Annotated in this window: 52 protein-coding genes, 2 tRNA genes and 1 pseudogene (1 of these 55 running past the window's edge); 27 read left to right on the top strand and 28 right to left on the bottom strand. The window is 53.4% G+C overall.

Annotated features, from left to right (window positions below; genetic code table 11):
* Together IEX86_RS17015 and glcC are read right to left on the bottom strand one after the other, a co-directional pair.
* Positions 1–16, bottom strand: the beginning of a protein-coding gene (locus tag IEX86_RS17015; protein ID WP_188867339.1) for a type VI secretion system Vgr family protein. 2063 nt of this gene lie to the left of the window's left edge; only the first 16 of its 2079 coding nucleotides appear in the window; the start codon lies at positions 14–16; its stop codon lies off the left edge, out of view.
* Between the two features lie 115 nt (positions 17–131).
* Complete coding sequence (gene glcC / locus IEX86_RS17010; protein WP_188867546.1) at positions 132–905, bottom strand: transcriptional regulator GlcC; 774 nt, start codon at positions 903–905, stop codon at positions 132–134.
* Between the two features lie 233 nt (positions 906–1138).
* Between glcC and glcD the strand changes: the two genes are divergently transcribed.
* From glcD to IEX86_RS16955, 11 genes are all read left to right on the top strand, one after another.
* Positions 1139–2638, top strand: coding sequence for a glycolate oxidase subunit GlcD (glcD, locus tag IEX86_RS17005; RefSeq protein ID WP_188867545.1), 1500 nt, complete (start codon positions 1139–1141; stop codon positions 2636–2638).
* A gap of 8 nt (positions 2639–2646) precedes the next feature.
* Complete coding sequence (gene glcE, locus IEX86_RS17000) at positions 2647–3705, top strand: glycolate oxidase subunit GlcE (protein WP_188867544.1); 1059 nt, start codon at positions 2647–2649, stop codon at positions 3703–3705.
* Positions 3705–4985 (top strand): glycolate oxidase subunit GlcF, encoded by a 1281-nt coding sequence (glcF, locus tag IEX86_RS16995; RefSeq protein WP_188867338.1) that lies wholly within the window; start codon positions 3705–3707, stop codon positions 4983–4985. The genes glcE and glcF overlap by 1 nt, the downstream gene beginning before the upstream one ends.
* Positions 4954–5361: a heme-binding protein gene (locus IEX86_RS16990; RefSeq protein ID WP_188867337.1), complete on the top strand. Its 408-nt coding sequence runs from the start codon at positions 4954–4956 to the stop codon at positions 5359–5361. Before glcF ends, IEX86_RS16990 begins: the two co-directional genes overlap by 32 nt.
* Before the next feature lie 25 nt (positions 5362–5386).
* Positions 5387–7561 carry a malate synthase G gene (locus IEX86_RS16985; protein ID WP_188867336.1) on the top strand — a complete coding sequence of 725 codons (2175 nt, stop codon included), beginning with the start codon at positions 5387–5389 and terminating at the stop codon, positions 7559–7561.
* Between the two features lie 183 nt (positions 7562–7744).
* The gene (locus IEX86_RS16980; protein WP_188867335.1) at positions 7745–9520 is read left to right on the top strand and encodes an acyl-CoA dehydrogenase C-terminal domain-containing protein; all 1776 of its coding nucleotides are present in this window, start codon (positions 7745–7747) and stop codon (positions 9518–9520) included.
* 273 nt (positions 9521–9793) lie between these two features.
* Complete coding sequence (locus IEX86_RS16975) at positions 9794–9952, top strand: YqaE/Pmp3 family membrane protein (RefSeq protein WP_122041471.1); 159 nt, start codon at positions 9794–9796, stop codon at positions 9950–9952.
* 145 nt (positions 9953–10097) lie between these two features.
* Positions 10098–13643: a response regulator gene (locus IEX86_RS16970; protein WP_188867334.1), complete on the top strand. Its 3546-nt coding sequence runs from the start codon at positions 10098–10100 to the stop codon at positions 13641–13643.
* 2 nt (positions 13644–13645) lie between these two features.
* The gene (locus tag IEX86_RS16965) at positions 13646–14467 is read left to right on the top strand and encodes a CheR family methyltransferase (RefSeq protein WP_188867333.1); all 822 of its coding nucleotides are present in this window, start codon (positions 13646–13648) and stop codon (positions 14465–14467) included.
* Positions 14468–14472: 5 nt separating this feature from the next.
* Positions 14473–15084 carry a chemotaxis protein CheB gene (locus IEX86_RS16960; RefSeq protein ID WP_188867332.1) on the top strand — a complete coding sequence of 204 codons (612 nt, stop codon included), beginning with the start codon at positions 14473–14475 and terminating at the stop codon, positions 15082–15084.
* Complete coding sequence (locus tag IEX86_RS16955) at positions 15077–16348, top strand: hybrid sensor histidine kinase/response regulator (RefSeq protein ID WP_188867331.1); 1272 nt, start codon at positions 15077–15079, stop codon at positions 16346–16348. The genes IEX86_RS16960 and IEX86_RS16955 overlap by 8 nt, the downstream gene beginning before the upstream one ends.
* A gap of 81 nt (positions 16349–16429) precedes the next feature.
* On the opposite strand, the gene IEX86_RS16950 is transcribed toward IEX86_RS16955, so the two are convergent.
* The 5 genes from IEX86_RS16950 to rpsU form a co-directional block, all read right to left on the bottom strand.
* Positions 16430–16504, bottom strand: a tRNA-Gln gene (locus IEX86_RS16950).
* An 18-nt stretch (positions 16505–16522) separates the two neighbouring features.
* Positions 16523–16599: transfer RNA gene (locus tag IEX86_RS16945), tRNA-Ile, on the bottom strand.
* An 88-nt stretch (positions 16600–16687) separates the two neighbouring features.
* Positions 16688–18538, bottom strand: a complete 1851-nt coding sequence (gene rpoD, locus IEX86_RS16940) for an RNA polymerase sigma factor RpoD (RefSeq protein ID WP_188867330.1) — start codon at positions 18536–18538, stop codon at positions 16688–16690.
* 78 nt (positions 18539–18616) lie between these two features.
* Positions 18617–20554: a DNA primase gene (dnaG, locus tag IEX86_RS16935; protein WP_188867329.1), complete on the bottom strand. Its 1938-nt coding sequence runs from the start codon at positions 20552–20554 to the stop codon at positions 18617–18619.
* Positions 20555–20803: 249 nt separating this feature from the next.
* The gene (gene rpsU, locus IEX86_RS16930) at positions 20804–21019 is read right to left on the bottom strand and encodes a 30S ribosomal protein S21 (protein WP_010795989.1); all 216 of its coding nucleotides are present in this window, start codon (positions 21017–21019) and stop codon (positions 20804–20806) included.
* A gap of 203 nt (positions 21020–21222) precedes the next feature.
* Between rpsU and tsaD the strand changes: the two genes are divergently transcribed.
* On the top strand, positions 21223–22248 hold the full coding sequence (tsaD, locus tag IEX86_RS16925) for a tRNA (adenosine(37)-N6)-threonylcarbamoyltransferase complex transferase subunit TsaD (protein WP_188867328.1): 1026 nt from the start codon (positions 21223–21225) through the stop codon (positions 22246–22248).
* A 55-nt stretch (positions 22249–22303) separates the two neighbouring features.
* On the opposite strand, the gene plsY is transcribed toward tsaD, so the two are convergent.
* The gene (gene plsY, locus IEX86_RS16920; RefSeq protein ID WP_188867327.1) at positions 22304–22873 is read right to left on the bottom strand and encodes a glycerol-3-phosphate 1-O-acyltransferase PlsY; all 570 of its coding nucleotides are present in this window, start codon (positions 22871–22873) and stop codon (positions 22304–22306) included.
* A 112-nt stretch (positions 22874–22985) separates the two neighbouring features.
* On the opposite strand from plsY, the gene folB reads away from it, so the two are divergent.
* Both folB and folK read left to right on the top strand, forming a co-directional pair.
* Entirely contained in the window at positions 22986–23339 is a 354-nt protein-coding gene (gene folB, locus IEX86_RS16915; protein WP_188867326.1) for a dihydroneopterin aldolase, read from the top strand.
* Positions 23330–23866, top strand: coding sequence for a 2-amino-4-hydroxy-6-hydroxymethyldihydropteridine diphosphokinase (gene folK, locus IEX86_RS16910; RefSeq protein ID WP_188867325.1), 537 nt, complete (start codon positions 23330–23332; stop codon positions 23864–23866). Before folB ends, folK begins: the two co-directional genes overlap by 10 nt.
* On the opposite strand, the gene IEX86_RS16905 is transcribed toward folK, so the two are convergent.
* From IEX86_RS16905 to IEX86_RS16855, 11 genes are all read right to left on the bottom strand, one after another.
* Complete coding sequence (locus IEX86_RS16905; RefSeq protein WP_188867324.1) at positions 23845–25014, bottom strand: multifunctional CCA addition/repair protein; 1170 nt, start codon at positions 25012–25014, stop codon at positions 23845–23847. The two genes, folK and IEX86_RS16905, sit on opposite strands and share 22 nt — an antisense overlap.
* Positions 25015–25105: 91 nt before the next feature.
* Entirely contained in the window at positions 25106–26653 is a 1548-nt protein-coding gene (locus IEX86_RS16900; protein ID WP_188867323.1) for a SpoVR family protein, read from the bottom strand.
* The gene (locus IEX86_RS16895; protein WP_188867322.1) at positions 26650–27924 is read right to left on the bottom strand and encodes a YeaH/YhbH family protein; all 1275 of its coding nucleotides are present in this window, start codon (positions 27922–27924) and stop codon (positions 26650–26652) included. The genes IEX86_RS16900 and IEX86_RS16895 overlap by 4 nt, the downstream gene beginning before the upstream one ends.
* Before the next feature lie 138 nt (positions 27925–28062).
* The gene (locus tag IEX86_RS16890) at positions 28063–29985 is read right to left on the bottom strand and encodes a PrkA family serine protein kinase (RefSeq protein WP_188867321.1); all 1923 of its coding nucleotides are present in this window, start codon (positions 29983–29985) and stop codon (positions 28063–28065) included.
* Between the two features lie 261 nt (positions 29986–30246).
* Complete coding sequence (gene glpE / locus IEX86_RS16885) at positions 30247–30573, bottom strand: thiosulfate sulfurtransferase GlpE (RefSeq protein WP_188867320.1); 327 nt, start codon at positions 30571–30573, stop codon at positions 30247–30249.
* A 2-nt stretch (positions 30574–30575) separates the two neighbouring features.
* Entirely contained in the window at positions 30576–31397 is an 822-nt protein-coding gene (locus tag IEX86_RS16880; protein ID WP_188867319.1) for a symmetrical bis(5'-nucleosyl)-tetraphosphatase, read from the bottom strand.
* A complete protein-coding gene (gene apaG, locus IEX86_RS16875) occupies positions 31397–31777 on the bottom strand; it encodes a Co2+/Mg2+ efflux facilitator ApaG/CorD (protein ID WP_188867318.1) in 381 nt (126 codons plus the stop codon). Before apaG ends, IEX86_RS16880 begins: the two co-directional genes overlap by 1 nt.
* Positions 31778–31818: 41 nt before the next feature.
* Positions 31819–32622, bottom strand: coding sequence for a 16S rRNA (adenine(1518)-N(6)/adenine(1519)-N(6))-dimethyltransferase RsmA (rsmA, locus tag IEX86_RS16870; protein ID WP_188867317.1), 804 nt, complete (start codon positions 32620–32622; stop codon positions 31819–31821).
* Positions 32615–33613, bottom strand: coding sequence for a 4-hydroxythreonine-4-phosphate dehydrogenase PdxA (pdxA, locus tag IEX86_RS16865; protein ID WP_188867316.1), 999 nt, complete (start codon positions 33611–33613; stop codon positions 32615–32617). The genes rsmA and pdxA overlap by 8 nt, the downstream gene beginning before the upstream one ends.
* Positions 33610–34905, bottom strand: a complete 1296-nt coding sequence (locus IEX86_RS16860; RefSeq protein ID WP_188867315.1) for a peptidylprolyl isomerase — start codon at positions 34903–34905, stop codon at positions 33610–33612. The genes pdxA and IEX86_RS16860 overlap by 4 nt, the downstream gene beginning before the upstream one ends.
* Positions 34886–37702: an LPS-assembly protein LptD gene (locus tag IEX86_RS16855; RefSeq protein ID WP_188867314.1), complete on the bottom strand. Its 2817-nt coding sequence runs from the start codon at positions 37700–37702 to the stop codon at positions 34886–34888. Before IEX86_RS16855 ends, IEX86_RS16860 begins: the two co-directional genes overlap by 20 nt.
* Before the next feature lie 125 nt (positions 37703–37827).
* On the opposite strand from IEX86_RS16855, the gene IEX86_RS16850 reads away from it, so the two are divergent.
* From IEX86_RS16850 to IEX86_RS16840, 3 genes are read left to right on the top strand one after another with little or no spacing between them, the layout of a single operon-like run.
* The gene (locus IEX86_RS16850) at positions 37828–38844 is read left to right on the top strand and encodes an aminoglycoside phosphotransferase family protein (RefSeq protein ID WP_188867313.1); all 1017 of its coding nucleotides are present in this window, start codon (positions 37828–37830) and stop codon (positions 38842–38844) included.
* Positions 38841–39512: an N-acetylmuramate alpha-1-phosphate uridylyltransferase MurU gene (gene murU / locus IEX86_RS16845; protein ID WP_188867312.1), complete on the top strand. Its 672-nt coding sequence runs from the start codon at positions 38841–38843 to the stop codon at positions 39510–39512. Before IEX86_RS16850 ends, murU begins: the two co-directional genes overlap by 4 nt.
* A complete protein-coding gene (locus tag IEX86_RS16840) occupies positions 39512–40261 on the top strand; it encodes a DnaJ domain-containing protein (protein WP_188867311.1) in 750 nt (249 codons plus the stop codon). The genes murU and IEX86_RS16840 overlap by 1 nt, the downstream gene beginning before the upstream one ends.
* A gap of 5 nt (positions 40262–40266) precedes the next feature.
* Here IEX86_RS16840 and IEX86_RS16835 read toward each other — a convergent pair whose 3' ends face one another.
* Positions 40267–41286, bottom strand: coding sequence for an alpha/beta hydrolase family protein (locus tag IEX86_RS16835; RefSeq protein ID WP_188867310.1), 1020 nt, complete (start codon positions 41284–41286; stop codon positions 40267–40269).
* A gap of 263 nt (positions 41287–41549) precedes the next feature.
* Between IEX86_RS16835 and rpe the strand changes: the two genes are divergently transcribed.
* From rpe to trpC, 6 genes and pseudogenes are all read left to right on the top strand, one after another.
* Entirely contained in the window at positions 41550–42227 is a 678-nt protein-coding gene (rpe, locus tag IEX86_RS16830; protein WP_188867309.1) for a ribulose-phosphate 3-epimerase, read from the top strand.
* Positions 42224–43081, top strand: a pseudogene (locus IEX86_RS16825) (phosphoglycolate phosphatase). Before rpe ends, IEX86_RS16825 begins: the two are co-directional and overlap by 4 nt.
* A gap of 64 nt (positions 43082–43145) precedes the next feature.
* Positions 43146–44636, top strand: a complete 1491-nt coding sequence (gene trpE / locus IEX86_RS16820; RefSeq protein ID WP_188867307.1) for an anthranilate synthase component I — start codon at positions 43146–43148, stop codon at positions 44634–44636.
* Positions 44637–44648: 12 nt separating this feature from the next.
* A complete protein-coding gene (locus IEX86_RS16815) occupies positions 44649–45242 on the top strand; it encodes an anthranilate synthase component II (RefSeq protein WP_188867306.1) in 594 nt (197 codons plus the stop codon).
* 4 nt (positions 45243–45246) lie between these two features.
* Positions 45247–46296, top strand: coding sequence for an anthranilate phosphoribosyltransferase (gene trpD / locus IEX86_RS16810; RefSeq protein WP_188867305.1), 1050 nt, complete (start codon positions 45247–45249; stop codon positions 46294–46296).
* Positions 46293–47129, top strand: coding sequence for an indole-3-glycerol phosphate synthase TrpC (gene trpC, locus IEX86_RS16805; RefSeq protein ID WP_188867304.1), 837 nt, complete (start codon positions 46293–46295; stop codon positions 47127–47129). The genes trpD and trpC overlap by 4 nt, the downstream gene beginning before the upstream one ends.
* A gap of 50 nt (positions 47130–47179) precedes the next feature.
* On the opposite strand, the gene crp is transcribed toward trpC, so the two are convergent.
* Positions 47180–47824: a cAMP-activated global transcriptional regulator CRP gene (gene crp / locus IEX86_RS16800; protein WP_188867303.1), complete on the bottom strand. Its 645-nt coding sequence runs from the start codon at positions 47822–47824 to the stop codon at positions 47180–47182.
* Between the two features lie 209 nt (positions 47825–48033).
* Here crp and IEX86_RS16795 point away from each other — a divergent pair, with 209 nt between their 5' ends.
* Both IEX86_RS16795 and speD read left to right on the top strand, forming a co-directional pair.
* Positions 48034–48456 carry an OsmC family protein gene (locus tag IEX86_RS16795; protein ID WP_188867543.1) on the top strand — a complete coding sequence of 141 codons (423 nt, stop codon included), beginning with the start codon at positions 48034–48036 and terminating at the stop codon, positions 48454–48456.
* 218 nt (positions 48457–48674) lie between these two features.
* Complete coding sequence (gene speD, locus IEX86_RS16790) at positions 48675–49469, top strand: adenosylmethionine decarboxylase (protein ID WP_188867302.1); 795 nt, start codon at positions 48675–48677, stop codon at positions 49467–49469.
* Between the two features lie 49 nt (positions 49470–49518).
* On the opposite strand, the gene coq7 is transcribed toward speD, so the two are convergent.
* The 5 genes from coq7 to hemJ form a co-directional block, all read right to left on the bottom strand.
* Entirely contained in the window at positions 49519–50166 is a 648-nt protein-coding gene (coq7, locus tag IEX86_RS16785) for a 2-polyprenyl-3-methyl-6-methoxy-1,4-benzoquinone monooxygenase (RefSeq protein ID WP_188867301.1), read from the bottom strand.
* A gap of 43 nt (positions 50167–50209) precedes the next feature.
* Complete coding sequence (locus IEX86_RS16780; protein ID WP_188867300.1) at positions 50210–50551, bottom strand: histidine triad nucleotide-binding protein; 342 nt, start codon at positions 50549–50551, stop codon at positions 50210–50212.
* Between the two features lie 65 nt (positions 50552–50616).
* Positions 50617–51405 (bottom strand): SDR family NAD(P)-dependent oxidoreductase, encoded by a 789-nt coding sequence (locus IEX86_RS16775; RefSeq protein ID WP_188867299.1) that lies wholly within the window; start codon positions 51403–51405, stop codon positions 50617–50619.
* Between the two features lie 57 nt (positions 51406–51462).
* Entirely contained in the window at positions 51463–52401 is a 939-nt protein-coding gene (locus tag IEX86_RS16770) for a DUF805 domain-containing protein (protein ID WP_188867298.1), read from the bottom strand.
* Between the two features lie 69 nt (positions 52402–52470).
* Positions 52471–52896, bottom strand: a complete 426-nt coding sequence (gene hemJ / locus IEX86_RS16765; protein ID WP_188867297.1) for a protoporphyrinogen oxidase HemJ — start codon at positions 52894–52896, stop codon at positions 52471–52473.
* A 178-nt stretch (positions 52897–53074) separates the two neighbouring features.
* Between hemJ and erpA the strand changes: the two genes are divergently transcribed.
* Positions 53075–53425 carry an iron-sulfur cluster insertion protein ErpA gene (gene erpA, locus IEX86_RS16760; RefSeq protein ID WP_188867296.1) on the top strand — a complete coding sequence of 117 codons (351 nt, stop codon included), beginning with the start codon at positions 53075–53077 and terminating at the stop codon, positions 53423–53425.
* Positions 53426–53475: 50 nt separating this feature from the next.
* On the opposite strand, the gene IEX86_RS16755 is transcribed toward erpA, so the two are convergent.
* Together IEX86_RS16755 and IEX86_RS16750 are read right to left on the bottom strand one after the other, a co-directional pair.
* Positions 53476–54570: an anhydro-N-acetylmuramic acid kinase gene (locus IEX86_RS16755; RefSeq protein ID WP_188867295.1), complete on the bottom strand. Its 1095-nt coding sequence runs from the start codon at positions 54568–54570 to the stop codon at positions 53476–53478.
* A gap of 5 nt (positions 54571–54575) precedes the next feature.
* Positions 54576–56006, bottom strand: coding sequence for a peptidoglycan DD-metalloendopeptidase family protein (locus IEX86_RS16750; protein WP_188867294.1), 1431 nt, complete (start codon positions 56004–56006; stop codon positions 54576–54578).
* Between the two features lie 171 nt (positions 56007–56177).
* Here IEX86_RS16750 and tyrS point away from each other — a divergent pair, with 171 nt between their 5' ends.
* On the top strand, positions 56178–57377 hold the full coding sequence (gene tyrS, locus IEX86_RS16745) for a tyrosine--tRNA ligase (protein ID WP_188867293.1): 1200 nt from the start codon (positions 56178–56180) through the stop codon (positions 57375–57377).
* The last annotated feature ends 162 nt before the right edge of the window (positions 57378–57539 follow it).

Below are 57539 nucleotides of genomic sequence, written 5' to 3'. Positions count from 1 at the left end.
CATTTGCGTCCAGCATCCTGCTGAGCCCTCTTTCCTTGAAGAACAGGGCGCGGAGAGTGCCGAACTAGACAGTATATTACTGTGATATGCGTCACATAAATTGCCATAGGGCAATAAACCTGCCCGAATGGTTAAACCCACCCCTCCAGCCGCATCGTTGCCCGTACCAGACGCTGTTCTTCCTGTTCGATCTCTCGCAAATTGTCACGGATGCTATGGATATGATCGAGTGCCGCGCGGTGTGCTTGGTCAGGCAGGCGTTGGGTTACCGCTTGATAAAGACGCGTATGCTGCCGATCGATCTGCTTACGGTGGGGTGGGCGATGATAAAGATTAGCGATACAGGCAAAAACCGACCCTAGCAGCAGGTCGTTCAAAGACTGGAGTGTATGTACAAGGACGGGATTATGGGAGGCTTCGCTGATCGCAAGGTGGAACCCATGATCCAGCCGGGCATGGGTATTGGCATCCAATGCTTCTGGATTTTCGCAGGCCTCGCATAATTCCTTGTAACGCCGCCCAATCAGTACGAAGTCGGCTTCGGTGCCGCGGAGGGCTGCGAGCCGGGCGGCTTCGCCTTCGAGCAGGGCGCGGACTTCGAGCAGGTCAAATAGCGTTCGTGGCTGGCTGCTGAAAAGATGCAGAAGAGGGCTGGTGTCGTTTGAGGCACTGAGTCGGGCTACGAAAGAGCCGCGTCCCTGGCTTGTCTCGATAATGCCCCGTGCCCGCAGTAATCCGAGCCCTTCACGTAGGGCTGCGCGTGAGACGCCTAGCTTGTCACACAAGCGCCGCTCCGAAGGCAGCGCCTGTCCGATTTTCAGAATACCGTCGACGATCAGACGTTCAATCTGTTCGCTGACCGCATCGGCAACGTGTCTACGTTTAACGCTTTCAATCGTACTCATCGTGCTGGTCTGACCAGTTGGGAGAGTGTTAGTGAGCATGATCGCCTGATCTTTCGTCAAGCCATATGGTGTCTAGAGCGATAAGACTTTTGGCTAGGGCTGGAAAATAAAAAACTGGTCTGACCAGCTTTTAGTGGCATAGACGCCTTGGCAAACGGGGAGTAAAAGAAAAGCTCATGGCCTGGAAAAGGCCAGGCCCTCCGGCACAAAAACAACAAGATCGGTATCTGGCAATGAATATCCTGTATGACGAACGCGTCGATGGTGTACTGCCTAAGATTGACAAAGCTAGCCTAATTAAAGCGCTGGAAGCGGCGCTTCCTGGCGTTCAGGTCCTTCATGAGCGAGAAGACCTGAAGCCCTATGAGTGCGATGGCCTTTCGGCATATCGCACCACGCCCATGGCTGTTGTGCTGCCCAGTACTGTCGAGCAGGTGCAGACCTTAATGCGGCTTTGCTATGAGCGTAATGTGCCTGTAGTCGCTCGGGGGGCCGGGACAGGTCTTTCCGGTGGCGCTCTGCCGCTGGAGCAGGGCGTATTGTTGGTCATGGCCAAATTCAATCGAATCCTTGAGATCGACCCGGATGCGCGTCGCGCACGGGTTCAGCCTGGTGTGCGTAATCTGGCAATTTCCCAGGCAGCCAACCCGTATGGGCTGTATTACGCACCTGATCCATCCTCCCAAATCGCCTGTTCCATTGGCGGCAACGTGGCCGAAAATGCCGGGGGCGTGCATTGCCTCAAATACGGCCTTACGGTTCATAACATTCTCAAGGTCGAAATCGTGACCATGGAGGGCGAGCGACTTACCTTGGGTAGCGAGGCGCTGGACTCGCCCGGTTTTGATCTCCTGGCACTGTTTACCGGCTCGGAAGGGCTTTTGGGTGTAGTGATAGAGGTCACCGTCAAGCTCTTGCCCAAGCCGCAGACCGCCAAGGTGTTGATGGCCAGTTTTGACGATATCGAGAAGGCTGGTCGTGCAGTCGCCGATATCATTGCCGCAGGCATCATCCCGGGTGGTCTGGAAATGATGGATAACCTCTCTATCCGGGCGGCGGAAGACTTTATTCATGCAGGCTATCCGGTAGATGCTCAAGCGATTCTGCTGTGCGAGCTGGACGGGGTGGAGTCGGACGTACACGCTGATTGCGATTGTGTTCGGGAGGTATTGGCACGAGCCGGGGCAACCGAGATTCGTCTGGCCCGGGACGAGGCTGAGCGGCAGAAATTCTGGGCAGGTCGCAAGAATGCCTTTCCGGCGGTAGGCCGTATCTCCCCTGATTACTACTGCATGGACGGCACTATCCCCCGCCGTGCATTACCAGGCGTTTTGAAGGGTATAGAAGCATTGTCCGAGCGCTACGGCCTGCGCGTTGCGAACGTATTCCATGCCGGAGACGGCAACATGCATCCACTGATCCTGTTTGATGCCAATCAGCCGGGCGAGCTTGAGCGGGCAGAAGCGCTGGGCGGTAAGATTCTTGATCTCTGCGTAGAGGTGGGCGGCAGCATCACCGGCGAACATGGAGTGGGGCGGGAAAAGATCAACTCCATGTGTACACAGTTCAAGCCCGATGAGCTGACGTTATTTCATGCTGTGAAGAAAGTGTTTGACGCCAAGGGTTTGCTCAATCCAGGCAAGAACGTGCCCACCTTACACCGCTGCGCCGAGTTTGGCGGCATGCACATCCATCACGGCAAGCTGCCTTTTCCTGAGCTGGAGCGCTTCTGATGGACGCGATGACTGCTTCCCACGATGCTGCCCAAGCACTTCAAGATGAAGTGCAGCAGGCTATAGCGCAACGTCAGCCGCTCCGTATTCGGGGCAGCGACAGCAAGCGGCACCTGGGCCGTCCGGTAGAGGGAATAGAAATTGACGCCCGCCTCCACCGAGGCATTGTGACCTACGATCCCACCGAACTTGTAGTCACAGTTAGAACCGGTACGCCGTTGAATGAACTGGAAGCCGCGCTTGAGGCCAATGGTCAGATGCTGCCTTGTGAGCCACCGCATTTCGGGCCGAACGCTACGGTAGGCGGCATGATGGCGACAGGGCTTTCCGGTCCACGTCGACCTTGGGTTGGCTCGGTACGCGATTTTGTTCTGGGCACTCGTATCATTACAGGCGAGGGCAAGCACCTGCGCTTTGGTGGTGAAGTGATGAAAAACGTGGCGGGGTATGACCTGTCACGCCTGCTGGCTGGCAGCTTTGGCTGTCTGGGGCTGATTACGGAAGTTTCTTTTAAGGTTCTGCCTAAACCCCGAACGTCTGCCAGTCTTCAATTAGAACTTGATCCTTCACGCGCGCTTATCAAGTTAGCCGAGTGGGAACGCCAGGCCATCCCGCTCGCTGGGGCCTGCCATGATGGCCGGGCGCTATACATCCGCCTGGAAGGAGGCGAAGGCTCTGTGGCCGCCGCTCGTGATCGAATTGGCGGTGACGCCCTCCCTGCCACGTTCTGGACAAACCTGCGCGAGCACCGGCTGGAGTTTTTTGCCGATCCGCGACCCTTATGGCGTCTGTCGCTTCCCAACCACACGCCTGTGCTGGATTTGCCCGGTACGGTGTTAATGGACTGGGCAGGCGCCCAGCGCTGGCTGAAAAGCGATATGGATGCGGCTGCGCTCAGGCATCGTATTGAGCAGCTCGGCGGCCATGCCACCTGTTTTACGCCTGATAACGAACGCGAGCCGTTCCACCCATTAGCCCCTGCGCTGCTCAAGTATCAGCGTCAGCTCAAGCAGCAAATGGACCCGCATGGGCTGTTTAATCCTGGTCGACTGTATGCGGAGCTGTAATGCAAACAATCCTAAGTGAAGAGGCGCGCCGTCTGCCGCAGGCAGCAGAGGCCGAGCGGGTGCTGCGTAGCTGCGTGCATTGCGGCTTCTGCAACGCAACCTGTCCAACCTATCAATTATTGGGCGATGAGCTGGACGGCCCGAGAGGTCGCATTTATCTCATCAAGCAGATGCTTGAGGGCGGCGCCGTATCAAAGAAAACCCAATTGCACCTGGACCGCTGCTTGACCTGTCGTAACTGTGAAACAACCTGTCCTTCAGGCGTGACCTACCATAACCTGTTGGATATTGGTCGCGCCGAGCTTGAGCGTCGCGTACCACGCTCATTGGGTGAGCGCATGCTGCGTACCGGTCTTCGTACCGTGCTCCCACATCCTGTGTTATTCAAAGCATTGAGCCGTGCGGGGCAAACACTTCGTCCTCTCCTGCCTGATGCGCTACGCAGCAAACTACCGGCGGATCCGCTTCCGGCGGGTAAGCGGCCAGCAGTACACCATGAGCGGCATGTGCTGATGCTGGAGGGTTGTGTGCAGCCAAGTCTGTCACCTAATACAAATGCTGCAACGGCGCGGGTGCTGGACCGCCTGGGTATCCGTGTGGTCAATGCCCCGCGTGCAGGATGCTGCGGTGCTGTTGAGTTCCACCTCAATGCCCAGCATGACGGCCTTGATCGCGCCCGCCGCAATATCGATGCCTGGTGGCCTGCTGTGGAGGCAGGTGCGGAAGCGATCGTGCAGACGGCCAGCGGTTGTGGCGCTTTCGTCAAGGATTATGGTCATCTGCTGAAGGATGATCCTGCCTATGCCACCAAGGCCAGACGTGTCTCTGAGTTGGCAAAAGATATCGTCGAAATAATCCGTTCCGAGCCGCTGGAACGGCTGGCGGTGAGTGCTGATCACCGGTTGGCCTTTCATTGTCCCTGTACCTTGCAGCATGCCCAAAAGCTGAGCGGCGCTGTAGAAGAAGTCTTGCAGCGTCTGGGCTATACACTGTCGCCAGTGCCGGACGCCCATCTGTGCTGCGGCTCTGCCGGCACCTACTCGCTTACCCAGCCCGAGCTGTCTCGTCAGCTGCGAGACAACAAGCTCGCCGCGCTCGAAAGTGGAAAGCCTGATCTTATCGTTACTGCCAATATCGGTTGCCAGACCCATCTGGGCGGTGTTAGTCGTACACCAGTCCGACATTGGATCGAGATTGTCGATGCCGCTCTGAATTCTGAATCATTCAATCCTCTCGTGGAGAATCTGCATGCAAAGCAAAGCTGTCCTGACCGTCACTGAGGTGAATCGTATCCTGGACGCTGCGCGCGCCGAGGCCGAGCGCAACCAGTGGGCTGTCGCCATTGCGGTAGTGGACGATGGCGGGCATCCGCTGGCGCTGCTGCGCCTGGATAACGCTACGCCCACCAGCGCTTACATCTCCACGGAGAAAGCCCGCACAGCAGCACTTGGGCGACGCGAGTCCAAAGGGTTCGAAGACATGATCAATGGCGGGCGTACCGCCTTTTTATCTGCACCGATCCTGGCTGGCATGCTGGAGGGCGGCGTACCGGTTATGGTGGAAGGACAGGTCGTTGGCGCTGTAGGTGTCTCGGGCGTCAAGGCTGATCAGGATGCACAGGTGGCCAAGGCAGGTGCTGCGGCTGTTTTGGGTTGAATCGATAAGAAGAAAGGATCACATCATGACGCAACGCACTTCTTGCCATCGCTTACAGGTTGCCACCTCGCTGCATCGTTTCGTCGAGGAGCAAGTGCTGCCCGGCACCGGCATCGACAGCGCAGTCTTCTGGCAAGGCTTCGATGCATTGGTCCATGATCTGGCACCTCGCAACCAGGCGCTTCTGGCCGAGCGTGATCAGATTCAGGCAAAGCTGGACGATTGGCATCGTACCCATCCTGGTCCTATCAAGGATATGCCAGCGTATCGTCGCTTTCTGGAGTCCATCGGCTATCTGCTCCCGCACCCAGGAAAAGTTAAGGCAACCACGGCTAATGTCGATACCGAAATCGCCCAGCAGGCTGGCCCACAGCTGGTGGTACCGGTACTCAATGCCCGCTATGCGCTGAACGCAGCCAATGCCCGCTGGGGTTCGCTCTACGATGCGCTCTATGGCACCGATGCGATTCCGGAAGAAGAGGGCGTCGAGAAAAGCAAAGGCTATAACCCTGCCCGGGGTGCCAAGGTCATCGCCTATGCGCGAGATTTTTTGGACAAGACCGTTCCGCTAGCCAAGGGCTCCCATAAAGAAGCGACACGCTATCGAGTGGATAACGGCCGCCTCGTGGTCGACATGAAGAATGGTGCCTGTGAGCTGGCCGATCCCTCAGCCTTTATCGGTTACCAGGGCGATGCGTCCGAGCCGTCCGCAATCCTGCTCAAGCATCATGGTTTGCACTTCGAGATCCAGATCGACCGCCATTCCCAGATCGGCCAGACTGACTGCGCTGGTGTGAAGGACATCCTGATGGAATCAGCCGTCAGCACCATCATGGACCTTGAGGATTCCATCACCGCCGTAGATGCGCAGGACAAAGTGCTGGCGTACCGTAACTGGCTGGGATTGATGAAAGGTGATCTGGCTGAAGAAGTCACCAAAGGTGAAAAGCGCTTCACACGCACGCTCAACCCAGACCGTGACTACACTGCTGCCAATGGCGAAAGCTTGACCTTGCACGGTCGTTCGCTTCTGTTCGTGCGAAACGTTGGTCATTTAATGACCAACCCAGCGATTCTTTATGGGGAAGGTCAGGAAATTCCTGAAGGCATCATGGATGCGGTGATGACCGTGACCATCGCCCTGCATGATCTGGCGCGCCGTGGCAATTCGCGTACCGGTTCCATTTATATTGTAAAACCAAAGATGCACGGGCCGAAGGAAGTGGCTTTTGCGGCTGAGTTGTTTGGCCGCGTTGAGTCTATGTTGGGCCTGCCCGCCGATACGATCAAGATGGGCATCATGGATGAGGAACGCCGCACCAGCGTCAACCTCAAGGCCTGTATTTCCGAGGCGGCGTCCCGCGTAGCCTTTATCAATACCGGCTTCCTGGATCGCACCGGCGATGAGATGCACACCAGCATGGAAGCGGGTGCGATGCTGCGTAAAGGCGACATGAAAGGAACCAAGTGGATTGCAGCCTATGAGCGCAACAACGTTTTAATTGGTCTGGCGTGCGGGCTGCGTGGCCGGGCCCAAATCGGCAAGGGTATGTGGGCCATGCCCGACCTCATGGCCGCCATGCTTGAACAGAAAATTGGACACCCCAAGGCAGGTGCCAACACCGCCTGGGTGCCTTCGCCTACGGCCGCGACGCTACATGCACTGCATTACCATCAGATTGACGTCCAGACGGTTCAACAGGAAATAGAGCAGATCGATACGACTGCCGCTCGCGACAGCCTCCTGAATGATCTGCTGACCATTCCGGTTGTCGAGTCTGCCAAATGGTCAGCCGAGGATATCCAACAGGAGCTGGACAATAACGCCCAGGGCATTCTGGGCTATGTCGTACGCTGGGTAGATCAGGGCGTTGGCTGCTCCAAGGTGCCAGATATCCATAACGTAGGATTAATGGAGGATCGCGCTACGTTGCGTATTTCCAGTCAGCACATCGCTAACTGGTTGCGCCATGGGGTGACTAATCAGGCGCAGGTGATTGAAACGCTACAGCGCATGGCTCGTATTGTGGATGAGCAGAATGCAGGCGATTCCCTCTATCGCCCTATGGCACCCAATTTCGAGGCGTCTTATGCCTTCCGGGCGGCAAGAGATCTCGTACTGAAAGGCCGAGAGCAACCCAACGGGTATACCGAGCCGCTGCTTCACGAGTGGCGATTAAAAGCAAAGGCGGGTCTATAAGGCCATAAAAAGGGGCGCTGATAGCGTCCCTTTTTACAGGGTTAAGCAGGCATCAGGTGAGTGACTGAGTTTGACTGCCTGGTCGCATCATGAACCTATGGCCCTTTTAGCGTATTCGCTACACTCAGGGAATACTCACAAAAAAGCGCCGGATACCCTGCGCCTCTGCTGGAGGATCGCTCCATGGCTGACTACCAAGCTCCCCTACGTGATATCCGTTTCCTGCTCAACGATGTTTTCAAAGTACAGGAAGCGTGGCAGCAATTACCCGCACTGGCGGAACGAGTCGATGCCGAGATGGCCGACGCCATTCTGGAAGAGGCCGCCAAGGTGGCAGCCCGTACCCTTGCACCCCTTAACCGTAACGCGGATGAAGAGGGCTGTCGCTGGGAAGATGGCGAGGTCATTACGCCAAAGGGCTTCAAGGAGGCTTACAGTGTTTATGCCGAAGGCGGTTGGGTAGGTGTAGGGGGAGATCCTGAGTACGGCGGTATGGGCATGCCCAAAGTGATCTCCGCTCAGGTCGAGGAAATGGTTCACGCGGCCAGTTTGTCCTTTGGCTTGTATCCTATGCTCACAGCCGGCGGTTGCCTAGCCATCTACGCGCATGCCAGCGAAGAACTAAAGACACGTTATCTGCCTAACCTTTACTCCGGTGTATGGGCGGGTTCCATGTGCCTGACCGAACCCCATGCTGGCACAGACCTGGGGATTATTCGTACTCGTGCTGAACCTCAGGCCGATGGCAGCTATGCCATTACGGGCACCAAGATCTTTATTACTGCTGGCGAGCATGACCTGACCGAGAACATCATCCACCTCGTGTTAGCTAAACTGCCGGACGCACCCGCTGGCTCCAGGGGTATTTCACTCTTCCTCGTCCCTAAATTCCTGGTCAACGAAGACGGCAGCCTTGGCGCGCGCAATGCTTTGGCGTGTGGTTCCATTGAGCACAAAATGGGTATCCATGGCTCCAGTACCTGTGTGATGAATTTTGATGGTGCCAGAGGCTATCTGGTCGGCGAGCTCAATAAGGGGCTAGCCGCCATGTTTACCATGATGAACTACGAGCGCCTGGGTGTAGGGATTCAGGGATTGGGGGCAGGGGAGCGTTCCTATCAGAGCGCCGTTGAGTACGCACGTGAGCGTTTGCAAAGCCGTGCTGCAACCGGCCCGTCTGCGCCCGATAAAGCGGCAGATCCTATTATCGTTCATCCCGATGTACGTCGCATGCTGCTGACCATGAAAGCCTTGAATGAAGGTGGCCGCGCATTTTCTACCTATGTTGCAATGCAGCTCGACATTGCCAAATTCAGCACGGATACACAGGCACGCTCACGTGCTGAGGGCATGGTGGCTTTGTTGACCCCTGTAGCCAAAGCCTTCCTGACGGATCTGGGGCTCGAAATCTGTGTGCATGGCCAGCAGATCTTTGGTGGGCATGGGTACATTCGTGAGTGGGGGCAGGAGCAGCTGGTCCGAGATGTACGTATTACCCAGATTTACGAAGGCACCAACGGTATTCAGGCACTGGATCTGATGGGACGCAAAGTCGTAGGGTCGGCTGGCAGTCTGTACCGACCTTTCTCGGAAGAAATCAGGGCTTATCTTGAGACTCTGGATAGCAAACTGTCCGAATTTGACGCGCCACTGCGTGAAGCACTGAACAATCTAGATGCCCTGACCGAATGGGTTATGAATGAAGCTGCGTCCAATCCGAATGAGATAGGGGCCGCTTCTGTCGAGTACCTGCATGTATTCGGTTATACCGCTTACGCCTACCTGTGGGTGCGCATGGCAGAGGCCGCGTTGAAGAGTGATCATGATGACTTACGTACTGGCAAGATAGCCACAGCACGCTTCTATTTTGCACGCTTGCTGCCTCGTATCCATTCACTAACGGCCTCAGTAAAAGCAGGCAGTGACGTCTTGTATGAGCTGGATGCAGCACAGTTCTGATGTAAGCAAATACTTACAGGATGTTGCATGACTTGGCTCTATTAACCCTACGTTTTTAGGGAATATCATCTGGCTATCGAGTTCAGCGCAGGAAGCGCCTCAGTTAAAACAGGGAGTTAGAGGATCGCGCCAGGATGGCGCCGATACGGAAATCCTCCATAGTCTGCAAAGCCCCGCTTCGGCGGGGTTTTTTCTGCCTGCTATTCGAGGAACCGACCTCTGCATGACAGGTCCTATAACCAGTTTCGACGGCCTGTTACGAGGAGCTTGCAAATGGACCTGATCAGAATCATCTGCGCCATCATCCTTCCGCCCCTAGGCGTATTCCTCCAGGTTGGTCTGGGCGGCGCTTTCTGGTTGAACATACTGCTGACCATTTTGGGCTATATTCCAGGCATTATTCATGCGGTCTGGATTATTGCCCGGCGTTAAACCAGCCCATGCATAATTCAGCCGGCCTTTAATTAATTAAAGGCCGGCTGCTTCGCTTGTCATTTTTTTGTGCATGCTTGCCGGTACGACGGCTGCCTTGCAGCAGGTAGCCGCTTTTTCATTCATGACAGATATTGAGTAACGCATGAATCGTGAGTCGCCTGTCGATCAGCAAAGCTTTCGTCGAATCCTGAGCCGTAACCTGACCCTGCCTTTAGGGATCGGTTTTCTTACCTCAGCATTTTTCGTTGCTATCGTTTATTACCTTCTTTCCGTTAACCAATGGATCGAGCATACCGATCGGGTTATCAGCAGCAGCAATAACATATTCAGGCTGGTGGTAGATCTGGAAACAGGAATGCGCGGTTATTTGCTAAGCGATGATCCTGTTTTCCTTGAGCCCTATCAGCGCGCGTTGCCTACAGTTCAGAACCAGCTGGATGAGTTAAAGGCCCAGGTTTCAGACAATGAAGTCCAGCTACGCCGACTTGAACGTATCGAAAGCCTGCATCGTTCGTGGCGCGAGTATGCAACACGCATGATTGCGCTGAATCAGCAGAACGGCGACTTCATGAGGCATGTGCGTGACGGTGAAGGCAAAGACATAATCGATGCCATTCGCCGAGATTTTAATGATTTCATTGCTCTGGAGCAGCAACAGCGCGCCGAACGTAGTGCAACGGCCAACCAGGCCACAATCATCATTGTGGCCTCGTTCCTGAGCGTGAGTCTTCTGCTGAGCGGCCTGCTGGCCTTCCTGGGCCGCCGTGAACTGACACGTCTATCGACCACGTACACCACTGCACTGGATCAACAGCTTGATCACACCGAGCAGATGCAGCGGCAAGCCTGGTATCGCGCCGGACAAATGCAACTTTCCGAGCAGGTCATTGGCCAACAAACCTTGCCATTGCTGGGACAAAGCATCCTGCAATTCCTGGCGCGTTATTTGGGGGCTTCTGCTGGCGCGATCTATATCGTCCAGGACGACAGTCGTAGGCTGGAGCGTGTGGCCGAATATGCGCTGAGCGAAGAAAACCTTTCTACAAGGCGTACGCTCGCCCTAGGAGAAAGCCTGGTTGGGCAGGCGGCTCTTGAGTCACGCATTATCGAACTGAAGGATCTACCGCGTGATTACTTGAAAGTAAGCTCGGCTGTTGGCGAAACCACAGCTGCCGCGGCCCTGATCGTGCCAATCGAAAGCGATGGCATGGTTAACGGTGTTGTCGAACTGGGCTTTACGCGCAGCCTGGAAGCACGGGATACCGAGCTGCTCAAGCTCGTCTCAGCGGCGATTGGTTCCTCTATCGAGGCCGGGAAGTACCGGCAGCGCCTACAAAAGCTGCTCGCTGAGACTCAGCAGCTCAATGAGGAGCTGCAAGTACAGCAGGAAGAGCTTCGCACGGCGAACGAAGAGCTAGAGGAGCAGTCCCGCGCGCTCAAGGAGTCCCAGGTGCATCTTGAGCAGCAACAGGCTGAGCTTGAGCAGACCAACGAGCAGCTCTCCGAGCAGACCCATGAGCTGCAACAACAGCGCGACATGCTCGATGAGCGTAACAATCTGCTCAATGCTGCTCAAAGCGAGCTGGAGGAGCGAGCCCGCGAACTTGAGCGCGCCAGCCAGTACAAGTCCGAGTTCCTGGCCAACATGTCCCACGAGCTACGGACGCCGCTTAATAGCTCGCTTATCCTGGCCAAGCTATTGGCCGACAATACGGATGCCAACCTCACGTCCGAGCAGGTCCGCTTTGCCGAGTCCATTTACTCTGCCGGCAATGATCTACTTAATTTGATCAACGATATCCTCGACATCTCCAAAGTCGAAGCAGGCATGCTGGAAATCAGACCTGAGCAGGTCTCTGTCAAGCGTGTTGTCGATACCCTGCGAAACTCATTCAACCCAGTGGCTGATAGCCGTGAGTTGTCCTTTACGGTTAATCTTGCTGATGACCTGCCGGGCTTTGTGTACTCGGACCGGCAGCGTATCGAGCAGATTCTCAAAAACCTGCTTTCCAACGCGTTCAAGTTTACTGAGCGAGGCGGCGTTACGCTCAAGGTTGCGCTTGAGGAAAATCAGGTAGCGTTTGCGGTAACTGACACCGGTATTGGTATTCCAGCGGATCAGCAAGAGGTTATCTTCGAGGCCTTCCGTCAGGCCGATGGCGCTACGACCCGTCGCTACGGTGGCACAGGCTTAGGACTTTCAATCTCTCGCGATCTAGCCAAGCTATTAGGCGGTTACATCGAAGTACACAGCGTTCCGCAGCAGGGCAGCACCTTTACCCTGCGCCTGCCATTGCAGTATGAGCAGCCGCTCATGGCTGATGCTACCGCTCCACGTGCTCAGGCTGCGCCTGCGCCACGTTTAGCAGTTGATTCGCCAGCTCCTACCGCTATTGCTCCTGCTGTGGCCGCGCAGTCATCGGCGCCAGAGCCGGTTGCTGACGAAATAAGTCCGACTCGTCCAAGACCCTTCCCGGATGACCGGGAGCGCTTTCCGTTCCCGGATCGCAAGGTATTGGTGATTGAAGATGAGCCGCAGTTTGCACGTATCCTGTATGACTTGGCCCATGAGCTGAAGTACAGCTGTCTCGTCGCACACGCAGCAGATGAAGGCTTTGATATCGCAACCGAGTTCACGCCGGATGCCATCCTGCTGGATATGCGCTTGCCAGACCATTCAGGTCTAACTGTCTTGGAACGCCTCAAGGAAAATCCCCGTACACGGCATATTCCGGTGCATGTGGTATCGGTTGAGGATCGGGTCGAGGCAGCCATGCATATGGGGGCCGTTGGCTATGCCATGAAGCCCACCACTCGTGATGAGCTCAAGACTGTCTTTAGCCGACTCGAAGCCAAGTTCTCGCAGAAAATGAAGCGCATTCTGCTGGTTGAAGACGATGCGTTGCAGCGCGACAGCATTACCAAGCTGATTGGTGACTCGGATGTGGAGATCACAGCCGTTGAGTTTGGTCAGGAGGCGCTTGAGTTATTGCGCACCCATATTTACGACTGCATGGTGATCGATCTCAAGCTGCCCGATATGGAAGGCAACGAGTTACTCGAACGGATGGCTAACGAAGAGATCTGCTCCTTCCCGCCGGTCATCGTTTATACCGGCCGCAGCCTGACACGTGATGAAGAAGCGAACCTGATGAAGTATTCGCGTTCGATCATCATCAAAGGTGCCCGCTCACCTGAGCGGCTATTGGATGAGGTCACACTGTTCCTGCACAAGATCGAAGCCGACATGCCACCTGAGCGTCAAAAGATGCTCAAGACCGCCCGCAGCCGTGACAAGGCATTCGAAGGGCGCAAGCTTCTACTGGTGGATGATGATGTACGCAACATCTTTGCCTTGACCAGTGCGCTCGAACAAAAAGGTGCCATTGTCGAGATCGCTCGTAATGGCCTTGAAGCCGTAGAGAAAGTACAAACAATTGAAGGCATCGACCTTGTGCTCATGGATATCATGATGCCCATGATGGACGGTTATCAGGCCATGCAGGAAATCCGCAAGATTCCATACCTGCAAAAACTGCCCATCATTGCCATCACCGCTAAAGCCATGAAGGACGACCAGGATCGATGCCTGCGTGCCGGCGCGAATGATTATCTGGCCAAGCCGGTTGATCTGAATCGTCTGTTCTCATTAATCAGGGTATGGATGCCATCACTGGAGAAGCTGTAACCATGTGTCCCGACCGTACCCTGGATATTGAGCTGCGCTTGCTCATCGAGGGTATTTATCTCAAGTACAGTTACGACTTTCGGGACTATTCCGGCGCTTCACTCAAGCGCCGGGTGCTCCATGCACTGTCAAAATTCGAATGCGAAACCATTTCAGAATTACAGGCCCGCGTGCTGCATGATTCGCAGCTCTTCAGCGAATTGCTTCAATTCCTGACGATTCCAGTCAGCGAGATGTTTCGCGATCCTACCTATTACCTGGCGATTCGAGAACATGTAGTTCCTGTCCTCAAGACCTATCCTTCGCTCAAGATCTGGATTGCCGGCTGCAGTACAGGGGAGGAGGTCTACTCCATGGCCATTCTCTTCAAAGAAGAAGGACTGCTAGACCGTACATTGATCTACGCCACCGATATCAATCCACAATCTCTGGATCGTGCGCGAAGGGGTGTTTTCCCTCTGGAACGGGTACGTACATATACACAGAGTTACCAGCAGGCCGGCGGTAAAAGCTCGTTTTCCGACTATTACACAGCGGCTTACGATGGAGCCTTATTTGATAAGGCACTGATGACCAACGTCACCTTTGCTGACCATAGCCTTGCAACGGACATGGTGTTTTCTGAAACACAGTTTATCTCGTGCCGAAATGTGCTGATCTACTTCAACAAGAGCTTACAGAATCGCGCGTTCGGCTTATTTCATGAGTCGCTATGCCACCGGGGCTTTCTCGGGTTGGGTAGCAAGGAGTCACTCGACTTTTCTGCTTATGCTGGCCATTTCGAGCCGGTTGTAAAAAAAGAACGCCTTTTCAGGCGGTTATAATCGCCATGAAACAGGAGTCGGATACTGTTTTTTCATTGGCGCAGCGGCAGATTGAAGCAATTGTGATAGGCGCTTCCGCAGGTGGGCTACAGGCACTTAGTGTATTATTGGTCGGACTGCCCAAGAACTTTCCTCTGCCTATCGTCGTGGTAATACACATGCCCGAAGGTAAGGACAGTAAACTAGCGGAGATTTTCCGGGCGCGTCTAGAGATAGATGTCAAGGAAGCAGATGAAAAGGAACCGTTACATCCGGGTACGCTGTATTTTGCGTCGCCTGGGTACCATCTGCTAATTGAACAAGACAGGACGCTTTCTTTGAGCCGGGAAGAGCGCGTGCACTTTTCCCGTCCTTCAATCGATGTGTTGTTCGAAAGTGCTGCAGACGTATTTGGCGAGCACCTGTGCGGGGTTCTCCTGACCGGGGCCAACGAGGACGGCGCGGCAGGCTTGAGGGCAATCCATCGTTCCGGTGGAATGACCATTGTTCAGGATCCGGCTGAGGCCTTGGTGCCCACGATGCCGGAAGCTGCTCTTAAGCTGTTTACCCCTGACTTTGTTTTGCCTGTCAGAGACATTAATACATTGCTCGTCGAGCTGGAACAGAACAATGCTTAAAGAAGTGAATGCAGCAAAGATTCTCATCGTTGACGACCTTCCAGAGAATCTTTTGGCACTCGAGGCATTGTTGAAACATGAGGATCTGGCTGTATTCAAGGCAGGCTCTGCAGAGGCAGCGCTTGAGCTGCTGCTTGTGCATGAATTCGCCCTTGCGATTCTGGATGTGCAAATGCCGGTCATGAATGGCTTTGAGCTTGCTGAAATGATGCGAAGCACAGAGAAGACCAAGCACATTCCGATTGTATTTGTCAGTGCAGCAGGGCATGACCGCAACTATGCCTTTAAAGGCTATGAGAGTGGCGCAGTAGACTTTCTCTACAAGCCGCTCGACATACATGCCGTCAAAAGCAAGGTCAGTGTATTCGTGGACCTGTACCGGCACCGCAAGGGGATGCGTCGCCAGCTGGAGGCGCTGGAGCGTAGCCGGCAGGAGCAGGAAGTGCTGCTCGCTGAGCTACGCCAGACTCAGGTCGACCTACAGCATGCCGTGCGAATGCGCGATGACTTTATGTCTATTGTCTCGCATGAACTCAAGACGCCGCTGAATACACTGATTCTCGAAGCACAGCTGCGCAAAATCTACCTGGGCAAAAATAACATGGCAGCGTTTACGCCTGAAAAGCTCATGGAGATGGTTGAGCGGGACGAGCGCCAGGTCCAAAAGCTGGTGCGCTTGATTGATGACATGCTCGACGTATCTCGCATTCGTACAGGTAAGCTCTCTATCCGGCCCTCGCGTTTCGATCTTGTTAAGCTGGTCGCCAGTATCGTTGAAAACTTCATGCCGCAGCTCAATGCAACAGGCTGTGATGTTACGTTAGAGCTTCCCGGATACATCGAGGGGGAGTGGGATGAGTTCCGTGTTGAACAGGTTGTTGCCAATCTGCTGACCAATGCCATGCGTTATGGCGCAGGCAAACCGGTCCATGTGAAACTGGAAGTCAAAGACGGCTGTGCTGTGCTCAGTGTGAGAGATTTTGGCATCGGTATCTCAGCCGAGAACCAAGAACGTATTTTCCGGCAATTTGAGCGTGCCAGCGGTAGTGAGGGTGTTGCGGGCCTAGGGCTCGGGCTTTATATCGCTGATCAGATCGTCAAGGCGCATCGAGGCGCTATCAGTGTCAGTAGTGTCGAAGGGCAGGGGTCAACCTTTAGCGTGACACTGCCTCTTAGTGAATCAGCTACGGTTGGGTCGACCAAGCCCAGGCTAACATTGGTCGAAACAGGAACTCATCCTGCCCAAGGCTCGGCGTCTGGATAATCAGGCTTTACGACATGAAGAGACAAATAAAAAAGGCTTACCAAGGTAAGCCTTTTTTATTGCACGCATGGTGCAGAGATATGGCAGGGGCGGCTGGATTCGAACCAACGCATGGCAGGATCAAAACCTGCTGCCTTACCGCTTGGCGACGCCCCTGTAATACTTTCGAATTTCTGGTGGGCCCGGAGAGACTCGAACTCTCGACCAAAGGATTATGAGTCCTCTGCTCTAACCGACTGAGCTACAGGCCCTACGAGAGGGCCGCATTATACCCATATCGATGCAAATGGCAAAACAAAGCGTATAAAAAAACCGGAGCATGGGCTCCGGTTTTCTCATTTATTCGTCTAGGAACGAGCGGAGATGCTCGCTACGGGACGGATGACGCAGCTTACGCAGCGCCTTGGCCTCAATCTGGCGAATACGCTCGCGCGTTACATCGAACTGCTTACCTACCTCTTCAAGCGTATGGTCGGTATTCATATCGATACCAAAGCGCATACGGAGCACTTTAGCCTCACGGGCCGTCAATCCTGCCAGGACATCGCGCGTAGCTTCCTTCAGACTCTCGCTGGTCGCTACTTCAATCGGAGACTGCATGGTCGAGTCTTCAATGAAGTCGCCCAGATGGGAGTCTTCGTCATCACCGATCGGTGTTTCCATGGAGATCGGCTCTTTAGCGATCTTCAATACCTTGCGGATCTTGTCCTCAGGCATGTCCATGCGCTCACCCAGCTCTTCCGGCGTCGGCTCACGCCCCATTTCCTGCAACATTTGACGGGAAATACGGTTGAGCTTGTTGATCGTTTCGATCATGTGAACCGGAATACGGATAGTCCGCGCCTGGTCAGCAATAGAGCGGGTAATCGCCTGACGAATCCACCATGTAGCATAGGTGGAGAACTTGTAACCACGGCGATATTCGAACTTATCTACCGCTTTCATCAGACCGATATTGCCTTCCTGGATCAAGTCGAGGAACTGCAAGCCACGGTTTGTGTATTTCTTGGCAATCGAGATTACGAGACGAAGGTTAGCCTCGACCATCTCTTTCTTTGCACGACGGGCCTTGGCTTCGCCGATAGACATGTTGCGGTTGATCTCTTTGATCTCGGCAACTGTCAGGTCAAGCTCCTTTTGCAGTGCGATCAGCTTTTCCTGATTGCGCTGAATATCAGGACGCAGGCGCTCAAGGGCCTCGGCGTACTTGGGCTTGTTCTTGAGAACCTTGTCGATCCACTCAAGATTGGTTTCGTTGCTGGGGAACGAACGCAGGAAGTCAGCACGTGGCATGCGTGCATCACGTACACACAGCTGCATGATGGCACGTTCCTGAGCACGAACACGGTCCAGCGACCCGCGTACGCGGCTCACCAGAGCTTCGTACTGCTTGGGTACCAGCTTGATCGGCATGAACAGCGTGGCCAGTGCAACCAGCTCTTCGATAGCCTGATCACTGCTGCGACCATGCTTTTGAAGCGCCTTGCGGGCTTTCTCAAGCTGCTCGGCTACGGCTGCGAAGCGCTGACGGGCTTCTTCCGGATCCGGACCGCTTTCGGTCTCGTCTTCGGAGTCATCGCCTTCGCTTTCCTCATCGTCATCATTTTGTTCGGCGGCGCCATCTTTGGCCTTGGGCACAGGGATGTCATCGCTTTCGTTTTCGGGCAGCGAGCCGTCATCAGGATCGATGTAGCCGCTGAGAACGTCGGACAGGCGACCGCCTTCAGACGTAACCCGATCATATTCGCTAAGAATGTATTCAACCGAACCCGGGAAGTGAGCAATAGCGCTCATGACTTCTCGGATACCTTCCTCGATACGCTTGGCGATTTCAATCTCGCCTTCACGGGTCAAGAGCTCAACGGTACCCATTTCACGCATATACATGCGCACTGGGTCGGTCGTACGACCAACATCGCTTTCGACTGCAGCCAGTGCGGCGGCAGCTTCTTCAGCGGCGGCTTCATCGGTATCCGCTTCTGCGAGCAGTAGGGTATCCGCATCCGGAGCTGTTTCGAATACGTTGATCCCCATGTCGTTGATCATGCGGATGATGTCTTCCACCTGCTCTGGATCGGAGATATCCTCCGGCAGGTGGTCGTTGACTTCCGAGTACGTCAGGTAACCCTGCTCGCGACCGCGGGCGATCAACTCTTTAAGACGAGATTGCTGTTGCGCTTTTCCGGACATAAACACCCTTCCACGAAGGCATAGGCGGGCAAAAATAAGCTGAGTATTATAGCCGATCAGGCGGCTTTCTTGCCAGAATCAGGTTGATGGCACAGCTGGGCGGCTAAGAAGCTCGCGCAGACGGTCCTTCTCTTCAATGCTGAGTTCGCTTTGGCGCGCCTTGCGGAGCAGCTGTTCAAGGCTGCGTTCACGCTGGCTTGCGGCAAGCCTAGTAATGGTGTCGAAAAACTGTTGTTCAAGGTTATCACCCGAAATCAACCACTCTTTTTCGGCTAAAACGCGTAATAGTTTGCCTTGTTCGGTTCCATGCCAGCGAGCCAGCAGCTGCAAGGTGCTTTGCTCGGGCTTCTTCTGCAAGGCGTCAACCAGGGCAACAAGAAGCTGTGCGTACTGGTCATTTTCTTCGGCAATATTCTTGGCATCCTGAACCTGTAGCGCTAGCGAAGGGCGATGCACCAGACTCCGTAATGCTGCAAGGGTAGGTGGCTCGACCTTGACTGGCTCACGTGGAGCCCGCATGGCGGGATCACTTTTGAATCCAAACGGTTTCTTGCCTCGGAATCCATTTTTTCCGCTATACGAGGGCTTGCCTGTGCGACTACTGCCTGGGTAAGGCGCTGCAGGCGCAGGTGAGTCGTAGCCGCTATCGTAGTAGCTGTCCTGTTCATAGTGCGGTTCGTCAGCGGGCCTTGGTGCCGTAGCGGGTGCGCTGGCGAACTGGTTGAGTGAGTCGTTGTTAAGCCCGGTCAGCTCACTCAGGCGCAAGCGCATGAGTGCTCTTAAGTTATTTCCCGGGACCTTTTCAATTAGCGGTATGGCCAATGTCGCAAGGTGCGCTTTTCCTTCCAGGGTAGACGGATCAGCCTCGGCTGCCAGTTGCTGAAAGAAGTATTCGGCCAGCGGCAGTGCCTGCTGGACGAAGCGTGCCTGAAATGCATCTGGCCCTTCTGCTCTGACGAGTGAATCTGGGTCCTCACCTTCCGGCAGGAAGAGAAAGCGGATTTTGCGGCCATCCTGCAGAGTAGGCAATGCAGACTCGAGTGCTCGCCATGCGGCGCTACGGCCAGCCTTATCGCCATCAAAGCAGAACAGAATCTGAGGCACCAGGCGAAACAGGCGCTTAATGTGCTCTTCGCTGGTAGACGTACCCAAGGTGGCTACGGCATTTCGTATGCCTTGCTGTGCGAGAGCAATTACATCCATGTAGCCTTCCACGACAATGATTTCATCAAGGTCTCGGTTGGCTCGACGTGCCTCGAACAGACCATAAAGCTCTTGGCCTTTATGAAACACGGGGGTTTCAGGAGAGTTCAGGTACTTGGGTTTTTCATCACCCAATACACGGCCGCCAAAGGCAATAATGCGTCCACGACTGTCCTTGATGGGAAAAATGACGCGATCACGAAAACGGTCGTAGCGTTTCCCGTTTTCGACGTTTTCAATCAGCAGGCCAGCCTCAATCATGGCTTTTTGCTGGAGCTCATCGCCTGCCAGATGTTTAAGCAGATTGTCCCAACCGGGCGGTGCAAACCCTAAACCGTAATCACGAGCAATTTCACCGGTCAGGCCGCGCTTTTTCAAATAATCGACCGCCGCTTTACGCTGGGGATGGCTCTTGAGTGCCTGGCGGTAGAACGTAGCTGCATCGGCCAGCAGGGCATACAGTGGAGAGTCCACCATCTGACGCGGTTTGCGTGGGCCATTATTGCTGCTTTCTTCCCGTGGAACGTCAAGGCCGGCTTTTCTGGCCAGTTCCTCGACGGCTTCTGGAAACTCCAGATTGTCATGATCCATGACAAAGCCAAGGGCATTCCCGCCAGCGCCACAACCGAAGCAGTAATAGAACTGTTTGTCTGGACTTACGCTAAAGGAAGGGCTCTTTTCATTGTGAAAAGGACACAGCGCACTGAAATTCTTGCCGGTCTTTTTGAGTTTGATGCGAGACCCTACCACTTCGACAATGTCGGTGCGGTTGAGTAGGTCGTCAATAAAGCTCTGAGGGATCAGTCCGGCCATGGTGCGTTCGGCTCAGGGAGGGCCATTAGCATACGCGATGAAACGTAATTGCTTCCATGCGCAGGTCGCTTGCTTAAAATATGTATTCGACTACTGAAACTTGAGCATACTGACGCATGTGGCGAAAGGATGTTCAACAGGAATGCATCAGGCATGGGTGCATGCTTGACAGGTGGTGCGGATTGGCGAATCAATTACGTTCAGCCCGACCAGTGGTCGGGCGGAGCCGTTAGCCTTGCAGGCGTCTGATCAGTACAGACGCTCGCGGCGGCGCTGTTCGCGCTGCACTTTCTTGGCATGACGCTTAACAGCAGCAGCTGCCTTGCGCTTGCGCTCGGAAGTAGGCTTTTCGTAGAACTCGCGGCTGCGAACTTCAGCCAGAACACCGGCTTTTTCGCAAGAGCGCTTGAAACGACGCAGGGCTACGTCGAAGGGTTCGTTTTCTTTGACTTTGACGGCGGGCATCCAGGTCGTACCTTCAATGTTTTACCGGGGGTGGATTCAACGCTTGAGGCCTTAGCCATGTAAAGCGTCGGTTTTTAAGGGTTGCGGATAGTAACGCTTCGCCAGGGTAAATGCAAAGCTTCCGGACGAAAGCGCTGGTCTGAAGAAATAGGTGGGATTATTATGCCTGCTTCATTCATCGTCAGGCCGAAGGCCATCTGCCCATGCGTGTTCTGGGACTCGAAACGTCCTGCGACGAAACAGGTGTCGCACTCTTTGACAGCGAACGTGGACTTTTGTCCGATGCGTTGTTCAGTCAAATCGATTTGCATCGTGTTTATGGTGGGGTAGTGCCTGAATTGGCCTCCCGTGACCATGTGAAGCGAATGCTCCCCCTTATCAATCAGGTGTTAGACGAGGCCGGCAGTAAGCCAACTGATGTCGATGCTATTGCCTATACGGCCGGTCCAGGACTAGTAGGCGCGCTGTTGGTGGGCGCCTCCTTTGCTCAGGCTTTGAGCCTGGCTTGGGGGGTCCCGGCCTTGGGCGTTCACCACATGGAGGGCCATTTGCTGGCACCCATGCTTGAGGAGCAACCACCGGAATTTCCGTTCGTCGCTTTGTTAGTGTCGGGCGGTCATACACAGCTAGTACGGGTAGACGGGATCGGCCGTTACCAGCTTCTGGGAGAGTCCGTAGACGATGCTGCAGGTGAAGCCTTTGATAAGACAGCCAAGCTTTTAGGACTCGGTTATCCCGGGGGGCCGGAAATCGCTCGGCTTGCGCTCAGTGGTAATCCTGATCGCTTCGTTTTTCCTCGACCAATGACAGACAGGCCCGGTCTTGACTTCAGCTTTAGCGGCCTCAAGACCTTTGCCCTCAATACCTGGCAGCAATGCGAGGCAGCAGGTGATAACAGCGAGCAAACCCGTTGTGACGTTGCTCTGGCCTTTCAACGCGCGGTTGTCGAGACGCTTACTATCAAGTGCAAGCGTGCCCTTAAGCAGACGGGGCTTAAATCCCTAGTAATTGCGGGAGGCGTTAGTGCTAATACAGCCCTGAGGGTGTCGCTGGAGGGTATGCTGAGTGAGCTGCGTGGACATGTTTTTTATGCTCGTCCACGGTTCTGTACGGACAATGGCGCCATGATCGCCTATGCCGGTTGTCAGCGTTTGCTGGCCGGTCAGCATGATGGCCCTGCTATTCAGGTACAGGCTCGCTGGCCAATGGAGCAGTTACCAGCGGTCTGAGTAATGCCAGGAGCGTAACTGGGTAAGTGCCTTGGGTCAGAAGCATCCATTCTATTTAGAAATGACGCTCTCGCCCTGCTAGCAGGGCCTTAAGGTTCGCATGGTGGCGAAGCACGATGAGAGCGGTAAGTCCGAGCAGTGGTAGTAGAACGCTATGCTGATGCCAGACGATAAGCGGTAGGCAGAGTAGCGTGGCGGTCAGTGCAGCCAGTGAGCTGATGCGGGTGACTGTAAAGATGACTCCCCAGATGCTTGCCGCCAGTAGCGCAGCCCAGGGATAAAGACCTAGCAGCATGCCTGCAGCCGTAGCAACACCCTTGCCACCGCGAAATTGGAAGTAGAGCGGGTAGACATGGCCCAGTACGGCTGCCAGCCCGATCCAGGCTTGCTCGGCCTCAGACAGGCCTAGGGTGCGAGCCAATAGAATAGGTATGAGGCTTTTACTCAGGTCACCGAGTAGTGTCAGGATGGCTAGACGTTTGCCTCCGAGCCGAAACATGTTGGTTGCGCCGGGATTGCCCGAACCGCTATTTCTGGGGTCATTGAGGCCAAAGGCACGACTGAGCAAGACGGCAAACGATACGGAGCCGAGCAAATAGGCGAAAGTAGCCAGCAACCAAACCATGATGATGTTCCCGAGAGGGCGATACCTCCAGATTCTAATGGGAATCTTTGTCTGACCGCGATACGGTGACTGGGCTTTTCAAATAACGCGCGTGTGGGCGCTGGAGAGGGTTGTGGATAAGATATTCATCGAAGGATTGGAAGTCGACACCGTTATTGGTGTGTATGACTGGGAGCGTGAAATTCGGCAGTGTTTGCGTCTGGATGTCACCATGGCTTGGGATATTCGTCCTTCAGCCGATAATGACGAGCTCGACAAGACCCTTAATTATGCTGCGGTCGCAGAGCGCATTACTACGTTTGCCCATCAGTCGAGCTTCCAGTTGGTTGAGACGTTTGCTGAGCGTCTGGCCAGTCTTTTGATGCGTGAATTCCAGTTGCCTGGGTTACGCTTGAAAATTACTAAACCTGGCGCCGTACCAACGGCAGCTGGCGTAGGCGTGGAGATCGAGCGCGGATGTCTCTGACCACGGTATACCTTGGCCTTGGCAGCAATACCGCGCGTGAGCAGCATCTAACGGCGGCATTAGAGGCCCTGTCGTCCCTGTGTGGTGATCTGACATGCTCTCCTGTGTTCGAAAGCGAGGCCGTAGGCATAAAGAGCGAGCCGTTTTTCAATCTGGTCGTCAAGGTCCAAACGAATCTGTGCCTGGCTGATTTGAGCGTACGCCTCAAGCATATTGAAGCTGATAATGGCCGTTATGCTCCAGAGCGCACCGGTTTGCCGCTTGATATCGACATCCTGACGTATGGTGATCTGGTAGGAAACCTGGACGGGCTGATTCTGCCTCGTGCGGAGATCCTTAAGAATGCATTTGTACTATGGCCGCTCTCGTTAGTGGCAGCCTCCGTCAAACATCCTGTAGACGGCCGCGATTACGCGTCCCTTTGGGCTGCAATGCCAAAGGTCCAGCGTTTATGGCCGGTACCGTTTACGTGGCGTGGGCAGGCGTTGACGCCTGACACGCTTTGTCAGGCATTTCCAGCTACATAAGCCTGGCGATGACTTTCAATAGCCTCAAGACGCGAGTGTTTCAGGGCGTCTCCAAGTTCGGCGCCTTTTAGTCCTTTTTCCAGCAGAGGCTGCACCGTTATAGCGCGTGCAGCCTGAGCCGCTGAGCGTATATAGCTTGCCTGGACATAAGGATGGCTTTGGCCATACCTATCCATTTCGCAAGATTGGAGAAACTCCTCAAGACGAGTCGGCCGACGGAACACGTCAAAGCTCTGGAATAGCTCTAATAGTTCCTTGGATGTCAGCTCAGCGGCACGTTTGACGTGGCAATGATACTGGCCGACCAACAGTGCCAACTCGCTACAGTCGCGCGGAGTCTTAAAGCGACTATTGATGGCTTGGATAGAGCCCGGCGCAGTTGCGCCTTGATCCCTTTTCACCTGCATGAGTAAGCATGCCCAGCGTATGGGGAGGGTTTGATTGTGGTTGGCGCATTGGCGCAACACACTTAGCGTATGGCTGGCAGACAGATCGGGGTCAGTCTTTAACAGAGAGTCGATCTCTGGCATTAATACAGCCAAGGCGCCACATAAGTGCAGTGTCTGGATGAAAACATCTGGCCTGGACTCCATCAATGCGCGGGATATTTCTTTCCACATGCGTTCAGGTGTCAAGGCATCCAATTCACCGCTGGCCGCCATGTGTTGCATCAGCTCAAGCGTTTCCTGAGCTACGGTAAAGCCAAGCGGGGCATAACGTGCAGCAAAACGAGCTACACGTAGCACACGCAGCGGGTCCTCCATGAACGCAGGTGACACATGGCGTAATAAGCGCGCTTGCAAGTCTTTCAAACCGCCGTAAGGGTCGATTACATGTCCGGCTTCATCTTCTGCCATTGCATTGATGGTGAGGTCTCGCCGGATAAGATCGTCTTCCAGCGTTACTTCCGGACTTGCAAAAAAAGTAAAGCCGCCGTAGCCACGGCCGCTTTTACGCTCCGTACGCGCCAAGGCATATTCGTCACCGGTCTTGGGGTGAAGGAAGACAGGGAAGTCTGCGCCAACAGGGCGAAAACCCTGAGCAGTAAGCTCTTCGGCGGTGCCACCTACGACAACCCAATCTATCTCTGTAACGGGTTGCTCTAGCAATCGATCCCGAACCGCACCACCCACCTTGTATATCTGCATGCTTCACCTCCTGAAGGCAGCAGGATAACGGTGAAGTGGGTAAACGCCAAAGGAGAGATAAAGAAACAAGGCCTCATGTGAGGCCTTGGGGTTAAATGGGTGAAATAGCGATATCAGTACGTCGAGGATCGAGATCGCGGTGGCCCTCTCGAGGCGGGACATGTTGAGTGCTCACGATCTGATCGCCTTGAGCCGTTTCAAGGTGTATATCAAAGCCCCACAGGCGATGCAAATGCTTGAGGACTTCTTCGGTGGACTCGCCTAATGGCTTGCGATCATGCTGTGTGTGCCGCAGTGTAAGAGAGCGATCGCCACGACGGTTGATATTCCAGATCTGTATGTTAGGTTCGCGGTTGCCGAGATTGTATTGAGCTGCCAATTGCTCACGGATCAGGCGATAACCACGATCGTCGTGAATGGCGGCAACCTCCAGTTCGTCACGATGATCATCGTCCAGAATGCTAAAGAGCTTCAGATCCCGGATCACCTTGGGTGACAGGAACTGGAGGATAAAGCTCTCGTCCTTGAAGCTCTTCATGGCGAATGTGACGGTAGATAGCCAATCACTGCCTGCAATATCAGGAAACCAGCGCTTATCCTCTTCTGTTGGGTTTTCGCAAATTCGACGGATATCGCGGAACATGGAAAAGCCCAAGGTATAAGGATTGATGCCACTGTAGTAGGGGCTGTCGAAGCTTGGTTGGTAGATGACGCCTGAGTGAGACTGCAGGAATTCAAACATGAAGCCATCGGTCACAAGGCCTTCATCGTAGAGGTCGTTAAGCAATGTGTAATGCCAAAACGTTGCCCAGCCCTCGTTCATTACCTGAGTTTGACGTTGCGGGTAAAAGTACTGGGCGATCTTGCGTACGATTCGGATCACTTCCCGCTGCCAGGGCTCTAGTAGCGGCGCATGTTTTTCCAGGAAATAAAGGATATTTTCCTGCGGCTCGGTAGGGAAGCGTGAATCCTCTTCGTGCTTATCCTTGTCTCCCATCTTTGGAATAGTACGCCAGAGGTCATTGACCTGACGCTGCAAGAGTTCTTCACGTTCCTTTTGCCGGCGGCGCTCTTCCTCGGCAGAGATCGGATAAGGCCGCTTATAGCGATCTACGCCGTAGTTCATGAGGGCATGACATGAGTCGAGCAGGTCTTCTACCGCATCGATGCCATGGCGCTCTTCGCACTGCGTAATGTATTGCTTGGCAAAGACAAGGTAGTCGATGATGGAGCTGGCATCTGTCCAGGTACGGAACAGGTAATTGCCTTTGAAGAAGCTGTTATGACCATAGCAGGCATGGGCAATAACGAGCGCCTGCATCGTAATGGTGTTTTCTTCCATCAGATAGGCGATGCAAGGGTCCGAGTTGATTACGATCTCGTAGGCCAGGCCCATTTGGCCGCGCTTGTAGTTCTTTTCGGTATGGAGAAAATGTTTGCCATAGGACCAGTGGTTGTAGCCGATAGGCATGCCGACGGAGGCATAGGCATCCATCATCTGTTCGGCCGTGATGATCTCGATCTGGTTAGGATAGGTATCCAGCGCATAGCGCTTGGCGATACGACCGATTTCCCGGTCGTAGGTCTGTACAAGTTCGAACGTCCACTCTGAACCGGTGGAGATAGGCTGACGCTTCATGACACAAGCCTCCGCTGGAACAGTTCACGAAACACCGGGTAAATGTCACCAGCCGATACGATCTGCTGCTGTGAAAAGGACTCTGGAAACATTCCGCGCACCTGCTCGTATTCGTACCACAAGGCCTGATGCTCCCGTGGCGTGATCTCAACGTACGTGTAGTACTGCATGAATGGCAGAATCTGTCGGACCAGGATGTCCTTGCAGATAGGCGAGTCATCGTTCCAGTTATCACCGTCTGAAGCCTGTGCGGCATACAGGTTCCACTCATTGATGGGATACCTTTCCGCCATGATTTCCTGCATGAGCTTGAGTGCACTGGACACAATCGTACCGCCCGTTTCGCGGGAGTAGAAAAACTCCTCTTCATCGACTTCACGCGCACTGGTGTGGTGGCGAATAAAGACGACGTCGATCCGCTCGTAATTACGTTTGAGGAATAGATAGAGCAGGATGAAAAAACGCTTGGCGATATCCTTGGTCGCTTGAGTCATCGAACCCGAGACGTCCATCAGGCAGAACATCACCGCCTTAGAGCTCGGAGTAGGCTGTTTGCTGAGCAGGTTATATTTAAGATCGAAGGTATCTAGAAACGGTACTTTATCGATTCGGGCACGCAGCCGTGTGATCTCAGCTTCAAGTGCCTGGATATCACCGAGATTATCCGGCTCTTCAATACGCAGCCGCGCCAACTCCGCCTTTACTTCACGCAGCTTGTTGCGACTGCCACCTGATAGGGCAATCCGCCGGGCATGCGCAGAGCGTAAAGTCCGGATGATATTGATGCGCGACGGATTCCCTTCGCTGCTGATGCCGGCACGTACCGTCTTGAACGTGTCGCTACCGGTCAGCTGTTTTTTCACCAGATTCGGCAGTTCAAGGTCCTCGAACATGAAGTCGAGAAACTCGTCCTGGGTAATCTGGAATACGAAGTCATCCATGCCTTCGCCGCTGTTACTGGCCTTGCCTTGGCCCGCACCGCCACCGCCGCCACCTTGCGGACGAGGAATACGATCCCCTGAAGAAAACTCCTTGTTACCAGGATGAACGGTCGTTTGCTTGCCGCCGCGACCATGATGCAGCACAGGCTCATCGATGTCGCGGCCAGGAATACTGATTTGCTCGCCATGCTCCATATCTGTAATAGAGCGGCGGCTCACGGCCTCTTCGACCGCTTTCTTGATGTGCTCGCGGTAACGCCGCAGGAAACGTGTGCGGTTTACCGTGCTTTTATTCTTACCATTCAAACGCCGGTCGATGACATAACTCATAGACGCCCTCCGGGCTCGGAAATGGAGCAGTCCGTTGTCCCACAATAGGCCTGATGTGTTGCGATTTGCCTACCGTTGGACGTGTCACGGCAGAGCACGGTCAAGCCGTCTCTGCCTGTGACGGTACGGCTACGTTCTTTACTGCGATTTCCGTACCCGCAGATACCACTCGGACAGCAACCGCACTTGCTTCTCGGTATAACCACGCTCGACCATGCGAGTCACAAAGTCGTTGTGCTTTTGTTGGTCTTCCTTGCTTGCCTTGGCATTGAAGCTGATAACCGGCAAGAGGTCCTCGGTATTGGAGAACATTTTCTTCTCGATGACCGTGCGTAGCTTCTCGTAAGAGAGCCAGCTGGGATTCTTGCCATTGTTATTGGCTCGCGCCCGCAAGACAAAGTTGACGATCTCGTTGCGGAAGTCTTTCGGATTGCTGATGCCCGCCGGCTTCTCGATCTTCTCCAGCTCCTCGTTCAATGCAGCACGATTGAGAATTTCACCGGTTTCAGGATCGCGATACTCCTGATCTTGAATCCAGAAATCTGCATACAGCACATAGCGATCAAAGATGTTTTGGCCATACTCGCTATACGATTCGAGGTAGGCCGTCTGGATCTCCTTACCGATGAACTCGACATAGCGGGGCGCCAGGTACTCCTTGATAAAGCGCATGTAGCGCTCACGAACCTCGGCCGGGAATTGCTCCTGTTCGATCTGCTGTTCAAGTACATACAGCAAGTGAACTGGGTTGGCCGCAATCTCGTTGGCGTCAAAGTTGAAAACGCGCGATAGGATCTTGAAGGCAAAGCGTGTAGACAAGCCGTTCATTCCTTCATCGACACCCGCAGTGTCGCGATACTCCTGGATCGACTTGGCCTTTGGGTCAGTATCTTTCAGGTTTTCACCGTCGTATACCCGCATCTTGGAGTAGATATTCGAGTTCTCCGGCTCTTTCAAACGAGAAAGTACAGAGAACTGCGCCAGCATCTTGAGTGTGTCAGGGGCGCAATGAGCCTGAGACAGGGAGCTGTTGATGAGGAGTTTGTCGTAAATCTTCATCTCATCCGAAACACGCAGGCAATACGGGACCTTGACGATGTAGATACGATCGATGAAGGCCTCGTTGTTCTTGTTGTTTCGGAAGGTATGCCATTCTGATTCGTTGGAGTGGGCCAGGATGATCCCGCTATAAGGTAGGGCGCCCAGACCTTCGGTACTGTTGTAATTGCCCTCCTGAGTCGCAGTCAGAAGTGGATGCAGCACCTTGATAGGCGCCTTGAACATTTCCACAAACTCCATCATGCCTTGGTTAGCTCGGCACAAAGCGCCTGAATAGCTATAAGCATCTGCGTCGTTTTGTGGGTATTCCTCAAGCTTACGAATATCAACCTTACCCACTAGAGCAGAAATATCCTGATTGTTCTCATCGCCTGGTTCGGTCTTGGCAATGGCAATCTGGTTCAGAATAGAGGGATAGAGTTTTACTACGCGAAACTTGCTGATATCTCCGCCAAACTCCTGCAATCGCTTGGCTGCCCAAGGTGACATGATGCTGCGCAGGTAATGGCGTGGAATACCATAGTCTTCTTCAAGGATCTGGCCATCTTCATCAGGGTTGAAGAGCCCCAACGGAGATTCAAAAACGGGGGAGTCTTTGATGGCGTAAAAGGGAATTCGCTCGATCAGCTGCTTGAGCTTTTCCGCCAGCGAAGATTTACCGCCCCCCACAGGGCCCAAGAGATAAAGGATTTGCTTTTTCTCTTCAAGGCCTTGGGCGGCATGCCGGAAATACGAAACGATCTGCTCAATGCAATCTTCCATCCCGTGGAAATCTGCAAAGGCAGGGTAACGACGGATTACCTTGTTGGAAAAAATGCGCGAAAGGCGCGAGTCGCTGGCGGTATCTACCAGCTCCGGTTCACCAATAGCCATGAGCATACGCTCAGCAGCACTGGCATAGGCAGTACGGTCCTTCTTGCAGATCTCAAGATATTCCTGAAGGGAATATTCTTCCTGACGAGTCGCTTCGAAACGCCCCTGGAAGTGACTGAAAATGCTCATGACGTCTCCTCGCTGGATACCCTCGAGCCGGCTGGGATCGGTCGTACGCGTGCACGGAAACAGCAACAGTCGACGGAGCAACCGTTTGGAATTCCCCCGAACACCTAATGGTCGTCGTACCGATAGCCCGCCGGAAATCCGGCTCCCTGAATGGGAAGGCCTGATTCAAGAATAGTCCGATTATGGAGATGTGGAAGTCTCTCTTTAGACTTATGTGTAACGGGATCGTCAAACGCTTGTGCTAAGCGCTTGAAGGACCAGTCAAAACGAGCCGCTTTCCGTCTCGTCGGGATACACGCTTCGCCATACTTCGAAGCCGCCATCGAGGCTGTAGACTTCATTAAAGCCTTGCTGAGAAAAAAATGCTGCGGCGCTCTGGCTGGAATGGCCGTGATAGCACACAACGACCAGTGGTTGGTCCATGTCTGCCTGTGCCATGAAGTCGAGCAGGGTCTGGTTGTCGATCCGTTGAGAGCCAGCAATGTGCAAGGTGCTGTAGCTATGCGGATCGCGGATATCCACCACCGTTGCGCCACGCTGGCGCAGTTCCAGGGCCTGCTCGGGATCAATACAGTGAAACTCGCTCATCTCTAGCCTCCTTCCTGGCAGGCGCAGTTATGGCGCTCGCCGGTATCGACATTCAGTAAGGTCATCTTGTTACCCCAGACACAGCCGGTATCGAGCGCAAAAACGCCTGGCTCATCGCAGCGGCCTTCAAGGGCCGCCCAGTGGCCAAAGATCAACCGATGCTGGCGGGTCAGGCGACCCTGATGGCTGAACCATGGTGCATAGCCGTCCGGAGCACTGCCGGAGGCTTCCTTGGTTTTTAATTCCAGTGTGCCGTCTGGTGCACAGAAGCGCATGCGGGTCAGGTAGTTGGTAATCACACGCCAGCGCGTGGCACCCTCCAGATCATCATCCCAGAGTGTAGGTTCATTACCGTACATACCCTCAATAAATTGCGGGAAGCGATCATCATCCTGCAGGACCGTTTCCACTTCCTTGGCAAGGGAAAGCGCCTGCTCCAGTGTCCATTGCGGTGGTAGGCCGGCATGAACCAGAATAGTGTCTCGCGACTCATCATAATGAAGAAGCGGCTGCTGACGAAGCCACATCAGTAGCTCATTACAGTCCGGCGCCTTGAGAATCTTGCGTAGCGTATCGCTTTTCTTCATGCGCTCCGGATGCAGTGAAACCGCCAGCAGATGGAGGTCATGATTACCTAGAACGGTAATGATGGACTCGCGCATCTCATACAGGAAACGTAGCGTTTCCAATGATTGCGGGCCACGGTTGACCAAGTCGCCAACCAGCCAGAGACAGTCCTTTGCAGGATCGAAGCGCACTTCGTCCAGTAGACACTTGAGCGGGTCAAGGCAACCTTGCAAGTCGCCAACGGCATAAAGGGTCATCAGTGTAAGGAACCCGGCACAGCGAGGCGGAAGGTGGCGATGTGTGCATCAAAGGCATGGCCATCGCTGGCCTCCATCTGATAGCTACCACGCATACTGCCCACACGGGTTTCGAGCACTGTACCGCTGCTGTATTGATGCGTTGCGCCAGGAGCCAGGACTGGCTGTTCTCCCACTACGCCAGCGCCACGAACTTCCTGCGTTCGGCCATTTCCATCGGTAATGATCCAATGGCGAGCATGCAACTGGGCAGGCAGGCTGCCCTCGTTGGTAATCGTCACGTCATAGGCAAAGGCGAAGCGATTCTGGGCTTCGTGGGACTGCTCCGGCAGGTAGCGCGTGGACACAGTGACTTTAATGGCATAGCGTGGGTCGGACACCGAGGCTGACCTCTTAAATATTCAGGTTTATTCAGATGACCTTAGTTGCTCTGTGGCTGATCTGCCAAGGCATTGGCCAAGCGGACAAAGGCGGCGATATCAAGCTGCTCTGGACGTAAGCCTGGTTCAACACCGACAGCCTCGATCGCATCACTACTCATGAGGCTCTTAAGCGTGTTACGCAAGGTTTTGCGCCGCTGGTTGAATGCCTCACGTACGACACGCTCAAGCAGCTTTGGGTTCTTGGCTGTGTAAGGACGCTCTGTATGAGGCACGAGGCGCACAATGGCTGAGTCCACTTTTGGAGGGGGGTTAAACGCGCCCGGACCTACGTTGAACAGGTGCTCAACGCGGCAGTGGTATTGAACCATGATCGATAAGCGGCCCCAGTCACCACCGCCCGGCTCTGCTGCCAGTCGCTCGACCACTTCTTTCTGCAGCATGAAGTGCATGTCAGAGATAACGTCTGCATGCTCTAGGAGATGAAAGATCAGCGGTGTAGAAATGTTATAGGGCAGGTTCCCAACAACTCGTAGCTTATCCCCATTGGCCAATTCGGCAAAATTGAACTTGAGCGCATCACCCTGATGCAGGGTGAACTGAGGATTCAAGCCAAACTTGAGCTTGAGAAGTGGAATAAGGTCCTGATCCAGCTCTACAACATCCAATGTTGCTCCACTGGAGAGCAGTCCTTCTGTCAGGGCACCTTGGCCCGGGCCGATTTCCAGCAGGCGCTCTCCGGCCTTCCCGTTGATGGCACGCAGGATGCGGTGGATAACACCCGCATCGTGAAGAAAGTTTTGTCCAAAACGCTTGCGCGCCTTGTGTTGATAAAGCTCATTCATTGATATGTGTTTCGGCCATTTGATAGGCCGTCTCCAGGGCAACGCTCAGGCTACCGGTATCGATGCGGCCCGTTCCGGCCAGATCAAGGGCAGTACCATGGTCAACCGAGGTGCGAATAATCGGCAGGCCCAAGGTAATATTGACCGCGGCACCAAAGCCCTTGTGCTTGAGCACAGGCAGGCCCTGGTCGTGATACATGGCGAGCACGGCGTCGCAGTGATCAAGGTATTTGGGTGTAAATAGTGTATCAGCTGGCAAGGGCCCTATTAGATTGAGGCCCTCCTCACGCAGTTGCTGAAGGGCAGGCTCAATGATATCGATTTCTTCCCTGCCCAGGTGTCCACCTTCGCCCGCGTGTGGGTTAAGGCCGCATACAAGAATTCGTGGCATTGGAATACCAAACTTCTTTTGCAGGTCGGCCTGAAGTATTCGTGCTATGCGCTGGACACGTTCGGCAGTGATGGCGTCTGCCACTTCGCGTAGAGGTAAATGTGTGGTGACAAGAGCTACTCGCAAGCCCCTTGTCGCCAGCATCATGACGACTTGAGGCGTATGGCTCAGGTCGGCAAGAAATTCGGTATGGCCGGAAAACGCAACGCCTGCATCATTGATCACGCCCTTATGTACGGGTGCAGTAATCATGCCGGCAAAATGCCCATCTATGCAGCCTTGAGCCGCTCGAGTCAGTGTTTCTAGTACATAGTGACCGTTGGCTGGATTTAGCTGACCTGCCACCACAGGCGCACCTAAAGGTGTATCCCATACATAAAGCGCACCGGACTCGGCTGGCTCCGTAGGCCAATCCGAGGGTGTGACACTAATAAGAGAAACCGAAAGGCCCAGTTGCAGGGCGCGCTCTGCCAGTAAGGATACATTGGCAACAGCAATAAGCGGGTAGGGCTGAGCGTGCTGGGCAAGCAGCAGGCAGAGGTCTGGACCAATGCCTGCAGGCTCACCGGGTGTCAAAGCAAAGCGCTTTGGCTCCGTCACTTCTTGATTTCCACGTAAGCCTCATCGCGGATCTGGCGCAGCCACAGCTGCAGCTCTTGATCGTACTTGCGGTTACGTAGAAGGTTGAGGGCTTGCTGCTGACGTACTTGCTCGCTGTTGTCTGTAGCGCGGCGGCCTAGTACTTCCAGGATGTGCCAGCCATATTGGGTGCGGAAGGGTTGAGAAAGCTGGCCTGCAGGCGTGCTATTCATAACCTCATGAAATTCCGGCACCAGCGATTCCGGATTGATCCAGTTCAAGTCGCCACCGTTAAGTGCTGAACCCGGATCTTCGGAAAAGCTCTTGGCTAGCCCACCAAAGTCTTCGCCGCCCTCAATGCGCTCGCGCAACCGCTCTGCCAAACGACGAGTTTCCTCGTCACTGCGGATTTCGCTTGGCTTGAGCAGGATATGACGTACATGAACCTCGTCGACAACCGAACTCTCTCCGCCACGCTTTTCCTCAACCTTTAGAATGATAATGCCGCCTGGAACCCGTGCGGGCTCGGTAACATCGCCCGGTTTCATCGAGCTGATCATCTGATCGAAGGGAGGTGGAAGCTGGGCAGCTTTTCGCCAACCTATCTCACCGCCATCCAAGGCGTTATCACCGGCTGAGTTAGCTATGGCGAGCTCGCCAAAATCAGCACCCTGACGAGCCTTGTTATAAATTTGCATGGCTTTTTGGCCAGCTGCCTGGATTTCACTGGAGGAGGCGCTGTCAGCCACGGGAATCAGAATATTGGCCAGACGATATTCTTCAGACAGCTGAATGCGGCCCAGATCGGAGTTCAGGAAGTTCTGAACTTCTTGCTGGCTAATCTGAATACGCTGGGCTACCTGACGCTGCCGTACTCGGCTGATGGTCAACTCACGACGTACCTGATCGCGAACGTCATCATAGGTCAGGCCATCTTGAGCCAAGGCCTGGCGAAACTGAGCCACGCTCAGGCCGTTACGCTGTGCAATTGTAGCAACCGCCTGGTTGAGCTCGTCGTCCGAAATCCGAATACCGCTGCGCTCGGCAATCTGAAGCTGGATATCTTCCAGAATCAGCCGTTCCAGTACCTGGTTTTCCACTGCGCTGTCAGGCGGCACTTCGCCGCCCCGCTTGGCAATATTCTGCTTCACCTCTGTCAGGCGTTGCTTGAGCTGGCTCTCCATCACCACATCGTTGTCTACGATGGCAACCACTCGATCCAGCGGTACCACGGCAGCATGGGCCATTGAGCTGATAGTCAGCGCCACACCTAAAGCGAGTGGGCGCATGGCGTTACATAGCTTGGTCTTCACGTTCACGATAGCCTTGAATGCCTTTATCCAGGAAGCCTTCGGTCTTGCCACCAAAGACGTTGCCGAGCCCCTTCAGGACGATCTGCAGGAAGACGCCGCGGTCAGACTTGGAAGTCTGCGAGTTATAGAAAACGTCATCATCCGTATCGACCCAGTAGCGGTTGATCAGACGCAGCTTCCAGCAGCAGCTGTCATATTCGAAGCCGCCAAAGGCCTCGAGTGTACGGCTCTTGTTGTAGTCGAATTGCCAGCGGGCAATGGCGGACCACTGCGGAACGATCGGCCAGATGACAGAAAAGTCATGCTGATTGATTTTGTAATCATCGCTGCTGTAAGCAAAGCGGCCCAAATTAGGGTCGTAGACCCGGGTATTATTACGGTAGCGATAGCCTGCGTTGACAATTTTCCGAGGATCTTTTTCCGGCTGGTAATGGAACATTACGCTGCCAGAGTCCGTATGGTTGATAGTCGGATCCCAATTGAACTCACCATTCACGCGCCAGTCGCGATTGAAGCGATACATACCCGCTAATGCATAGGGCGAGCGCCAGGAGTCAGCCTGGGGATTATCGACCTTCTGACCAAGACTGCGAGCATAGGCGATATCATCTTCCGTCAAACCTGGCAATTGTACGCGACGGTCACGGAAGTAGAACAGCTGACCAAAGCTAACATTGGCTCGCTCGAAGCCGCTCGGCTCGATGAAGCGGGAGGTTGCACCCAGGGCCAGCTGATTGGCATCGCCAATCCGGTCTCTGCCTGTGAAGCGGTTATCGCGCCACAGGGAGTCATAGCTGAAGGTGTATTCACTGGTATCGAATACCGGAATGTCATCCTGATCCTTGTATGGGACATACAAGTACTTGGCGCGAGGCTCCAGGGTCTGCTTACCACCTTCGCCGAACAGGTTAGAGTTGCGATCGAAGTAGAGGCCGCTGTCGATACTTACGATAGGCACAGAACGGCTTGGGCTATCGTTGAAGCTTTGCAGGCTGGAGCCGGAGAACTGTCGGCGAGCGTCTGAGCCAGGAGCGTTCAGATCACTTTTACCTTGGCTGTCTAGATCCAGATCGTAACGAGTGTACGCATACCGAACAGAAGGCGTTAGGTAGCCCCAGCTGGCATTCATCGGCAGGGAAATGCCAGGCTCAGCGTGTATACGATCACCTTCGGCGCGGGAAAGGCCAAACAGTCGCACATCAGCACGCTGGCGTTCAGAGCCTAAAATTCTATCTCCTCTTTCGTCGACATCAAAGTAAATGTCATTGTCCAGGCTGCGCTCAAATCGAACAAACTCAGTACCATAGGTGAACTGCAGACCGCCTGGGTTGTAGGGTAGGCGCCCATCTAATGTGAGTTGTGGTAGGCGGTTGTACGGCGTCACATCAGAAACCGTAGCCATCTGGTAAGCCTGAGCGTTCAAGCGCGCCGTATAGGTATCACCACGGTAAGTCAGCTGACCCTGTTGGTTAACGTAGGTCGGCTTGCTGATGCCAAGGTCAGTATCCAGATCCTGGAAGTAATACGGATCGCTGATCTTGGTGTAATCGACCTCGGCCAGCCAGCGAGAGTCCAGGCCTGTGCGGTTTTTCCAACCGTACAGCCAGCGCCTATCTGTTGCTTCTGGCATGCCTTCATGATCGTTTTTCTGATCGTTCAGGTAAGCTGCGTTGATCTGGCCTTCGCTATTACGCGTCAGATAACGGAATTCGCCTTCCATCATCAGGCCGCGCTTGGTCATGTAGCGTGGGTACAGAGTCGCGTCGTAGTTAGGCGCCAGGTTGAAGTAATACGGGGTTACAACGGTCAGGCCGTTATCGCTCGACGAGGCAATGGTCGGCGGTAGGAGGCCTGACTGGCGACGATTGTCGATCGGGAAATAGATGAACGGTGTATAGAGAACCGGGAAGTCTTTGACGCGCAGGGTAGCGTTGGTAGCATATCCCAAACCGGTGGCCGGATTCAGCGTGACGTTATTACCCTTGACTGTCCAAGCGTTACTGCCCGGCTCACATGTTGTATAGGTGCCGTCTTTCAATCGGATGATGGCGTCTTCGCCACGCTTGACGTATAGCGCACTGCCGCGGATGCGACTCTGGTGCACAACGTATTCGGCGTTATCCACCTGAACGGCGCCATTGTCGAGCTGTACCTGGGCGTTATCGCCTATCACCAGCATGCCATTGTCACGGAACTTGACGTTACCGTTCAGCTCACCCCGGTTTTCGGTTCGATGCAGATTAGCTTCATTGGCCTCAACCTGCATATGACCTTGCCGCAGGACTACATCGCCTGCGAGCGTGGCGGTTTGGGTTTCTTCCAGGTAGCGAGAGACCTTGGCAGTGACATACGTCGGCGACTCATTCATCGGCGTTTTGTCATTCATGCCGGGGCGTTGCGGCTCAACATAGGCGCCCGAACAATATGGCCCTGTTTCAGCCAGCTGCGCAGGGGTCAGTTTTTCGCGTGGCACCCAGTCCAGATGACTATAGTCTGCGCTTCGAGAAGCCAGGCCACGGCCTTCGCTCTGGGTGACCAGCCTCTTCTCCGGCTCGCGAGAAGCCGTTGTCTGCTGGCCATCGCCTGTGCTGACCGCCGACTCTATATGAGCTGGGCGCGGCACATTACTCGTGGCCTCGGTATTATTACACGCCCAGCCGCCCGTAGCGGAAGGAGCGCAGTTGAACTGCTGGGCTGCCGGAGCAGCAATAAGGGAGGTCAGCGGCTGAAAAGCCAACAGACTGCCAGTAACCAGCAAGGGAAACTTTCTGCGAAACGCGGGGGATTTCACGGCCATCCTTAAAGTTATCCTGCGCGCCATCGGCCCGGAAACGGACCGCAGGCCTCTCGATGGGCTCAAAAAGATATCGGATAATAAAGCATGACCTGCGCAACGGCTAGGGCCGAGGGATACCGTTATAAATGTCTGAAGATGTTCGCTTTACCCAACTCTGTCAGTGGCTGGACGCGTGTCTGCCTGAATTGTTCACGAAAAAAGGCTGGGGAACGCCTGGAAATGGTGAATTGACCTCTGCTAGTAGCGATGCGAGTTTTCGTCGTTATTTTCGCTGGGAATGTGAAGGCCGTACCCTGATTGTCATGGATGCACCGCCACCTCAGGAGGATTGCCAACCATTTGTGTATGTAGCATCGCTACTGGCCGAGGCGGGGGTGCATGTGCCGGAAATCCTGGCTCAGGACGTGGCTCAGGGTTTTTTACTGCTAGGTGATCTAGGCCGGCAAACGTACCTCGATGTTCTTACTCCAGACAATGCCGATGCCTATTTCAATGATGCCTTGCAGTCGCTGTTAACGTATCAGGCTCTTCCGACGAAAGGTCGTCTGCCTGAATATAATCATGCTCTGTTGGCGCGTGAGCTACAGCTCTTTCCTGACTGGTATGTTCGCTATGTGCTCGGTCATCGCTTTGATGCAGCACAGCAGGCGTCATGGGAAGCTGTATGCCGTCTTCTGATTGAAAGTGCGCTGGCGCAGCCGCGTGTCATGGTGCATCGCGATTATATGCCCCGAAACCTGATGGTCAGCGCGCCGAATCCGGGTGTCCTGGATTTTCAGGATGCTATACATGGCCCCATTACTTACGACGTTACATGCTTGTTTAAAGATGCCTTTCTGAGTTGGCCGGAAGAGCGTGTCAGGGGGTGGCTCGAAACTTACTGGGCTCGCGCCCGACAGCAGGACCTGCCGGTTGGCGACAGTTTCGAAGATTTTTACCGAGCCAGTGATTTAATGGGTGTGCAACGACACCTCAAGGTCATTGGGATCTTTGCGCGTATTTGCCATCGGGACGGTAAGCCGAAATACCTGGCTGACGTACCGCGGTTCTTCGCTTATATCGAGGCGGTAATCGCTCGACGTCCTGAGCTTGCTCCGTTAAAGGCATTGCTCTCTGAACTCACAGAGGCATCTACGGTATGAGGGCTATGATTCTTGCTGCTGGACGAGGTGAGCGGCTTCGTCCGCTTACCCTGCACACACCAAAGCCGCTGGTTAAAGCCTGTAGCGTGCCGTTGATCGAGTACCAGATTCGAGCACTGGCAGCGGCAGGCTTTAATGACCTGGTAATCAACCACGCCTGGTTAGGGCAGCAAATTGAAGATCATTTGCAGGACGGCTCACGGTTTGGCGTCAATATTGTTTATTCGCCAGAAGAGGAGCCGCTTGAGACTGGTGGCGGTATCTTCAAAGCGCTTCCATTGTTGGGTGAAGAGCCTTTCCTGATAGCCAATGGCGATATCTGGACGGATTACGACTATCGGTCACTCCAGCTGACCACCGGTGATTTAGCTCATCTGATTCTGGTCGATAACCCTCTTCACCACCCTGGAGGGGATTTCTTTTTGAGTGACGGACGCGTGGTTGAAGCAGGCGAGGCTTGCGACAGGCTTACCTATAGCGGCATTGCAATACTGCATCCCGCTCTGTTCGACGGCTGTAAAGCAGGGACTTTCAAGCTTGCTCCTTTGTTACACGCTGCTATTGCAGAAGGGCGCGTCAGTGGAACGCGATATGCTGGGCAGTGGGTCGATGTAGGAACTCATGAGCGATTAGCGGAAGCCGAGCAATTGATTGAGGCGAGCACTTAGTGTTTTGGCCATGGCCTTTAACGCTGTCCGGGGCGCTTACCGGTTGGGCAGCTGCTGACCTCTCTGGGGCGTTGTTGGGCGCAATGCTAGGGCATGCGGCTGAACGCAAGCTAGGACTGACGTCTTGGTCTGCACTGCGCTTACGCCTTGGGCAAGTTGGTTTTGAGCATCAACTTTTGTTTGAGCTGCTTGGTCATTTGGCAAAGGCAGGAGGGCAGGTCTCGACTGCACATATTCGCCAGGCTGAGGGTGAAATCCAACGGCTGAGCCTCAATGCTGATGGCCGTCGTCGTGCAATTGCGGCATTCAATCAAGGTAAGACAGGAGTTCGCTCGGCTCGCTTACGTCTAGCTGCTGCAGAAACTCAGGCAGAGATGATTATTCGCGCCTGTTGGCGCATGGTATGGGTAAATGGGAGTGTTCGTCCTGGCGAGCGGGATCTGATTCGGCAGTGGGGGCAGTGGGCTGGGCTTTCTCAGGCTCAAGTTGATGAGTTGCAGCCGATGCGCTCGTCAAAAAGACCTCGAACAAACGATGGCTATAAAGAGGCGTTAACACTGTTGGGTGTAACTGAAAGCAGTGATAGCAAAACGATTAAACAGGCGTATCGACGCCTGCTAAGCAGGCACCATCCTGATAAAGTGCAAGGTTCCGGTGCCAATAAATATGTGGTTCAGGAGGCAGCGGAGAAGACCGCTGCCTTACATGCAGCCTATCGGATTATCAAGGAGCGCCATGGCTTTCGCTAGCGTGCTTATTGCGCGTCTTCGATGGCTGCTGTTATGTGATTGCTGAGCCAACCCCGTACACGCCTATAGAGCTGCTCCTGCTCATCCGAGGGAGCGCCAGGAATAGTTTTCAGCGCAATTTGAGTATAGTCGCTGGCCTGTTCCCGCTTAGCGGCCTGCCGACGTTGCTGAGCCGAAGCCTGAGCGATGGAAGATTGGTTGTAATAAAAATCACCCGTCGCAACTTTAAGCTTGGGAACAATGGCGTCCAGGTTCGAGCCAGAGCCAGCAGGAGCTTTGCCATCAATAATGATCAGGTGATGCAACTCGCTTGGCTCTCGTTCGGCCAGATAACGGGCCGCCCAGTAAGCCCCAGTACCATGGCCGAGTAGAATTATCTGTCTTGAGTCTCGTTGTAGGGCAAAGTCGATCCCCGCAGCTAGCCTAGCCATGACATTTTCCGCGTAAGCGTCCTGTAACGCCTTAGCGTCCGAAGGTGCCTTGCCTGCCTGAGCAGGTTCGCCGCTGCCTATTTCAGCCTGTGTTTCAGGTGTTGGTGCTACGCCTGTAACACCTTCTACAGGTGGAGCAGAGGTACCTTCAGCAGTAGACGCATCGGCATCGGCAGATGTTGATCCATTGGCTCCGCGAGGCTGTGGTGTAAGGCCTTGCGGGTCGGGCAGGGTCAGGCTCAGTGTCTGCCAACCCTCATCCGGCAACTTCTTCCTTAGCGGACCAATGGTATTAGGCCAGTCAGCAGATTCACCATCGCCAGGTATTAAGACTATTGTCCCCTGCGCTTGAGCAGCATTAGCGGGTTTCCACAGTGCCAGAAATTGCTCACTGCCTGCAGTCAGTGCCTGTTGCTCGCTTTTGGGTAGCGTACGCTCCAAAGCCTGTGCAGTATCCTGACTGCGACCTATTGGAGCTGCTCTTTCGGCCGCAGGGGTAGGCGGGGAGGCGGTCTCTTCTGCGTAAACGCTATTGATCGTACCAAGAGCGATCAGTAGCAGGGCCTTGTTGAATACACCGGGTTGGCTAAACATGGATTGCACTTCGTCTTGTCCAGGATAGGCGGAAGATTAATCACCTTTAGGCGTGCTGTCATGGGGAGTATCTACCGCAGCGAGCCAATAAAAGGCATCTCATTGCACTGACCGCCATTAGGATTAAGCGTGCCCTGCAAGATGGTTTTGTTTGGCAGAGAAGGTGGGGAGAAATGGAGGTCGTTAGCCCTCTAATCCGTCAATACCCAGCCATTGCTTTGGGTACAATGCTGCTTTCCGCTGACCTGCCTTGAGGCTTTTCCATGCAACCTTATGCTATTGCCCCGTCTATCCTCTCCGCCGACTTTGCCCGTCTGGGTGAAGATATAGACAAGGTGCTCGCAGCGGGCGCCGATATCGTCCACTTCGATGTAATGGATAACCACTATGTGCCAAATCTTACAATTGGCCCCATGGTCTGTTCAGCGTTGCGCAAATACGGCGTAACGGCGCCTATCGATGTGCATCTGATGGTCAAGCCAGTGGATCGTATCATTGGTGATTTTATCGAAGCAGGCGCCTCGTTCATCACCTTTCACCCGGAAGCGTCTGAGCACGTCGATCGATCACTTCAGCTCATCAAGGCAGGCGGTTGCAAGGCAGGGTTGGTTTTTAACCCGGCAACGTCTCTGGATTGCCTGAAATACGTGATGGACAAGATCGATATGGTTCTGCTGATGAGTGTGAATCCAGGCTTTGGCGGTCAAAAGTTCATTCCGAAAACATTGGATAAGTTGCGTGAGGCGCGAGCGTTGATTGACGCTTCTGGCCTGCCAATCCGATTGGAAATCGATGGTGGCGTAAACGTTTCCAACATCGGTGAAATCGCCCGTGCGGGCGCTGATACGTTTGTTGCAGGTTCTGCCATCTTTGGTGCGCCCGATTATGCGGAGGTCATCAAGGTCATGCGTAATGAGTTAGCCAAGGCCCGCGCGGTATGAGTCAAAATGCGCTGGAAGCATTATTCAATGGCCGCCAGCCCCGGCTGATCATGTTTGATCTGGACGGCACGCTTCTGGATTCGGCTCCGGATCTGGCCGCTGCTGTTGATGCCATGCTTGAGCAGCTGGGTAGGCCACCGGCAGGGCTGGATAAGGCTAGGCTATGGATCGGTAATGGTGCTCGTGTGTTGGTTCGTCGTGCACTGGCAGATCAGATGGAGCATGGCCATATTACAGAGGCTGAGACGGATGAGGCGCTGAGCCTTTTTATGTCCCTTTATGGCGGTGGTCATGAGCTCACAGTAGTCTATCCCGGTGTCCATGAAGCGCTTGCTGTGCTCAAGTCCATGGGAATCCCGATGGCGATCATTACCAACAAGCCGGAGCGTTTTGTCGAGCCGCTTCTGGAGGATGTGAAGCTTGGAGGATTTTTCTCCTGGATCGTAGGTGGGGATACGTTACCTCAGCAGAAGCCTGATCCAGCCGGTCTTCTTCATGTTATGGACAGGGCCGATGTTAGGCCCGTCGACGCCTTATTCATTGGCGACTCAAGTAACGATATTCGAGCAGCACGGGCTGCCGGAGTACGCTGTGTCGCAATGACGTATGGCTATAATCATGGTCAGCCTATTGCCAGCGAGTCGCCTGATTTACTGCTGGACGACCTCAGGCATTTACTGGAATAGCGATAAATCGCCACACTTGCTATGGCAAATAGGTTGATTCGACGGATTGCCTGAGCTAGTGTGGCTGTATTCCCATCTATCCGCCGAAGAGATCGAATCGTGGTGGTCACCTGCAAATTGTGGATGAAGGTCATCAAGGCCCTGGCGCGTTGGCGCTGGCGCGCCTGACTCATTCCTGGCCGGCATGCCCGGCGCGTTTTGCACCTGACTTTTATGCTCCACGAGGCTGATCATGACCCGCGAAGAATTCCTGCGTTTGGCCGCTGCTGGCTATAACCGTATTCCCCTGACCTTTGAAACCCTGGCCGACTTTGACACCCCGTTGTCGCTTTATCTCAAGCTGGCCGATACCACCAATACGTACTTGCTCGAGTCTGTTCAAGGCGGAGAAAAATGGGGCCGATATTCTATTATTGGACTACCCAGCCGCACGGTACTGCGGGTCTATGGCCATCAGGCTACGATTCGTGAAGGTGATGAGGTCATTGAGACTGCTGAGGTCGAGGACCCGCTAGCCTTTGTCGAAGCTTTCCAACAACGCTATCGCGTGCCCACGCTGCCTAACCTGCCACGCTTCAATGGTGGGCTGGTAGGGTACTTCGGTTACGACTGTGTCCGTTATGTGGAGAGACGCCTGGGCGAATGTCCAAATCCTGATCCGTTAGGCAATCCAGATATTCTACTAATGGTCTCGGATGCCGTTGTAGTGTTCGATAACTTATCCACCAAGATGCATGCCATCGTGCTGGTTGATCCGGCTGAAGCTGATGCTTATGAGAAGGGCATGGCGCGCTTGGATGAGTTGCTGGAGCGCCTGCGTCAGCCAATCACTCCGCGCCGGGGGCTCGACTTCACTGCGCAGCTGGCGCAAGAGCCTAATTTCCGAGCGAGCTTTACACGGGAGGATTACGAGCAGGCGGTGCTTAAGATTAAGGACTATATCCTGGCAGGTGACTGCATGCAGGTCGTGCCTTCCCAGCGGATGTCGATTGATTTCAAGGCTGCACCTATAGACTTGTATCGGGCGCTACGCTGCTTTAACCCAACGCCTTATATGTACTTCTTCAATTTTGGTGATTTCCACGTTGTGGGAAGCTCACCAGAGGTCCTTGTTCGCGTAGAGGAAGGGTTGGTAACGGTTCGCCCGATTGCAGGAACACGTCCTCGCGGTGCATCTGAAGAGCAGGACCTTGAACTCGAAAAAGACCTGCTCAGTGATGAGAAGGAGATTGCCGAGCATCTGATGCTGATCGATCTGGGTCGTAATGACGTGGGTCGAGTATCGTCGACTGGATCAGTCAAGCTGACTGAAAAAATGGTCATTGAGCGCTACTCCAATGTTATGCACATTGTGTCCAACGTGACTGGCCAGCTCAAAGACGGACTGAATGCAATGGATGCACTGCGAGCCATCCTGCCTGCGGGTACATTGTCCGGTGCGCCAAAGATCCGTGCCATGGAGATCATTGACGAGCTGGAGCCTGTTAAGCGAGGTGTCTACGGGGGCGCGGTAGGGTATCTGGCCTGGAATGGCAACATGGACACCGCTATTGCAATTCGCACAGCTGTTATCAAGAACGGTGAACTGCATGTTCAGGCTGGCGGCGGCATTGTTGCCGACTCTCAGCCGGCAGCGGAGTGGGAGGAGACCATTAACAAGCGGCGTGCGATGTTTCGTGCTGTTGCTCTGGCCGAACAAACCTCCACTACTTCGCATATTTGAGGGAGCACCACCATGTTACTGATGCTGGATAATTACGACTCCTTCACTTACAACCTGGTGCAATATCTGGGCGAGTTAGGGGCAGATGTCAAAGTTGTACGCAATGACGAAACGACTGTAAACGAGATCGACATGTTGGCGCCGGAGCGTATTGTCGTCTCGCCTGGCCCTTGTACGCCCAATGAGGCAGGTGTCTCGCTCGAATTGCTGAAACACTTTGCGGGCAAGGTGCCTACCTTGGGTGTGTGTCTGGGGCACCAGAGCTTAGGGCAGGCATTTGGAGGCGAGGTAGTCAGGGCACGTGAGCCCATGCACGGCAAGACGAGCCTGGTTTATCACAAGGGCGAAGGTGTATTTGCCGGTCTACCTAATCCCTTTACCGTCACACGGTATCACTCGCTTGTGGTTAAGCGAGAAACCTTGCCGGACTGCCTGGAAATTACTGCCTGGACTCAGCATGCGGACGGCACCATGGATGAGATCATGGGACTCCGCCATCGTGATTACATGCTAGAGGGTGTGCAGTTTCATCCTGAGTCGATTCTTACTGAATACGGTCATGACTTATTGGCCAACTTCCTCAAGCAGACCGGAGGGGTTCGCTAGTCTCATGGATATCAAGGAAGCGCTTGGCAAGATTGTCAGTCAGCTTGATCTGACTACGAATGAAATGCAGGACGTGATGCGCCAAATCATGACTGGGCAATGTGATGATGCCCAGATTGGTGCGTTTCTTATGGGCATGCGCATCAAAAGCGAGACCATTGATGAAATCTGCGGTGCCGTGAGCGTCATGCGAGAGCTGGCAACCAAGGTTGAGTTGCCAAGTCTTGATCATGTCGTAGACATCGTAGGCACAGGTGGTGATGGAGCCAACATCTTCAACGTCTCTTCAGCCTCGGTTTTTGTCGTAGCGGCCGCCGGGGGGAAGGTAGCCAAGCATGGCAACCGAGCCGTTTCAGGCAAGAGTGGAAGTGCCGACTTGCTCGAGGCAGCAGGTATCTATCTCAACCTGACACCTGAGCAAATCGCTCGTTGCGTCAACGAGGTAGGCATAGGGTTTATGTTCGCCCAATCACACCATAGCGCAATGCGCTATGCCGCAGGTCCTCGTAAATCCCTGGGATTACGTACGCTATTCAATATGCTGGGTCCATTAACCAGTCCTGCTGGTGTTCTACATCAAGTGGTGGGTGTATTTACGCCTGCGCTGTGCCGCCCCCTCGCTGAAGTACTGCAGCGGTTGGGTAGCAAGCATGTCCTGGTTGTCCATTCCAGGGATGGGCTTGATGAGTTCAGTCTGGCAGCGCCTACGCGTATTGCTGAGCTTAAGGATGGACACATTCATGAGTATGAAGTCCTTCCTGAGGATGTCGGTATCAAGAGTCAAAGCCTCATTGGGCTAACGGTTGAAAGTCCCGAGGCTTCATTGGCTTTGATTCGGGACGCCTTGGGCCGTCGTAAAACCGACGCTGGGCAAAAGGCAGCTGACATGATTGTACTTAATGCAGGTGCCGCGCTTTATGCAGCTGATCTGGCATCCAGCCTGCAGGAGGGAGTCAGCTTGGCGCATGACGCTCTGTATAGCGGTCTTGCACGAGAAAAAATGGATGAGTTGGCCAGCTTTACGGCGGTATACAAAGTGGAGAATCAAGTGTGAGCGTACCTACTGTTCTGCAGAAGATCCTGGCCCGTAAAGTTGAGGAAGTAGCACAGCGTAAGTCGGCGCTCCCATTGGCTGATCTAGAGGCCCTGGCACAGACCTCGACACTTCCACGAGGATTTGCTCAGGCCTTGCTGGACCGTGTAGCACGCAAAGAGCCAGCGGTAATCGCAGAGATCAAGAAAGCTTCGCCCAGTAAGGGGATTCTGCGTGAGGAGTTCCTGCCAGCAGACATTGCGCGAAGCTACGAGGCGGGGGGCGCCACCTGTCTTTCGGTCCTGACAGATATAGATTTTTTTCAAGGCAGTGACACTTACCTTAAAGATGTTCGTGCGGCCTGCTCCCTGCCCATCATTCGTAAAGACTTCATGATTGATCCGTATCAGGTCATTGAGGCCCGTACGATTGGCGCTGACTGTATCCTTCTTATCGTCTCTGCTCTGGATGATACGTTAATGGCAGAGTTGGCCTCTGTCGCGAAGTCAGTCGGCCTCGATGTACTCGTTGAAGTACATGATGCGGATGAGCTAGAGCGCGCTTTGAAAACGCTCGATACACCACTGATCGGCATCAATAATCGCAACCTTCATACGTTCGAGGTTAGCTTAGAGACAACACTGGATTTGTTGCCCTCTATTCCACGAGAGCGCTTGGTTGTAACCGAGAGCGGTATCCTGAACAGGGCTGACGTTGAGCTGATGCAAATCAGCGACGTGCACGCATTTTTAGTCGGTGAAGCGTTCATGCGCGCAGAAGATCCTGGGCATGAGTTGCACCGGCTGTTCTTCCCCGAGCGAAGAGCAGGGCTCTCCTCACCTGATGTAGGTTGAATAATAAAAAAGCCGGCGTGAGCCGGCCTTTTTATTGAGGTTGCGCGTGTTTAGCGAGTGCCAAACACCACCATGGTCTTGCCTTTCACATGTACAAGACCTTGTTCTTCCAAGGACTTGAGTACGCGACCGACCATCTCACGTGAGCACCCAACGATGCGGCCAATCTCTTGGCGTGTAATCTTGATCTGCATGCCATCCGGATGCGTCATGGCATCGGGTTGCTTGCATAGATCAAGCAGCGTACGAGCGACACGACCTGTCACGTCCAGGAAGGCAAGATCACCTACCTTACGCGTAGTCTGACGCAGGCGCTCGGCCATCTGGCGGCCTAGCGAGAAGAGCATGTCGGGATCCTGTTGGCTCAGTTCTCTGAACTGGCTGTAGCTGATCTCGGCAACCTCGCATTCCGTGCGTGCACGAACCCAGGCGCTACGCTCGGGTTCGTTTCCTTCCTTGGCAAATAGCCCCATCTCGCCGAAGAAATCACCTGCATTTAAGTAGGCGATGATCATTTCGCGACCTTCATCGTCCTCAATTAGAATCGTTACCGACCCCTTAAGGATGAAGAACAGGCTTTCACTGTTGTCACCCGCATAAATGATCGTCGTCTTGGCGGTATAGCGGCGACGCGAGCAATGTGCGAGTAGTTTATCGAGATGTTGAAGTTTTGCAGGAGGAATAATAGCGGCCATGCTGGTTCCTGAAGTTGAGACAAGCCTTTGTCTACAGGGATTTGAACATATCGGCAAGTTTGCCACTAAATTTAAATGAATTTTTATTCTTCAGATCACGACTTTTGAAGTGTGCGACGTGACTAACACTTTACTGGCAGTTTGATGGCATTCCATCACATTTATGGAGCTGTGATACTCTATTTTTTTATTTACTGTGGAGTCTCATGGTGAAAGCACGCATTCAATGGGCCGGTGAGGCCATGTTCTTAGGCGAGTCGGGCAGCGGCCATGTGATTGTCATGGATGGTCCACCGGATCATGGTGGCCGTAATTTAGGCGTCCGCCCCATGGAAGCTCTTTTGATCGGCCTGGGCGGCTGCACCAGTTTCGACGTGATGAGTATTTTAAAGAAGTCTCGTCAGTCTGTGGAGAGCTGTGAAGCTTTTCTTGAAGCTGAAAGAGCCGAATCCGAACCTAAGGTGTTTACTAAGATTCATATCCGTTTTGTGGTTAAAGGACGTGACCTGAAAGAAGCCCAGGTCAAGCGCGCCATAGAACTTTCTGCCGAGAAGTATTGCTCTGCCTCCATCATGCTAGAGCGCGCCGGTGTTGAAATTACACACGGATACGAAATCATAGAGCTTAATTAAACTCCAACTGTCATCAATTCATCGTCTTTAGGGCGCAACCTCTGGCGGAGAGCTCTCAGGCTCTGCATAATGCGCCCCTTCTTAGGGCATGGCCCGACAAGCGCAGCCACAATCGCCAATGCGAAGAGGTATGAAACGGCCCTACGCACCTGTGCCTTATGCAGATGACGGGCATTCACGACCGCGGTCAGAGACCGTACCTATGGGAGTTCCCTACGGTGAAAAGTAAACTCAGGCTCCATGGTTTCAATAACCTGACGAAGACCTTGAGCTTCAATATCTATGACATCTGTTATGCAGAGACGTCAGAAGATCAGCAAGCCTACGTGCAATACATCGATGAAGAGTACGATGCCGAGCGTCTAACTCAGATCCTGACAGATGTCGTGGATATCATTGGTGCAAACATTCTGAATATCGCTCGCCAGGACTATGATCCCCAAGGCGCCAGCGTGACCATCCTCATTTCGGAACAGCCTGTTGAGCCTACCGAAAGCCAGATCGAGGAATCGCCCGGTCCACTGCGTGAAACCATCTTGGGACATCTGGATAAGAGCCATATTACGGTTCATACCTATCCAGAAATTCATCCGGTTGATGGAATTGCCACGTTCCGTGTCGATATTGACGTGTCTACCTGTGGTGTCATTTCACCACTAAAAGCGCTGAATTATCTGATTCATCAGTTCGATTCGGACATCGTGACGGTCGATTATCGTGTTCGTGGGTTTACTCGTGATGTGGAAGGGCGAAAGCACTTCATCGACCATGAAATCAACTCGATCCAGAATTACCTTTCTGAGGATACGCGCTCGGTCTATCAGATGACCGATGTAAACGTCTATCAGGACAACCTGTTCCATACAAAGATGTTGTTGAAAGAGTTCGAACTTGAAAATTACCTGTTTGGTGATGCTACTCAGAATCTTTCGTCTCAACAGCGCGAGCAGGTAACACAGCGTCTCAAGCATGAAATGCGAGAGATATTTTCTGGCCGCAACTTGCCTCGGTAAGTGGCAGGCTGGAATTAAAAGGGCGCCTTGAGCGCCCTTTTTTGTTGCCTTAAATGCGATACGTACTTTGGGTCATGACCTTTGAAAGCATTGTCATGCCAAGCTTGATAGGCGTAGCGAAACGTAATCCACCTGCGTCCAAAGCATGATCGGCATGTTCTTCTTCATCGATGCGCATCTGCTCAAGGATGGCTCTGGAGCGCTTATCTTCTGCCGGAAGCTGCATCAAATGCTCATCAAGGTGTTTACAAACCTGCTCTTCCGTTGCGGCGACAAAGCCAAGGCTAAGACGGTCACTGATTAGTCCTGCAGTAGCGCCTATGCCAAAGGACAGACCATAAAACAGTGGGTTAAGTACGCTGGTATGGCTGCCCAGCTCCTTGATCCGCTGCTCACACCAGGCGAGGTGATCAATTTCCTCATCAGCGGCTTCTTCCATGGCGCTTCTGATCTCTGGCAGCTTGGCCGTCAAGGCTTGGCCCTGATAAAGCGCCTGTGCACATACTTCACCGGTGTGGTTGATGCGCATGAGCCCGGCGACATGCCGAGCGCTGGACTCATCCAGCTCTGCTTCAGCGTGAGCAAGTGCGGGGGAGGTCCTATTAGGATGGCCATTGAAAGGCAAGAGTGTTTTCAGCGCTGTATCAACCTGCATAAACAGGTGATCTGTGAAGGAATAGTGGCGGTCGTTAGCCATTCCAGTCTCCAGGGTTAAATCGTGGAAAGGGACAAAGAAATACTTAACCCGGAGGCCATGTCATTTGCCGCTGACCAAGTACATGCATGTGAATGTGGTAGACCGTCTGACCACCCATTGCATTACAGTTCATGACAACACGAAAGCCATCATCACAGCCTTGCTCCTGAGCCAGGCGTTGTGCGGTGAATAGAATATGTCCAGCTAGCGCCTTGTCATCCGCCTCGCTCAAGTCATGAAGCGTGGCAATATGCTTCTTAGGTATCACCAGGAAGTGAACAGGAGCCTGAGGAGATATGTCGTGAAAGGCGATGACTTGATCGTCTTCATAAAGTGTGCGAGCTGGAATCTCTCCGGCCACGATTTTACAAAACAGGCAGTCCATGGATGTCTCCTGTGTATTTGAAGATCAAAGTGTAACGAGGGATACACTTCACGCACAGACTTAAGTCAATGCGATGCCAGCGTGCGACCTATTCTGGCCGTGACTTTTCTTATAAGTAGACGCGGCAGAAATCGAGGTATCAGTGTGATCAGGCGATTTCGCCATCCACAATGAATAATCGCCTTGCGTTTGGCGAGACCACGCATGGCGATCAATGCCACTTCCTCAGCGCTCATCATGGCTTTGCCTTTTTCCATTGAGGCAGTCTGCATTCCGGCTTTACGGAAAAAACCAGTACGTGTTGGGCCTGGGCACAATACCGATACGAAAACACCTCGGCTTTTCAACTCTTCACGCAATCCTTCGGAGAAATGCAAAACATAAGCCTTGCTGGCCGCATAACTGCTCATAAGTGGAATCGGCTGGAATGCTGCTATCGACGCAACATTGAGGATTTGACCGCCTCCCTGCTGCGCCATGTGCTCACCTAGAGCGTGGCAAAGGCGTGTCAGGGCTAACACATTCAATTCAATGAGGTGTTGCTCACGCGACCAGTCTGTAGAGAGAAAAGGACCACTGGTACCCATGCCCGCGCAGTTAACGAGCAAGTCTATTATCTTTTCGCTTTGTTCAAGCTCGTGTAAAAGTCCTGTTATATGCAAAGGTTCTGACAAATCGCAGACGCGGTAAAGAACGTCTACGCCAAACCGTTGAGTCAGCTCGCTGGCAATGCTCTCAAGCGCATCCCGCTTTCGGGCAAGGAGAATCAAGGCATGACCGCGGCGTGCCAGTGCCTCGGCAAGCGCAAGGCCTATTCCACTGGAGGCGCCAGTAATTAATGCATAGCGAGGCATGATGCTCCCTCAGAAGTACGGCATGGAGTTTGACCACTCCTGCGTGACAGGGTGCCCTTAGCTAGGGCGTACAATAGCGGCAAGAACCATAGCAATCACAATAAATAGCCAAACGCCGGCCAGGAGTTTGACCGCCATGCTATTGGGTGGAGGCGGCGGACCATAGCGATTAGCCTCGCGTGGCCCTGGTAGGATCATCAGTAGAAGCGTAAGCAATCCTCCTACTAGCGGAATTAGACTTAATAGCCAAAGCCAGCCTGACCAACCTAAATCATGTAAACGTTGAACCCCTATGCTCAGGTTAACGAATAGAATGGTGAAACCTAGTAAGGTGCTAAATCCAAGGCCTGTAAGAAATGAGGGGTGAGAGACTATTAGGCTCACAATGCTTACAGTTGTAAGTAGCGCAAAAAAGGCAGCCAAAAAAGCAGCAGAAGCTACAAGTGACCAAGCCAAGAAACGTAGGCGCCCGATCCTGCCTTTAAGGCTGAAAACCTTCAACTCGCTATATTGATGCTCATCGGCGCCATGAAGATCCGCCTGAGGCGGAGCATAGGGCGATGTAGTCGTGAGCGAGGCAGGGATAGATATGGATGGCGCTGAAGTCTGCTCACCTTGGCGTGCTATATATTTTTCAACAATGACGCCGCATTGCTCGCATTCATCGCGCTTGCTTTGCTCATGCCCACATTTTGGGCAAGTCATCGGTAATGTATCCTTTGAATCTAGAACCTGCTCATCATCGACCAGTGTAAGCATTGAGGCTATATCTTGTTCTTTTCTGGCCTGTGCACCTGCTTGTCGCAGGGCTGCAAGATAGCGATCAGCTTCAGTCTCGGAAAGGTTCCTCTTTAGCGTGACCGGGCCTCGAAATAGTTGGGCTATTTTCTGGGTATCGCTTTTGAAGAGTCTCGCAAGATTTTCTAGCACATCATCTCGATGCACATCGGGGAGCAACTGCCCATCAAAAGTAATCTTGTAGCGGATATCAGACATGGCGAGCTTCCTTGTCGCACGACTAGAAAAAGGCGTAGCGCATTAGTGAAACGCGCTACGTCAATGAAATCAGTAAGGTTTGATAACAACCAAGATAATGATTGCAATCAGGATTAGGACAGGAGCCTCATTGAACCAGCGGTAGAATACATGACTGCGCTTGTTTTCACCTCGCGCAAAGCGCTTCAGCATGGCGCCACACATGTGGTGATAGCCAACCAATAAAAAGACAAGTGCAAGCTTGGTATGCATCCAGCCTTGGCTAAGCCAGCCCGGGTTCAAAACCAGTAGTATGATCCCAAAGATAAGTGTGGCCAGCATTGAAGGAAGCATAATTCCTCGATAGAGCTTTCGCTCCATCAGGACGAAGCGCTCATGGCTAATGCTGTCTTCACTTTGAGCGTGATAAACAAATAGGCGTGGTAAGTAGAACAGGCCGGCAAACCAGCAAACTAAAGCTATGATGTGTAACGCTTTGATCCATAGATAGAGCATCAGGTATCTCCGGCAATATAAAACCAGAGATAGTAGATGCCTGTGGTGAAGGCGTCACCTTATAAGCGTTTTAAGTTTTAATTATCGGCTGGTCGTACAATAGTTGACCAATTTTCTGGGTTAAGCGGATAATGTTGCATATTGCAGTTGGTATCGGCGAGAGCCGGGAGATTCAAGCATGACCATCGAAACCTTCATTCCGACGCCCTTACTGTTCTCCCCCGGTGCAGCCAATAAGGTAAAAACCTTGATTGATGAGGAAGGTAATCCTCGTCTTAAGCTGCGCGTATTTGTGACGGGGGGAGGGTGCTCTGGCTTCCAGTATGGCTTTACCTTTGATGAAGATACGGCTGAAGACGACACCATAGTAGAGCGAGACGGTGTAAGCCTAGTCGTTGATCCAATGAGCTTTCAGTATTTGGCTGGAGCTGAGGTTGACTATCAGGAAGGGCTGGAAGGTTCGCGTTTTGTAATAAAGAATCCGAATGCTGCGACTACGTGTGGCTGCGGGCAGTCTTTCTCAATCTAAGTGAATTGTACCTATACCGAGACGCCGCGCTTATGCGCGGCGCTTTCGTTTTAGGCAGGGTATAGAGCGCCTAAGACTCTAACGCCTTTAGCCGCTGTTACGTCTGGGCAATTACCCGGTATACGTTCGATAAAACAGTGTGCGAGCCATGCAAATGCCATCGCTTCGACCCAATCCGGCGAAACGCCCAGAGTCTCTGTAGTCGTAACGTATGTGTCAGGCAGGTGCGCAGAAAGGCGTTTTAACAGAAACTCGTTATGAGCCCCGCCGCCACAGATAAACACTTCAGTGCATTTTGGTTGAGCCAATTTCAGAGCATCGCTGACGGAAAGAGCGGTGAGCTCTACCAGGGTTGCTTGAACATCGGCCTCTGGTAGCTCAGGAAACGGCAAAAGTTTTTGTTTCAGCCAGCTTAGGTTAAATAATTCCCGTCCGGTGCTTTTGGGGCCCTGCTTGGCAAAAAAGGGATCGGATAAAAAAGCACCAAGAAGAGACGATGAAATTGAGCCACTGGCAGCCCAGGCCCCAAGTCGGTCGTAAGGTTCGCCCTTGTGCTCGTTTATCCATGTATCCATCAGCACATTGCCAGGTCCGCAGTCGAAACCTTCTATAGGGCGTCCAGGTGATAGTAATGTGATATTGGTAAAGCCGCCGATATTGAGGATGGCTCGCTCTTTTTGCTGATGTGCAAAAATAGCAGAATGAAAGGCGGGAACTAAGGGAGCACCTTGTCCGCCAGCAGCAACGTCACGACGCCGAAAATCGGCTACCACATCGATCCCGGTAAGCTCCGCAAGAAGCGCAGGGTTGCCAATTTGAATGGTATATCCGTCGGAAGGGCTATGCCGCACCGTCTGGCCATGACTGCCAATCGCTCTGATGTGCTGGTTGGAGAGTTGGGCTTCTTTAATGAGTTGGCCAATGCCTTGAGCGGCCAAGCGAACCCAATCTTGTTCAGCCAGCGCTGCGCGCTCTAACTCATTGTCACCAGCACTACATAGCTCAAGAAGTGATCGCCGAAGGCTTGATGGCATCGGCATATAGTGCGAGCCGATCAGTTTGCAGGTATTAGCAGTTTGTTCAATAAGGGCAATGTCTAACCCGTCTAGGCTGGTGCCAGACATTACCCCTATATAAAGCGCCATATTCGTTAACGCTTGTTCATGGCCAGAAGAGTGGCTTTTTCTTGGTCCATGCGAGCCATTAAAGGCTGGCTCTGAGTCAAGAAATGCTGCACCTCATTCTTAGCGATAGGATCAGCCATTGGAAGCTTCACGCCCAGTGGGTCGACGTGCGTACCGTTGATGCGGAATTCATAGTGCAAGTGTGGGCCTGTTGCTAACCCAGTCATGCCTACATATCCAATGACTTGCCCTTGTTTAACCTGTACTCCAGCACGGATGCCCTGACCAAACTTGCTCATATGGCCATAGACAGTGCTATAGCGCTGTCCATGCTGAATAACCACAGCATTACCATAACCACCTTTGCGACCGGCCTCTATAACCTTGCCATCCCCTGTCGCATGAATAGGGGTGCCAGTTGGAGCAGCGTAGTCCACCCCTTTATGCGCACGAATCTTGCTCAAGACAGGGTGATAACGGCCTAGGGAAAAGCGAGAGCTGATACGTGTAAATTCTACTGGGGTGCGGATGAACGCCCGACGCATGCTGCTACCGTCAGCGGTATAGTAGTTGGTGCTGCCTTGCTTGCTGGTATAGCGAACTGCAGTAAAAGTTTTGCCACGATTAGTAAAGCGGGCTGCCAGGATATTGCCATTGCCTACACGTTTCCCGTTGACTACTTTCTTTTCGTAGATAACCTCGAACTCATCGCCCTCTCGTATATCCAGTGCGAAGTCAATGTCGTAAGCAAAAACGTTGGCAAGCGCCATAATCATGTCGTGCGATAGACCTGCTCGCCTTCCGGCTGTAAACAGTGAGCTATCAATCACGCCCCGTGCATAGGCCTTTTCAACATCAGGTTGCGCTATTTCACGTTTGAAATCGTAGCCGCTTTCGGTTTTGGAAATCGTAACGGTTTCAAGCGCACTTGGTTTGCTTCGAAAGCCGAGCAGATCTCCCGTAGGAGATACTTTGAACTCAAGCTTTTGGCCAATATGAATTCTGCTAAGGGCCTTTGCTTCTTTGTCGCTATTTAAAACGTCTTGTAAAACGTTGGCTGACAAACCAGCAGCTGAAAAGAGGGTGGACAGCGTATCGCCATTCTTGACGGTTTCAGTCTTCCATTTAGGATCGGCTGAGGCGATGCTTTCAGACGGGGTAGGTTCAATCGAATTGGGCTCTTGAGCTGTTTCGGTTGACTCGGGGATGCTAGCAAATGGGCTTTCGGCCGCGGATGTTTCAGGCTCTGAGAGAGTGCTTAGCTGTCGAAGATCATCCTTCTCTTGAATAACGCGCTCGGCGCTATTCTGAATATCCATATTAACGAGCGTTTTCTTTGCCTCGACATCGCGAGACGGAAACACCAGCAGGGCCAAACTCAGAAGCGCAGCGACTCCACTAGCAGCCAAAATATGGCTTTTAGGATACAGCGGGCTTTTTGAAGTTGGTTGTGTCATGGCGAGGCGGTGCTTTTGAGCATGAATAACTGCCTAAAATATAATCAAATAAAGTTCCGAACAACCCTTAATAATTTTCAATATGTGCCTGATAGGTAGGGTTTTCTGGAAATCTTGTTTTTATCAGGTGATCTTGTATGGTTGCGCCATTCATTTAAGCGGGATTGATTAATGAAATCGGTAGAAGAACAGTTAACGCTGATCAAGCGTGGAGCTGATGAGCTTTTGGTTGAGTCTGAGTTCATTGAGAAGCTCAAAAAAGGCGCTCCATTGCGTATTAAAGCAGGCTTTGATCCGACAGCGCCGGACCTCCATTTAGGTCATACCGTTCTGATCAATAAGTTACGCCAGTTCCAAGAGCTTGGTCATCAGGTCATTTTTCTAATTGGTGACTTCACCGGCATGATTGGTGACCCCTCAGGTAAAAGTGCTACTCGTCCGCCATTGACTCGTGAACAGGTTCTTGAAAATGCCGAGACTTATAAGGCTCAGGTATTCAAGATATTGGATCCGGCAAAAACTGAAGTAGCTTTTAACTCCACATGGATGGAGAAGCTTACGCCAGCTGATTTTATACGCCTGGCGTCTCAGTACACTGTTGCCCGTATGCTGGAGCGTGATGACTTCAGTAAACGGTACGAGACGAATCAGCCAATAGCCATCCATGAATTTCTCTATCCATTGGTTCAGGGATATGACTCCGTTGCTTTAAAGGCAGATGTAGAGCTGGGTGGAACTGATCAGAAGTTCAATTTGCTAATGGGGCGAGAGTTGCAGCGTGCGTATGGTCAGGAGGCGCAATCTATTCTGACCATGCCCTTGCTCGAGGGGCTCGATGGCATTAAGAAGATGTCAAAGTCGCTTGGTAACTATATAGGTATCCAAGAGTCGCCTGGCGTCATGTACAGCAAGATCGTTTCTATGCCTGACTCGCTTATGTGGCGCTACTTTGAGCTTCTAAGCTTTAGAGAGATGAGCGAGATCGAAGCGTTTCGCCGAGATGTAGAAGCGGGCGCCAATCCTCGCGATATAAAGATTAAGTTGGCCGAGGAGATCGTTGCCCGGTTCCATGGAGAGGAAGCGGCTGCGTCTGCTCACCGTTCTGCAGGTAATCGTATGAAGGACGGTGAGCTGCCAGAAGAAATACCAGAAGTGGAGTTATTAGCCGCAGAGGATATGCCAATTGCTGCGGTCCTAAACCGAGCAGGTCTGGTAAAGAACTCGGCTGCTGCCCGAGACTTATTGAATGCGGGTAGCGTAAAGATTGATGGCGAAGTAATAGATAGAAGCTTTGTCTTTAAAATAGGCGATACTCATATTTGCCAGGCGGGAAAGAAGGCATTTGCTCGTATTGTCGTTAAAAGCGAGTAGCCTGAAATAAAGCTTGACCTGCTGATTCATAGGCCTATAATGCGCCCCACTTCCGCTACAACGGAACGGCAAAAAGTCTTGTAAATCAATGACTTAGCTGTCTGGTAGCGTTCAGGTCCAGACCTGATGGTAGCGGAGGAGGGAAGCGTGGTTGACAAGCCC

It is taken from the genome of Pseudomonas asuensis, assembly GCF_014646755.1.
Taxonomy (GTDB): Bacteria; Pseudomonadota; Gammaproteobacteria; order Pseudomonadales; family Pseudomonadaceae; genus Chryseomonas; species Chryseomonas asuensis.
This window is presented reverse-complemented; position numbering and strand designations above follow the sequence as displayed.

What these genes read in the sequence shown, in the direction of transcription:
- glcC (WP_188867546.1), bottom strand. Translation starts at nt 905, where the DNA reads ATGAGTACGATTGAAAGCGTTAAACGTAGACACGTTGCCGATGCGGTC.
- glcD (WP_188867545.1), top strand. Translation starts at nt 1,139, where the DNA reads ATGAATATCCTGTATGACGAACGCGTCGATGGTGTACTGCCTAAGATT.
- glcE (WP_188867544.1), top strand. Translation starts at nt 2,647, where the DNA reads ATGACTGCTTCCCACGATGCTGCCCAAGCACTTCAAGATGAAGTGCAG.
- glcF (WP_188867338.1), top strand. Translation starts at nt 3,705, where the DNA reads ATGCAAACAATCCTAAGTGAAGAGGCGCGCCGTCTGCCGCAGGCAGCA.
- IEX86_RS16990 (WP_188867337.1), top strand. Translation starts at nt 4,954, where the DNA reads ATGCAAAGCAAAGCTGTCCTGACCGTCACTGAGGTGAATCGTATCCTG.
- IEX86_RS16985 (WP_188867336.1), top strand. Translation starts at nt 5,387, where the DNA reads ATGACGCAACGCACTTCTTGCCATCGCTTACAGGTTGCCACCTCGCTG.
- IEX86_RS16980 (WP_188867335.1), top strand. Translation starts at nt 7,745, where the DNA reads ATGGCTGACTACCAAGCTCCCCTACGTGATATCCGTTTCCTGCTCAAC.
- IEX86_RS16975 (WP_122041471.1), top strand. Translation starts at nt 9,794, where the DNA reads ATGGACCTGATCAGAATCATCTGCGCCATCATCCTTCCGCCCCTAGGC.
- IEX86_RS16970 (WP_188867334.1), top strand. Translation starts at nt 10,098, where the DNA reads ATGAATCGTGAGTCGCCTGTCGATCAGCAAAGCTTTCGTCGAATCCTG.
- IEX86_RS16965 (WP_188867333.1), top strand. Translation starts at nt 13,646, where the DNA reads ATGTGTCCCGACCGTACCCTGGATATTGAGCTGCGCTTGCTCATCGAG.
- IEX86_RS16960 (WP_188867332.1), top strand. Translation starts at nt 14,473, where the DNA reads ATGAAACAGGAGTCGGATACTGTTTTTTCATTGGCGCAGCGGCAGATT.
- IEX86_RS16955 (WP_188867331.1), top strand. Translation starts at nt 15,077, where the DNA reads ATGCTTAAAGAAGTGAATGCAGCAAAGATTCTCATCGTTGACGACCTT.
- rpoD (WP_188867330.1), bottom strand. Translation starts at nt 18,538, where the DNA reads ATGTCCGGAAAAGCGCAACAGCAATCTCGTCTTAAAGAGTTGATCGCC.
- dnaG (WP_188867329.1), bottom strand. Translation starts at nt 20,554, where the DNA reads ATGGCCGGACTGATCCCTCAGAGCTTTATTGACGACCTACTCAACCGC.
- rpsU (WP_010795989.1), bottom strand. Translation starts at nt 21,019, where the DNA reads ATGCCCGCCGTCAAAGTCAAAGAAAACGAACCCTTCGACGTAGCCCTG.
- tsaD (WP_188867328.1), top strand. Translation starts at nt 21,223, where the DNA reads ATGCGTGTTCTGGGACTCGAAACGTCCTGCGACGAAACAGGTGTCGCA.
- plsY (WP_188867327.1), bottom strand. Translation starts at nt 22,873, where the DNA reads ATGGTTTGGTTGCTGGCTACTTTCGCCTATTTGCTCGGCTCCGTATCG.
- folK (WP_188867325.1), top strand. Translation starts at nt 23,330, where the DNA reads ATGTCTCTGACCACGGTATACCTTGGCCTTGGCAGCAATACCGCGCGT.
- IEX86_RS16905 (WP_188867324.1), bottom strand. Translation starts at nt 25,014, where the DNA reads ATGCAGATATACAAGGTGGGTGGTGCGGTTCGGGATCGATTGCTAGAG.
- IEX86_RS16900 (WP_188867323.1), bottom strand. Translation starts at nt 26,653, where the DNA reads ATGAAGCGTCAGCCTATCTCCACCGGTTCAGAGTGGACGTTCGAACTT.
- IEX86_RS16895 (WP_188867322.1), bottom strand. Translation starts at nt 27,924, where the DNA reads ATGAGTTATGTCATCGACCGGCGTTTGAATGGTAAGAATAAAAGCACG.
- IEX86_RS16890 (WP_188867321.1), bottom strand. Translation starts at nt 29,985, where the DNA reads ATGAGCATTTTCAGTCACTTCCAGGGGCGTTTCGAAGCGACTCGTCAG.
- glpE (WP_188867320.1), bottom strand. Translation starts at nt 30,573, where the DNA reads ATGAGCGAGTTTCACTGTATTGATCCCGAGCAGGCCCTGGAACTGCGC.
- IEX86_RS16880 (WP_188867319.1), bottom strand. Translation starts at nt 31,397, where the DNA reads ATGACCCTTTATGCCGTTGGCGACTTGCAAGGTTGCCTTGACCCGCTC.
- rsmA (WP_188867317.1), bottom strand. Translation starts at nt 32,622, where the DNA reads ATGAATGAGCTTTATCAACACAAGGCGCGCAAGCGTTTTGGACAAAAC.
- IEX86_RS16855 (WP_188867314.1), bottom strand. Translation starts at nt 37,702, where the DNA reads ATGGCCGTGAAATCCCCCGCGTTTCGCAGAAAGTTTCCCTTGCTGGTT.
- IEX86_RS16850 (WP_188867313.1), top strand. Translation starts at nt 37,828, where the DNA reads ATGTCTGAAGATGTTCGCTTTACCCAACTCTGTCAGTGGCTGGACGCG.
- murU (WP_188867312.1), top strand. Translation starts at nt 38,841, where the DNA reads ATGAGGGCTATGATTCTTGCTGCTGGACGAGGTGAGCGGCTTCGTCCG.
- IEX86_RS16835 (WP_188867310.1), bottom strand. Translation starts at nt 41,286, where the DNA reads ATGTTTAGCCAACCCGGTGTATTCAACAAGGCCCTGCTACTGATCGCT.
- rpe (WP_188867309.1), top strand. Translation starts at nt 41,550, where the DNA reads ATGCAACCTTATGCTATTGCCCCGTCTATCCTCTCCGCCGACTTTGCC.
- trpE (WP_188867307.1), top strand. Translation starts at nt 43,146, where the DNA reads ATGACCCGCGAAGAATTCCTGCGTTTGGCCGCTGCTGGCTATAACCGT.
- IEX86_RS16815 (WP_188867306.1), top strand. Translation starts at nt 44,649, where the DNA reads ATGTTACTGATGCTGGATAATTACGACTCCTTCACTTACAACCTGGTG.
- trpD (WP_188867305.1), top strand. Translation starts at nt 45,247, where the DNA reads ATGGATATCAAGGAAGCGCTTGGCAAGATTGTCAGTCAGCTTGATCTG.
- crp (WP_188867303.1), bottom strand. Translation starts at nt 47,824, where the DNA reads ATGGCCGCTATTATTCCTCCTGCAAAACTTCAACATCTCGATAAACTA.
- coq7 (WP_188867301.1), bottom strand. Translation starts at nt 50,166, where the DNA reads ATGGCTAACGACCGCCACTATTCCTTCACAGATCACCTGTTTATGCAG.
- IEX86_RS16780 (WP_188867300.1), bottom strand. Translation starts at nt 50,551, where the DNA reads ATGGACTGCCTGTTTTGTAAAATCGTGGCCGGAGAGATTCCAGCTCGC.
- IEX86_RS16775 (WP_188867299.1), bottom strand. Translation starts at nt 51,405, where the DNA reads ATGCCTCGCTATGCATTAATTACTGGCGCCTCCAGTGGAATAGGCCTT.
- IEX86_RS16770 (WP_188867298.1), bottom strand. Translation starts at nt 52,401, where the DNA reads ATGTCTGATATCCGCTACAAGATTACTTTTGATGGGCAGTTGCTCCCC.
- hemJ (WP_188867297.1), bottom strand. Translation starts at nt 52,896, where the DNA reads ATGCTCTATCTATGGATCAAAGCGTTACACATCATAGCTTTAGTTTGC.
- erpA (WP_188867296.1), top strand. Translation starts at nt 53,075, where the DNA reads ATGACCATCGAAACCTTCATTCCGACGCCCTTACTGTTCTCCCCCGGT.
- IEX86_RS16755 (WP_188867295.1), bottom strand. Translation starts at nt 54,570, where the DNA reads ATGGCGCTTTATATAGGGGTAATGTCTGGCACCAGCCTAGACGGGTTA.
- IEX86_RS16750 (WP_188867294.1), bottom strand. Translation starts at nt 56,006, where the DNA reads ATGACACAACCAACTTCAAAAAGCCCGCTGTATCCTAAAAGCCATATT.
- tyrS (WP_188867293.1), top strand. Translation starts at nt 56,178, where the DNA reads ATGAAATCGGTAGAAGAACAGTTAACGCTGATCAAGCGTGGAGCTGAT.